53 protein-coding genes and 1 pseudogene (1 of these 54 running past the window's edge) are annotated in these 55,077 nt (G+C 72.7%); 31 read left to right on the forward strand and 23 right to left on the reverse strand.

The window, feature by feature from the left end:
• Nucleotides 1–126 precede the first annotated feature (126 nt).
• Nucleotides 127–306: a DUF1737 domain-containing protein gene (locus AB0C87_RS27285; protein ID WP_345171108.1), complete on the reverse strand. Its 180-nt coding sequence runs from the start codon at nt 304–306 to the stop codon at nt 127–129.
• 47 nt (nt 307–353) lie between these two features.
• On the opposite strand from AB0C87_RS27285, the gene AB0C87_RS27290 reads away from it, so the two are divergent.
• Nucleotides 354–794, forward strand: a complete 441-nt coding sequence (locus AB0C87_RS27290; RefSeq protein WP_360580160.1) for an SMI1/KNR4 family protein — start codon at nt 354–356, stop codon at nt 792–794.
• 648 nt (nt 795–1,442) lie between these two features.
• On the opposite strand, the gene AB0C87_RS27295 is transcribed toward AB0C87_RS27290, so the two are convergent.
• From AB0C87_RS27295 to AB0C87_RS27305, 3 genes are all read right to left on the reverse strand, one after another.
• Nucleotides 1,443–2,411, reverse strand: a complete 969-nt coding sequence (locus tag AB0C87_RS27295) for a hypothetical protein (RefSeq protein WP_345171104.1) — start codon at nt 2,409–2,411, stop codon at nt 1,443–1,445.
• Nucleotides 2,412–2,560: 149 nt separating this feature from the next.
• Nucleotides 2,561–3,724 (reverse strand): S8 family peptidase, encoded by a 1,164-nt coding sequence (locus AB0C87_RS27300; protein ID WP_345171102.1) that lies wholly within the window; start codon nt 3,722–3,724, stop codon nt 2,561–2,563.
• A gap of 136 nt (nt 3,725–3,860) precedes the next feature.
• On the reverse strand, nt 3,861–5,813 hold the full coding sequence (locus AB0C87_RS27305; RefSeq protein WP_360580162.1) for a serine/threonine-protein kinase: 1,953 nt from the start codon (nt 5,811–5,813) through the stop codon (nt 3,861–3,863).
• Between the two features lie 129 nt (nt 5,814–5,942).
• On the opposite strand from AB0C87_RS27305, the gene AB0C87_RS27310 reads away from it, so the two are divergent.
• Together AB0C87_RS27310 and AB0C87_RS27315 are read left to right on the forward strand one after the other, a co-directional pair.
• Nucleotides 5,943–6,386 carry a sterol carrier family protein gene (locus tag AB0C87_RS27310; RefSeq protein ID WP_345171098.1) on the forward strand — a complete coding sequence of 148 codons (444 nt, stop codon included), beginning with the start codon at nt 5,943–5,945 and terminating at the stop codon, nt 6,384–6,386.
• 86 nt (nt 6,387–6,472) lie between these two features.
• Complete coding sequence (locus AB0C87_RS27315; protein ID WP_360580164.1) at nt 6,473–7,111, forward strand: LamG domain-containing protein; 639 nt, start codon at nt 6,473–6,475, stop codon at nt 7,109–7,111.
• 9 nt (nt 7,112–7,120) lie between these two features.
• On the opposite strand, the gene AB0C87_RS27320 is transcribed toward AB0C87_RS27315, so the two are convergent.
• Complete coding sequence (locus AB0C87_RS27320) at nt 7,121–7,486, reverse strand: hypothetical protein (RefSeq protein ID WP_360580166.1); 366 nt, start codon at nt 7,484–7,486, stop codon at nt 7,121–7,123.
• Between the two features lie 126 nt (nt 7,487–7,612).
• On the opposite strand from AB0C87_RS27320, the gene purF reads away from it, so the two are divergent.
• Nucleotides 7,613–9,070 carry an amidophosphoribosyltransferase gene (gene purF, locus AB0C87_RS27325; RefSeq protein WP_353833938.1) on the forward strand — a complete coding sequence of 486 codons (1,458 nt, stop codon included), beginning with the start codon at nt 7,613–7,615 and terminating at the stop codon, nt 9,068–9,070.
• A complete protein-coding gene (gene purM / locus AB0C87_RS27330; RefSeq protein ID WP_353833937.1) occupies nt 9,067–10,107 on the forward strand; it encodes a phosphoribosylformylglycinamidine cyclo-ligase in 1,041 nt (346 codons plus the stop codon). Before purF ends, purM begins: the two co-directional genes overlap by 4 nt.
• Before the next feature lie 214 nt (nt 10,108–10,321).
• On the opposite strand, the gene AB0C87_RS27335 is transcribed toward purM, so the two are convergent.
• A complete protein-coding gene (locus tag AB0C87_RS27335) occupies nt 10,322–10,528 on the reverse strand; it encodes a DUF3073 domain-containing protein (RefSeq protein ID WP_149260363.1) in 207 nt (68 codons plus the stop codon).
• Nucleotides 10,529–10,857: 329 nt separating this feature from the next.
• Complete coding sequence (locus AB0C87_RS27340; RefSeq protein WP_360353956.1) at nt 10,858–11,940, reverse strand: Glu/Leu/Phe/Val dehydrogenase dimerization domain-containing protein; 1,083 nt, start codon at nt 11,938–11,940, stop codon at nt 10,858–10,860.
• Between the two features lie 86 nt (nt 11,941–12,026).
• On the opposite strand from AB0C87_RS27340, the gene AB0C87_RS27345 reads away from it, so the two are divergent.
• Nucleotides 12,027–12,944, forward strand: a complete 918-nt coding sequence (locus AB0C87_RS27345) for a hypothetical protein (protein ID WP_353833943.1) — start codon at nt 12,027–12,029, stop codon at nt 12,942–12,944.
• Nucleotides 12,945–13,217: 273 nt separating this feature from the next.
• Nucleotides 13,218–13,421: a developmental transcriptional regulator BldC gene (gene bldC / locus AB0C87_RS27350; RefSeq protein WP_012850682.1), complete on the forward strand. Its 204-nt coding sequence runs from the start codon at nt 13,218–13,220 to the stop codon at nt 13,419–13,421.
• A 363-nt stretch (nt 13,422–13,784) separates the two neighbouring features.
• Here bldC and AB0C87_RS27355 read toward each other — a convergent pair whose 3' ends face one another.
• Nucleotides 13,785–14,474, reverse strand: coding sequence for a TetR/AcrR family transcriptional regulator (locus AB0C87_RS27355; protein ID WP_345171085.1), 690 nt, complete (start codon nt 14,472–14,474; stop codon nt 13,785–13,787).
• A gap of 371 nt (nt 14,475–14,845) precedes the next feature.
• Between AB0C87_RS27355 and AB0C87_RS27360 the strand changes: the two genes are divergently transcribed.
• From AB0C87_RS27360 to AB0C87_RS27375, 4 genes are all read left to right on the forward strand, one after another.
• Nucleotides 14,846–15,847 (forward strand): LacI family DNA-binding transcriptional regulator, encoded by a 1,002-nt coding sequence (locus tag AB0C87_RS27360; protein WP_345171814.1) that lies wholly within the window; start codon nt 14,846–14,848, stop codon nt 15,845–15,847.
• 455 nt (nt 15,848–16,302) lie between these two features.
• A complete protein-coding gene (locus AB0C87_RS27365) occupies nt 16,303–16,542 on the forward strand; it encodes a hypothetical protein (protein ID WP_089315141.1) in 240 nt (79 codons plus the stop codon).
• A gap of 84 nt (nt 16,543–16,626) precedes the next feature.
• On the forward strand, nt 16,627–17,463 hold the full coding sequence (locus AB0C87_RS27370; RefSeq protein WP_345171083.1) for an N-acetylmuramoyl-L-alanine amidase: 837 nt from the start codon (nt 16,627–16,629) through the stop codon (nt 17,461–17,463).
• A 65-nt stretch (nt 17,464–17,528) separates the two neighbouring features.
• The gene (locus AB0C87_RS27375; RefSeq protein WP_360580169.1) at nt 17,529–18,968 is read left to right on the forward strand and encodes a class I SAM-dependent methyltransferase; all 1,440 of its coding nucleotides are present in this window, start codon (nt 17,529–17,531) and stop codon (nt 18,966–18,968) included.
• A 23-nt stretch (nt 18,969–18,991) separates the two neighbouring features.
• Here AB0C87_RS27375 and AB0C87_RS27380 read toward each other — a convergent pair whose 3' ends face one another.
• On the reverse strand, nt 18,992–20,062 hold the full coding sequence (locus AB0C87_RS27380; protein WP_345171080.1) for a quinone-dependent dihydroorotate dehydrogenase: 1,071 nt from the start codon (nt 20,060–20,062) through the stop codon (nt 18,992–18,994).
• 246 nt (nt 20,063–20,308) lie between these two features.
• Between AB0C87_RS27380 and AB0C87_RS27385 the strand changes: the two genes are divergently transcribed.
• On the forward strand, nt 20,309–20,503 hold the full coding sequence (locus AB0C87_RS27385; protein WP_360580171.1) for a DUF6243 family protein: 195 nt from the start codon (nt 20,309–20,311) through the stop codon (nt 20,501–20,503).
• A 40-nt stretch (nt 20,504–20,543) separates the two neighbouring features.
• Here AB0C87_RS27385 and AB0C87_RS27390 read toward each other — a convergent pair whose 3' ends face one another.
• A complete protein-coding gene (locus AB0C87_RS27390) occupies nt 20,544–21,722 on the reverse strand; it encodes a hypothetical protein (RefSeq protein WP_360580172.1) in 1,179 nt (392 codons plus the stop codon).
• 199 nt (nt 21,723–21,921) lie between these two features.
• Between AB0C87_RS27390 and AB0C87_RS27395 the strand changes: the two genes are divergently transcribed.
• The 7 genes from AB0C87_RS27395 to AB0C87_RS27425 all read left to right on the forward strand — a co-directional run bounded on the left by AB0C87_RS27395 (nt 21,922) and on the right by AB0C87_RS27425 (nt 29,644).
• Nucleotides 21,922–22,905, forward strand: coding sequence for a hypothetical protein (locus AB0C87_RS27395; protein WP_345171073.1), 984 nt, complete (start codon nt 21,922–21,924; stop codon nt 22,903–22,905).
• Between the two features lie 273 nt (nt 22,906–23,178).
• Nucleotides 23,179–24,558, forward strand: a complete 1,380-nt coding sequence (locus tag AB0C87_RS27400) for an extracellular solute-binding protein (RefSeq protein ID WP_360580175.1) — start codon at nt 23,179–23,181, stop codon at nt 24,556–24,558.
• 61 nt (nt 24,559–24,619) lie between these two features.
• Nucleotides 24,620–25,570: a sugar ABC transporter permease gene (locus AB0C87_RS27405; protein WP_345171069.1), complete on the forward strand. Its 951-nt coding sequence runs from the start codon at nt 24,620–24,622 to the stop codon at nt 25,568–25,570.
• Complete coding sequence (locus AB0C87_RS27410; RefSeq protein WP_345171067.1) at nt 25,570–26,400, forward strand: carbohydrate ABC transporter permease; 831 nt, start codon at nt 25,570–25,572, stop codon at nt 26,398–26,400. The genes AB0C87_RS27405 and AB0C87_RS27410 overlap by 1 nt, the downstream gene beginning before the upstream one ends.
• Nucleotides 26,401–26,409: 9 nt before the next feature.
• The gene (ugpC, locus tag AB0C87_RS27415; protein WP_345171065.1) at nt 26,410–27,699 is read left to right on the forward strand and encodes a sn-glycerol-3-phosphate ABC transporter ATP-binding protein UgpC; all 1,290 of its coding nucleotides are present in this window, start codon (nt 26,410–26,412) and stop codon (nt 27,697–27,699) included.
• 3 nt (nt 27,700–27,702) lie between these two features.
• Entirely contained in the window at nt 27,703–28,935 is a 1,233-nt protein-coding gene (locus AB0C87_RS27420) for a DUF4032 domain-containing protein (protein ID WP_360580177.1), read from the forward strand.
• Between the two features lie 22 nt (nt 28,936–28,957).
• The gene (locus AB0C87_RS27425) at nt 28,958–29,644 is read left to right on the forward strand and encodes a class I SAM-dependent methyltransferase (RefSeq protein ID WP_360580179.1); all 687 of its coding nucleotides are present in this window, start codon (nt 28,958–28,960) and stop codon (nt 29,642–29,644) included.
• Between the two features lie 65 nt (nt 29,645–29,709).
• Here the strand turns inward: AB0C87_RS27425 and AB0C87_RS27430 are convergent, their stop codons facing one another.
• Nucleotides 29,710–29,880 carry a hypothetical protein gene (locus tag AB0C87_RS27430; RefSeq protein WP_353833926.1) on the reverse strand — a complete coding sequence of 57 codons (171 nt, stop codon included), beginning with the start codon at nt 29,878–29,880 and terminating at the stop codon, nt 29,710–29,712.
• Nucleotides 29,881–30,095: 215 nt separating this feature from the next.
• Here AB0C87_RS27430 and AB0C87_RS27435 point away from each other — a divergent pair.
• A pseudogene (locus AB0C87_RS27435) lies at nt 30,096–30,347 on the forward strand (nucleotide disphospho-sugar-binding domain-containing protein); the annotation flags it as partial.
• On the opposite strand, the gene AB0C87_RS27440 reads toward AB0C87_RS27435, so the two are convergent.
• The gene (locus AB0C87_RS27440) at nt 30,340–30,873 is read right to left on the reverse strand and encodes an N-acetyltransferase (protein WP_360580180.1); all 534 of its coding nucleotides are present in this window, start codon (nt 30,871–30,873) and stop codon (nt 30,340–30,342) included. The pseudogene AB0C87_RS27435 and the gene AB0C87_RS27440 overlap by 8 nt on opposite strands.
• A 186-nt stretch (nt 30,874–31,059) precedes the next feature.
• Between AB0C87_RS27440 and AB0C87_RS27445 the strand changes: the two genes are divergently transcribed.
• Together AB0C87_RS27445 and AB0C87_RS27450 are read left to right on the forward strand one after the other, a co-directional pair.
• Nucleotides 31,060–31,668, forward strand: a complete 609-nt coding sequence (locus tag AB0C87_RS27445) for a sigma-70 family RNA polymerase sigma factor (RefSeq protein ID WP_353833925.1) — start codon at nt 31,060–31,062, stop codon at nt 31,666–31,668.
• A complete protein-coding gene (locus AB0C87_RS27450) occupies nt 31,665–32,426 on the forward strand; it encodes a hypothetical protein (protein WP_360580182.1) in 762 nt (253 codons plus the stop codon). Before AB0C87_RS27445 ends, AB0C87_RS27450 begins: the two co-directional genes overlap by 4 nt.
• Here AB0C87_RS27450 and AB0C87_RS27455 read toward each other — a convergent pair.
• Nucleotides 32,399–32,938 (reverse strand): nuclear transport factor 2 family protein, encoded by a 540-nt coding sequence (locus tag AB0C87_RS27455; protein WP_360580184.1) that lies wholly within the window; start codon nt 32,936–32,938, stop codon nt 32,399–32,401. The genes AB0C87_RS27450 and AB0C87_RS27455 overlap by 28 nt on opposite strands.
• A 123-nt stretch (nt 32,939–33,061) precedes the next feature.
• Here AB0C87_RS27455 and AB0C87_RS27460 point away from each other — a divergent pair, with 123 nt between their 5' ends.
• Nucleotides 33,062–34,027 carry an alpha/beta hydrolase gene (locus AB0C87_RS27460; RefSeq protein ID WP_360580186.1) on the forward strand — a complete coding sequence of 322 codons (966 nt, stop codon included), beginning with the start codon at nt 33,062–33,064 and terminating at the stop codon, nt 34,025–34,027.
• Nucleotides 34,028–34,078: 51 nt separating this feature from the next.
• Here AB0C87_RS27460 and fahA read toward each other — a convergent pair whose 3' ends face one another.
• From fahA to AB0C87_RS27480, 4 genes are all read right to left on the reverse strand, one after another.
• Complete coding sequence (gene fahA / locus AB0C87_RS27465) at nt 34,079–35,245, reverse strand: fumarylacetoacetase (RefSeq protein ID WP_345171047.1); 1,167 nt, start codon at nt 35,243–35,245, stop codon at nt 34,079–34,081.
• On the reverse strand, nt 35,242–36,093 hold the full coding sequence (locus AB0C87_RS27470; RefSeq protein ID WP_360580188.1) for a hypothetical protein: 852 nt from the start codon (nt 36,091–36,093) through the stop codon (nt 35,242–35,244). The genes fahA and AB0C87_RS27470 overlap by 4 nt, the downstream gene beginning before the upstream one ends.
• On the reverse strand, nt 36,090–37,295 hold the full coding sequence (locus AB0C87_RS27475; RefSeq protein ID WP_345171043.1) for a cupin domain-containing protein: 1,206 nt from the start codon (nt 37,293–37,295) through the stop codon (nt 36,090–36,092). The genes AB0C87_RS27470 and AB0C87_RS27475 overlap by 4 nt, the downstream gene beginning before the upstream one ends.
• Nucleotides 37,296–37,396: 101 nt before the next feature.
• The gene (locus tag AB0C87_RS27480; RefSeq protein WP_345171041.1) at nt 37,397–37,951 is read right to left on the reverse strand and encodes a MarR family transcriptional regulator; all 555 of its coding nucleotides are present in this window, start codon (nt 37,949–37,951) and stop codon (nt 37,397–37,399) included.
• A 151-nt stretch (nt 37,952–38,102) separates the two neighbouring features.
• Here AB0C87_RS27480 and AB0C87_RS27485 point away from each other — a divergent pair, with 151 nt between their 5' ends.
• Nucleotides 38,103–39,836 carry a pyruvate dehydrogenase gene (locus AB0C87_RS27485; protein WP_345171039.1) on the forward strand — a complete coding sequence of 578 codons (1,734 nt, stop codon included), beginning with the start codon at nt 38,103–38,105 and terminating at the stop codon, nt 39,834–39,836.
• A gap of 12 nt (nt 39,837–39,848) precedes the next feature.
• On the opposite strand, the gene AB0C87_RS27490 is transcribed toward AB0C87_RS27485, so the two are convergent.
• On the reverse strand, nt 39,849–40,433 hold the full coding sequence (locus AB0C87_RS27490; protein ID WP_353833919.1) for a TetR family transcriptional regulator: 585 nt from the start codon (nt 40,431–40,433) through the stop codon (nt 39,849–39,851).
• A gap of 164 nt (nt 40,434–40,597) precedes the next feature.
• Here AB0C87_RS27490 and AB0C87_RS27495 point away from each other — a divergent pair, with 164 nt between their 5' ends.
• A complete protein-coding gene (locus AB0C87_RS27495) occupies nt 40,598–42,166 on the forward strand; it encodes an MDR family MFS transporter (protein ID WP_360580319.1) in 1,569 nt (522 codons plus the stop codon).
• A gap of 95 nt (nt 42,167–42,261) precedes the next feature.
• Nucleotides 42,262–43,890: an AMP-binding protein gene (locus AB0C87_RS27500; RefSeq protein ID WP_360580191.1), complete on the forward strand. Its 1,629-nt coding sequence runs from the start codon at nt 42,262–42,264 to the stop codon at nt 43,888–43,890.
• A gap of 111 nt (nt 43,891–44,001) precedes the next feature.
• Here AB0C87_RS27500 and AB0C87_RS27505 read toward each other — a convergent pair whose 3' ends face one another.
• Nucleotides 44,002–44,409 (reverse strand): ATP-binding protein, encoded by a 408-nt coding sequence (locus tag AB0C87_RS27505; protein WP_353835922.1) that lies wholly within the window; start codon nt 44,407–44,409, stop codon nt 44,002–44,004.
• A 289-nt stretch (nt 44,410–44,698) separates the two neighbouring features.
• Here AB0C87_RS27505 and AB0C87_RS27510 point away from each other — a divergent pair, with 289 nt between their 5' ends.
• A complete protein-coding gene (locus AB0C87_RS27510) occupies nt 44,699–45,796 on the forward strand; it encodes a hypothetical protein (protein WP_360580194.1) in 1,098 nt (365 codons plus the stop codon).
• Nucleotides 45,797–45,818: 22 nt separating this feature from the next.
• A complete protein-coding gene (locus tag AB0C87_RS27515) occupies nt 45,819–46,700 on the forward strand; it encodes a hypothetical protein (protein WP_353832042.1) in 882 nt (293 codons plus the stop codon).
• A gap of 1 nt (nt 46,701) precedes the next feature.
• On the opposite strand, the gene AB0C87_RS27520 is transcribed toward AB0C87_RS27515, so the two are convergent.
• The 3 genes from AB0C87_RS27520 to AB0C87_RS27530 all read right to left on the reverse strand — a co-directional run bounded on the left by AB0C87_RS27520 (nt 46,702) and on the right by AB0C87_RS27530 (nt 49,942).
• Nucleotides 46,702–47,325 (reverse strand): DUF4232 domain-containing protein, encoded by a 624-nt coding sequence (locus AB0C87_RS27520; protein ID WP_353832041.1) that lies wholly within the window; start codon nt 47,323–47,325, stop codon nt 46,702–46,704.
• Nucleotides 47,326–47,332: 7 nt separating this feature from the next.
• The gene (locus tag AB0C87_RS27525) at nt 47,333–48,658 is read right to left on the reverse strand and encodes a helix-turn-helix domain-containing protein (protein ID WP_360580196.1); all 1,326 of its coding nucleotides are present in this window, start codon (nt 48,656–48,658) and stop codon (nt 47,333–47,335) included.
• Between the two features lie 153 nt (nt 48,659–48,811).
• The gene (locus AB0C87_RS27530; RefSeq protein ID WP_360580198.1) at nt 48,812–49,942 is read right to left on the reverse strand and encodes a serine hydrolase domain-containing protein; all 1,131 of its coding nucleotides are present in this window, start codon (nt 49,940–49,942) and stop codon (nt 48,812–48,814) included.
• Nucleotides 49,943–50,106: 164 nt separating this feature from the next.
• Here AB0C87_RS27530 and AB0C87_RS27535 point away from each other — a divergent pair, with 164 nt between their 5' ends.
• Nucleotides 50,107–51,618 carry an NAD(P)/FAD-dependent oxidoreductase gene (locus AB0C87_RS27535; RefSeq protein WP_360580200.1) on the forward strand — a complete coding sequence of 504 codons (1,512 nt, stop codon included), beginning with the start codon at nt 50,107–50,109 and terminating at the stop codon, nt 51,616–51,618.
• A gap of 7 nt (nt 51,619–51,625) precedes the next feature.
• On the forward strand, nt 51,626–52,465 hold the full coding sequence (locus AB0C87_RS27540; RefSeq protein ID WP_345171016.1) for a metal-dependent hydrolase: 840 nt from the start codon (nt 51,626–51,628) through the stop codon (nt 52,463–52,465).
• A 21-nt stretch (nt 52,466–52,486) separates the two neighbouring features.
• Here AB0C87_RS27540 and AB0C87_RS27545 read toward each other — a convergent pair whose 3' ends face one another.
• Nucleotides 52,487–54,160: a hypothetical protein gene (locus tag AB0C87_RS27545; RefSeq protein WP_360580202.1), complete on the reverse strand. Its 1,674-nt coding sequence runs from the start codon at nt 54,158–54,160 to the stop codon at nt 52,487–52,489.
• Nucleotides 54,161–54,370: 210 nt separating this feature from the next.
• Between AB0C87_RS27545 and AB0C87_RS27550 the strand changes: the two genes are divergently transcribed.
• Nucleotides 54,371–55,077, forward strand: the 5' portion of a protein-coding gene (locus AB0C87_RS27550; RefSeq protein ID WP_353832036.1) for a S8 family serine peptidase. The gene runs 442 nt beyond the window's last position; only the first 707 of its 1,149 coding nucleotides appear in the window; the start codon lies at nt 54,371–54,373; its stop codon lies beyond the right edge, outside the window.

The following is a 55,077-nucleotide window of genomic DNA, read 5'->3' on the forward strand; positions in this document are numbered from 1 at the left end:
GGTGTTGTCCCCATCGCGACACACCCACCGCGGCGCGGCCCCCGACCCATTGACCCCAACCACCCCCGACTGCCCCGAGCTGTGCGGGGCCCCCCCCCCCGGGGGGCCCCCTTCCCATGCCACCCGCTATCCCGGGCGGCGAACGACCGCTTGAGCGACGATGACACGCTGCCCGTTGAACGTCACCGACGGCGACCCGTGCAGCTCGTACCCCAGCTCAAGCGCCTCACTGACCCGCCGGCAGAACGTCTCGTCATCCGGCCCGGTCAAAACCCGATACCGCGGAAGCTCCCCTTTTTCACCCATCCCCCGACCCTAGACCGGCGCCGCAATCGCGCGTCAGAGGCGAAGCCATGTGGAGAGAGCTGATCGAGCGGCTGTACGACGATGCGGAGTTCGCCGCGCCCGCCACCGACGCGGCCATCGATGACATCGAGCGGCGGCTGGGGCAGAGAGTCCCGGACGAACTGCGAGAGGTGCTCCGAGAGACCGACGGGGTCCTGGGCGACTACGGCTCCGGACTGGTGTGGCCGGTGCACGAGATCATCGACCAGAACACGGAGTTCCGGCAGAACGCCGCACTCGCCGCTCTCTACAAGCCGTTCGACCAGTTCATGTTCGTGGGAGACAACGGCGGCGGGGACCAGTTCGCGTATGTCCTGCCGACTGGAGAACGCCCCGGCGGCGTCTTCGTCTGGGATCACGAAACCGACGAACGCATCCGAGTCGCCGACTCGCTGAAGGCCTACCTGGAGTCGCGGGCGGCCGCGGACGGCGACGACTGGTACAAGTAACGGTCCGCCCGAGGCGCGCCCGCATTACCCGCATGCCACGCCCCGACGACACGCGGGAGCGTCTTCGGGCGTGAGCACCCTGGGGTGCCCTAACCGCTGACGACCGTTCGCGCCAACGTCACGAACAACGCCTACTCTCCCCCTTGTGTCGACGAACATCGAACCCACCGAACCAGACAAAGAACAAGCCCTCGGCCGGGTCGCGTTGTGGCTGGACCCTGATGATCTCCGCTGGCTCGCAGAACATTGCTGCTGTGGTGCCGACGCGGCAGAAGAAGCCGAGGACCGGTGCCTACGACTCCGCTTCCGTGCAAGCGCTGCTCTCCATAAAGCCAATCTGGGACGATGACGAGGGTGGAGCCGCGCAACAGCAGCACACGACTCCGGCGAGACCCGTCCGGTGGGCGTGGCGCGGTGCGAGGTACGGCCTAGCGTCGGGCTGCGCAGCGGCTTGAGCGCCGTTTCGGGCGCTGGCTGAGTTTTCAGGCACGCTGAGCCCGGGTCCACGCTCTGGTGCTACGCGCATCTCATGCCGTCGAGCTGCGATTGGGTGCGCAAGGCGTCGATGACACCTGGGGAACGATTCCGGGCACGAGTGCCCTGGATGTGCCCTCTCGGAGCTGCGGTCCTGGTCGGGGGTGGGTGCGGTTAGAAGACCGAGATGTGGACGTGGTCGTAGTGGTTGGCGGTTACGCCGCCTCGGTTCTCCATGGCGCGCCAGCCGGGGCTGCGGAGGTCGTAGATGCGTTGGCGCCAGATGATGTACTTGATGCCCAGGGCGCTCGCGTGGGCGATGGCGTAGGCGGCGGTGCGGTCGCCCAGGGACTGGGCGCTGCCGGAGGCCATGACGCCGCCCGTGGTCACCATGAAGTCGCAGGCGTGGCCGGTGCCGTGGTCCTGCGGGTCGCCGGTCTGCCGGACGCAGCCGATCGTGGGGAAGGGGCCCATCTCCAGGTCCAGGGTGTTCTTCACCTTGAGCATGCGCGGGGTGACGCCGCCCATGCCGACGCTCGGGGACTCGGGCTTGTACTTCTTGACCAGGGACTGGATCTGCGACTTGCGCCGCCTCAGGTCCTTGATCTCCTTGTTCAGCTCCGTCATCTTCTGCTGGGCCGCCTTGCGGGCCGCGAGCTGGTCGTTGACGAGCTTCTGGATCTGGGCGACCTTACCCGCCTTGTTCTGGGCGAGATGGCTGACCAGGGTGGCGTTGCTCAGCAGGTCGGAGGGGTCGGCGTCGGCCAGGAAGGTGACGGTGGGGTCCTCGCCGTTCGTCATGTACTGGGACGCGGCGAGCTGGGCGACGACGCCGCGGGCCTCCTGGAGGTCGCGCTGGAGGTCGTTGGACTTGTCCAGCGCCTTCTTCGCGGCGTACTCGGCGTCCTTCAGCTTGGCGAGGTCGCCGCCGTACTCCTTGTCGAGCTGCTCGATCTGGCGGTTCAGCCTCGCGAACTTGCCGCTGTCGCCCGGGTCGAGGGGAAGGGACGCCGGCGCGGCCGCGGACGGCGTGGCGGAGGCGACCAGGGGAACCGCGGCGGCGAGGGCCACGAGAGCCGCGGCGGCGCGTCGCCGGCCACGGCGGCGGTCTGCGTGCCGACGGGTGGAGGCGGGGGTCTCCACGTGTTCTCCTCTCGTCATGGCCGAAGGTCAATGAACGTTAAAGAGCCGTCTGCCTCGCCAAGGGTAGACCCCTGCGGTGGTGGGACGAGGCCAAGGCGCGAGATGCCCGGCTCCCTTGCTGGGAGCCGGGCCATCCTACGTGACGGGACTCACAGCTTGCCCTTCCACAGGAGCCTGTTGGGCTGCGAACGCAGTCCCTTGAGGGTGTGGGTGGAGTTGTCGTTCAGCACCTTCTGCACCGTCGGGAACGTGGCCTTCGGGTGGGTGGACAGGTAGAGGGCGGCGACACCGCTGACGTAGGGGGCGGCCATGGAGGTGCCGCTGAGCGCCTTGCTGCGGTTGCCGGGCCAGGTGGAGTAGATGCCGTAGCCGGGGGCGTTGATGTCGACGCACTTGCCCCAGTTGGAGAACGAGGCGCGCGTGTCGGTCTTGGTGGTCGCGCCGACCGCCATGACCCAGCCCGCGCCGGCCGGGGAGACCTTGCACGCGTCGGCGTTCTCGTTGCCGGCGGAGACGGAGGTGAACACCCCGGACTTGGACAGGTTCGTCACGGCGGTGTTCACCGCGGTGGACTTGGGTCCGCCGAGGGACATGTTCGCCACGGCCGGCTTGACGGCATGGGTGCGCAGCCAGTTGGCGGCGTCGACGATGTCCGACATCGAGCCCTCGCCGTTGCAGTCGAGGACGCGGACGGCCCGCAGCTTCACGGACTTGGCGGCGCCGTAGGTCTTGGAGCCGATGATGCCCGCGACGTGGGTGCCGTGGCCGTTGCAGTCGCGTCCGTCGCCGTTGAACCTGCTCGCCGCCCAGGCGATCGAGGCGCGGCCGCCGAACTCCGCGTGCCTGACGTCGATGCCGGTGTCGACGACGTAGGCGTTCACGCCCTTGCCGGACGACTTGTAGGTGTAGGTCTTGGACAGCTTCGCCGACCGCTGGTCGATGCGGTCGAGCCCCCAGGGCAGCGGTGCGCGCTGCGTCGTGGTGGCCTTGACGATCTGGTCCTGCTCGATCGCGGCGACGCGGTCGTCGCGGCGCAGCTTGTCCAGCTGGTCGGCGTTCAGCCGCGCGGCGAAGCCGTTGAGGACGCCGTCGAAGCGCCGGACGCCCGTCGCCTTGACCTTCTTGGCGGCGGCGTCGGTGGACGCTCCGGACTTCAGCGTGACGATGTAGCGGCCGGGGACCGGGGTGCCTTCCGCCGCCGTCACCTTCACCAGGGACGACGCGTCGTCGGCGAGCACCGGGAACGCCGCGGCGGCGCCGAGGCACGCCGCGACCGAGCCGACGAGCAGCAGCCTTCGGTGGACAGCCCGCATACCCCTCCTTCTGCCGGGGAGCGCGCGGAGGCGGTCCCGCCCATGATCGATGTTTTCGATCGAGGGGAAACCCTAGCGGAACTGTCCTGATATGAGTCGACAAATTGGACGTATTGCCAAAGGTGGCAGAAGGAGGTCAGGCCCGGCTGAGCCGTCCGCCGTAGCCGAGGTTCGTTCCCGGCTTCGTCCACGTGTACTGGAGCGTCCCGTCCGGCTGCCGGGTGACCTGGACGACCCCGGACGTGCACGGCTTGCCGATCTCCAGGTTCATCCTGAGCGCGCTCTCGGTGCCCCGCGCGAGCCGGAGGGTGCCGTTGCAGTTCTCCCGCGGGTACAGGGCGCGCCCCGTCGTCCCGCCGGTCTCGAACGTGATCTGCACCGGGAAGGACGCGTTGCGGCCCGTGTTGACCACCGTCCCCTTCCACGTCCCCGCGAAGGAGGCCGGGATCGTGGTGACCGGGCGGTTGTCGGACGTGTTGGTGCTGTCGGGCGGCGACCCGTCGTCGTCGGCCTTCAGCTGGGGCCACAGCACCAGGGCGATGATGGCGATGCCGACGCTGACGCCGATGACCAGCGACAGCGCCAGGCCGAGGACGTGGTTGCCGGGCCGCCGCATCTTCGCGAGGGCCGCGAAGGGCGAGGAGCGGACCGGGGAGCGGTGCCCGCCGCCGCCCTCGCGGCCGTGGCCCAGCCCCGGGACGAGGGGGTTCGGCGCGGTGGGGTCCGGCGGGGCGGGCATGTCGACGGAGTCGAAAGTGGTGGTCCGGTCGGCGTCGAAGATGGCGGTCCGGTCGCCGCCGACGGCGTCGAACCGCGCGGTCTGATCGGCCTGCTCCGGCTCGCCCGCGCGGGCGAGCTGCTCGGTCCGGTTCGGGCCGACCGCGTCGAAGGTCGCGGTCGCCTCGAACGCGGCGGGATCCAGCTCGGCGGCGGGCGGCTCGGGCTGCGGCTCGTGCTCCGGACGCGCGCGGCGGGAGCGCGCGAGCTTCCCGAGCAGCGGCACGGAAGGCGATGCGGACTCCAGCGGCGGGCCCACCGGCGGGCCGGGCGGCGGCCCTGGAGGCGGGCCGGGAGGCGGGCCGGGAGGCGGGCCCGCCGGCGCGGCGGGGCCTGGCGCGAACCCGGCCGGGGGCGCCGCTCCCATGGGGCTGCCCGGGACGTTCACGGGCGGACGCGGCGGCGGCGCGACCCGGGGAAGGGTGTGGCGGACCATCACGCCCGTCGCGAGGGCCCGGCCCTCCTCGACCATCGAGGCCGGCAGGCGCTCGACGAGCTCGCCGCCCGCGCCCAGCAGTCGTTCGAGGATCGTCCTGGCCATCGGGCGTTCGGCCGGGTCCTTGACCAGGGCGGCCGTCACCACCTCGCGCAGGGAGTCGGGCACCGCCGACAGGTCGGCCTCGTCGTAGACGATCCGCTGCATCACCTCGGACGGCGAGCCCTCGCCGAACGGCGGCCTGCCCGCGGCGGCGAACAGCACGGTCGACGCCCACGCGAACACGTCGGCGGCGGGGCCGATGCCCATGCCGCTGAGCTGCTCGGGGGACTTGTAGGCCGGGTCCTCGGTCATGTGACCGCGGAACGCCACGTTCACGGCCTCCATGGCGTGCGCGATGGCGAAGTCGCTCATCCGGGGGCCGCCACGGCCGAGGAGGACGTTCCCGGGTTTCAGGTCGTGGTGGACGGCGCCCGCGCGGTGGACGGCGGCCAGGGCGATCGCCATGCCGACCGCGACGCGCTCGACGACGGCGAAGCCGCGCGCGCCCTCCTCGTCCACGAGCTGCTGGAGGGACGGCCCGTCCACCCACTCGCTCACCACGTAGGGGCGGTCGCCCTCCACGTCGGCGTGCAGGATCGCCGCCGTGCAGAACCCGGAGACCTTGCGGGCCGGGGCGAACGCGTCGGCGAACCGCGAGCGCGCGACCGGCTCGCCGCTCAGCCGCACGTGCAGGACCTTCACGGCGACGGGGTGCCCGGAGGGGTCCCTGCCGAGGAAGACGGCGCCCTGCTCGCCGACGCCGAGCCGTCCCGTGATCTCGAACGAGCCGAGCCGTCTCGGGTCGCCCGGCTGCAGGGGCAGCGCCTCGGGCATCTGACGAACCTCCGTCTCCTCCGGGGACGGCGTCCCCGGCCTCCCCGTCTCCTGCACCCCCATGCCTGGCACCGGGGTCCTTTCTACCGCCTGCGCGGTACCGAGGCTGACCCGGTAGCGTCATGCGCGATGCCGCGAACACCGCTTTCCTCCGCCGTCCTGAACGAGCAGCGCGCCGCGCTCGGGCTGGCGCCCTACACCGGCCCGGACGAGCCCGCCGCGCTGCGCCGCGCGGCTCTGGACACGGTCCTCGCCGGCGTCGAGTCGGGCGGCGCCGAACCGAGCCGTCCGGTGGTCAGGGGAGCGGTGCGGTACCTGCTCGACCGGCTGGCCGAGCTGGCCCCCGGCCGTTCGGTGGAGGTCCGCGTCCCCCCGCACGCCGCCGTTCAGTGCATCGACGGCCCGCACCATACCCGGGGTACGCCACCGAATGTGGTGGAGATGGACGCCGCCACCTGGATCGCGCTGGCCACCGGCCGTCTCACCTGGCAGGACGCGACCGCGAACGGACGGGTGCGGGCGAGCGGCCCGCGCGCCGACCTGACGCCCCACCTCCCGCTGCCCCTTGGCTGACGCTCCTCGACGGATGGGCCCCTCGACTCGGCGGGGAGGCGCGCATAGCGTGCGCGGGTGACGCGCGCCCTACCGGAGGTGATCCCGTGCTGATCGCGCACTGGACGTTCGACGCCGGCACCGTGGACGGCCGCCGGGCCGCCGACACCGCCGGAACCGCCCCCGCCGCCGAGCTGGCGGACGGCGCCCGGATCGTCCCGGGACGGGACGGGGAGGCGCTGTCGCTCGGCGAGCACGACCGCGCCGTGATCCCCGGGGCGCCGCAGCTCGTCCTCAGCCAGATCTTCGGGTTCAGCCTGGCCTTCTTCGTCCGGGTCGACGAGGGGCCCACCGGCGAGTGGCGCAGCATCCTCTACAAGCCGGTCGCCGAGAACGACGCGCGCGGCCTCGGCCTCTGGCTGTACCCGGACGCGATGAGGCTGCGCGTCCAGCTGTTCACCGTCAAGGGCCCCGGCTACGTCGACAGCCGGGCCCGGCTGACCGTGGGCGGATGGACCCACGTCGCCTTCGTCGTGGACACCCGGGGCATGGCCCTGCACATCGACGGCGAGCAGGACTCCGCCGCCGCGCTGGAACACCCCGTCGTCACCCCGGCCGGGCCCGTCTACCTGGGCAGGGAGCCCGCCAAGCCCGGCTTCGGCGGCCTCGTCGACGATCTGCGCGTGTACGCCTCGGCGCTCGGGCAGGAGGCCGTCCGCGCCCTGGCGGACCAGCCGGACGGTTAGACAGGGCAACTAGGGGCCGGCGTGAGCGAACGGGAACTCGCGTTCGACGCAGTGCCGCCGCGCCAGGTCGTCCGGATACCGGGCCGCGTCCCCGCACTGGGCCGCTTTGCTCAGCAGCCAGAAAAGCGTCCCGGATCCGATCAGGAGGGCGACCGCGGAGCAGGCCACCCCGACGAGGGCGGGGCGCCGGTCGGGGTCGCGGCGCACGAGGGACACCGTCCCGAGGACGAGGCCGGCGAGCGCCGGGATCATCCCCGCCAGGCACGCCGCGAGCCCGGCCAGGCCGAGGATTCCGAGGATCTGCGCGGCGCGTGCCAGGGTGCTCCGCCTCGCCGGGGCGGGGGGCGAGTGGGTCCGGTACCCGGGCATGGTCATGCGTTCCTCCATGGGTCGTCCCCAGATTCCCCCGGACCGCGAGATCCCCGTGGTTCCGGGGAGTAAAGGTCCGTTAAGAGATGCCACCGATCGGAGCAGGTGAACCGGGCATCTAGACTGGCGAACGTGCCTCTCCGTGACGGACGTCTGAGCCACGACATCGATCCCTCCGACCGCGCTCCGCAGGACGCCTGCGGCGTCTTCGGCGTCTGGGTTCCCGCCGAGCAGGCGGCCCGGGCCGAAGTGAGCAAGCTCACGTACTACGGGCTGTACGCGCTTCAGCACCGCGGGCAAGAGTCGGCGGGCATCGCCGTCAGCGACGGCTCGCGCATCGTCGTCTTCAAGGACATGGGCCTCGTCGCCCAGGTCTTCGACGAGTCGGTGCTGAACACGCTGCGCGGCCACATCGCCGTTGGCCACTGCCGCTACTCCACGACCGGCTCGCCCACGTGGGAGAACGCGCAGCCCACGTTCCGGTCCACCGACGACGGCGGGCTGGCGCTCGTCCACAACGGCAACCTCATCAACACGCCGGAGCTGGCCGCGCGGCTCGCCCCCGGCGAGCTGACCGCCACCACCGACACCGAGGTCCTGACCGCCCTGCTCGCCGCCCGCGGCGAGGGCGGCGGCGTGCTGGAGGCGGCGCGGGAGATCCTTCCGGCGACCCGCGGCGCGTTCTCCCTGGTCTTCATGGACGAGGGGACCCTCTACGCGGCCCGCGACCCCGAGGGCATCCGGCCGCTCGTGCTCGGCTCCCTGGAGGACCGGGGCTGGGTCGTCGCCTCGGAGACGGCCGCCCTCGACATCGTCGGCGCCCGGTTCGTCCGGGAGATCGAGCCGGGCGAGCTGATCGCGTGCGACGGCCAGGGCGTGCGGTCCGAGCGGTTCGCCGAGGCGCGCCCGAAGGGCTGCCTGTTCGAGTACGTGTACCTGGCGCGGCCCGACACGACGATCGCCGGGCGCAGCGTCCAGGCGACCCGCGTCGAGGTCGGGCGGCGGCTGGCCCGCGAGCATCCCGTCGAGGCCGACATGGTCATCCCGACGCCCGAGTCGGGCACGCCGGCCGCGATCGGCTACGCCGAGGCGTCCGGCATCCCCTACGGCCAGGGCCTGGTGAAGAACTCCTACGTCGGCCGGACGTTCATCCAGCCGTCCCAGACGATCCGCCAGCTCGGCATCCGCCTGAAGCTGAACCCGCTGCGGGAGGCGATCGAGGGCAAGCGCCTGGTCGTGGTGGACGACTCGATCGTGCGCGGCAACACCCAGCGCGCCATCGTGTCGATGCTGCGCGACGCGGGCGCCGCCGAGGTGCACGTGCGGATCTCCAGCCCGCCCGTCTCCTGGCCGTGCTTCTACGGCATCGACTTCGCGACCCGGGCCGAGCTGATCGCCGGGAACCTGTCGGTGGAGGAGATCCGCGACTCCATCGGCGCCGACTCGCTCGGCTACATCTCCCTGGACGAGCTGATCTCCGCCTCGCACATCGCCAAGGACAACCTGTGCCGGGCGTGCTTCGACGGCCAGTACCCCATCCCGGTGGAGCAGGACGCCCGCGGCAAGCACCTGCTGGAGGCCACCCGATGACGGACCGCCCGACGACCTCCTACGAGGCCGCAGGCGTCGACATCGCGGCGGGCGAGCGCGCCGTCGAGCTGATGAAGTCCCGGGTGGCCCGTTCGCGGCGGCCCGAGGTCGTCGACGACGTCAGCGGGTTCGCGGGTCTCTTCGACGCCTCGGCCCTGCTGCGCTACAAGCGGCCTCTGCTCGCGACGTCCACGGACGGCGTCGGCACCAAGGTCGACCTGGCGCGGCGCCTCGGCGTCTACGACACGATCGGGCACGACCTGGTCGGCATGGTCATCGACGACCTCGCGGTGTGCGGCGCCGAGCCGCTGTTCATGACCGACTACATCGCCTGCGGCAAGGTCGTCCCGGAGCGCGTCGCCGACATCGTCGGCGGGATCGCCGACGCGTGCGCCCTGGCCGGCTGCGCCCTCGTGGGCGGCGAGACCGCCGAGCACCCGGGCCTGCTGGGGGCCGACGAGTTCGACGTGGCGGGCGCCGGCACGGGCGTCGTCGAGGCCGACCGGATCCTCGGGCCCGAACGCGTGCGGGCGGGCGACGTCGTCCTCGCCATGGCGTCGTCCGGCATCCACTCCAACGGGTACTCGCTCGTCCGGCACATCCTGGCGACGACGGACCTGACGCTGGAGACCCGGACGGCCGAACTCGACCGTCCGCTCGGCGAGGAACTCCTCACCCCGACGCGCATCTACGCCAAGGACTGCCTGGCCCTGGCCGAGACCGGTGCGGTCCGGGCGTTCGCCCACATCACGGGCGGCGGGCTGGCGGCGAACCTGGCCCGGTCGCTTCCGCCGGGGGTCGACGCCGTGCTGGACCGCTCGTCCTGGGAGGTCCCCGCCGTGTTCCGCCTGCTCCAGGCGCACGGCGACGTGCCGCAGGCCGAGATGGACAAGACGTTCAACCTCGGAGTCGGCATGGCCGCGATCGTCGCCCCGGACCGCGCCGACGAGGCGCTCCGCCTGCTGGCCTCCCGCGGCGTCCCGTCCTGGACCCTCGGAGAGATCACCGAAGGCTCCGGCGCCGCGACGCTTCGCTGACCGGAGGCCCCTGGCCGGCCCTGTCCGACCCTGCGGACGGGGCTGAACGGGACGCTGAGGGCCTCCCAGACCTGTCAGGTCATGGAGGGGCATGCCGGACACCCCAACGTCGCCCGTGGGGTCGCTCAGCGTGAGCGCCGGTCCCACGGGGCGTGTTCCGACCCAAGACAAACGCCACCGCCCGGCGATGCGGGCGGTGGCGTTCGTCTGCCGGTCAACCGGAGGTGCCGTCCTTGCGGGGCTCCGTGCCGTAGTCGTCGGCGTAGTCGGCGTACTTCTCGGCGAGCTCGTCATAGGAGTCTTCGCCGGAGTCGCTGACTCCTAGTTCATCCTTAAGGCGGTCGAGGTCCGTGTTGCCGGTGCTGTACTTGAGCTGCCGGGCAACCTTCACCTGCTTGGCCTTGGCTCGGCCGCGACCCATTGGCTCGACCCCCTCGATGGTCAGGGCTTTCGTGGGCCCATCAACGCGCGCGTGTACCACACGAACCGGTGCCTGATGAGCCATGCGTCAGTCACGGGTACAACCGTACCCGTTTTGCGCCTGGCTCGGTACATCGACGGTACGTGGCGGCGCCCCTGTTGCTGATGACAACAGTGTATCCGGTGGTCACGTCAACGTGGGAAGGCCACCGTGGGACGGTCGTACGCCGCCCCGCGGTGGCCCTCACAACGGTTTTGCAACGGTCTAATCAGGTCTAGGAAACCCACACCCGGACCGAGCCCTCCGGGAGCTCGGAGCCGTCCGGGCGCTCAGAGGAGGATGCCGCGCAGCCTGCCGACCTCCGACATCCGGCGCTCCGCGAGGCGGTCGGCGGCCACCGCCGGGGGGACGCCCTCGTCGGAGGCCAGCGCGAAGATCTTGCGAGTGGTGTCGTAGATGCCCGCGGCCCGGGCCTTGGCGCGGTCGAAGTTGAAGCCCTCGATCTCGTCCGCGACCTGGATCACACCGCCGGAGTTCACCACGTAGTCGGGGGCGTACAGGACGCCGCGGTCGGCGAGGCGCTTCTCCACGCCCGGGTGGGCGAGCTGGTTGTTGGCGGCGCCGCAGACGACCTTGGCCGCCAGCACGGGCACGGTGTCGTCGTCGAGGGAGCCGCCCAGCGCGCACGGCGCGTAGACGTCGAGCTCCGTGCGGACCATGGCGCCGGTGTCGGCGACGACCTCCACCTCGGGGTGCAGCGCCCGGACGCGGTCGACGGCGGCCTCGTCCACGTCGCAAATCACGACGTCCGCGCCGTCCTCGCGCAGGTGCTCCACGAGGCGGTGGCCCACCTTCCCGACGCCCTCCACCCCGACCCGCCTGCCGCGCAGCGTGGGCCGGCCCCACACGGTCTCGGCCGCGGCCCGCATTCCCTGGAACACGCCGAACGCCGTCAGGATGGACGAGTCCCCGGCGCCGCCGTGCGCGACTGTCCGCCCGGTGACGAAGCGGCACTCGCGCGCGACGATGTCCATGTCCTCGCTGTAGGTGCCCACGTCGCACGCCGTGTAGTACCGGCCGTTCAGCGACTGGACGAAACGCCCGTAGGCCCGCAGCATCGCCTCGGACTTGTCCGTGGCGGGGTCGCCGATGATGACGGCCTTGCCGCCGCCGAGGTCGAGCCCGGCGAGGGCGTTCTTGTACGCCATGCCCCGGGACAGGTTCAGCACGTCCGCGAGGGCCTCCTCCTCGGAGCCGTACGGGTAGAAGCGGGTGCCTCCCAGGGACGGGCCGAGCGCGGTGGAGTAGATGGCGATGATCGCGCGCAGACCGCTGGCCTCGTCCTGGCAGAAGACGACCTGCTCGTGTCGGGGTTCGGTGCCCTTGTGGGGCGCCCCGAAGACATTAGGCACGGTAGTGCCCTCCTCTCTGTCTCTAAGATCAGCCTAGGGCGCGCGATGGCGCCACGCCCGACCGGATCTCATGTCACGATGCGATGGTGCTTCCGTACGCGGCGTACCTACGGGTTTATGAACCGGTGACCGCCTTCCCGGAGCCCGCGCGGACCCTGTGGACGGTCTACGCCGACTCCAGGCGCCGTCCCAGGCGGATCCACGCGCTCGGGGCGGAGCACCGGGAGTCCGTGCTCAGGCTGACGGGCTCGCCGCCCGAGGTCGTCCCGGAACGCGAGAGCAGGGACGCCTACGTGCGGCGCCTGGAGGACATGGTCTACGTGTGCCCGTGGGGCACGCGGCTGCGGTCCTGGCTGGCGTTCGAGCGCTTCAGGGACGAGCACGCGGCGGGCGTGGCGGCGGCCTTCGTCCCGCCGCCCCTGTCCGAGCGGGTGCGGAGCGACTTCGAGCAGTGGAAGAACGCCGGCCGGTCCCTCCGCCCGCACATCCTGACGAGCACCTGGCACATCCCGCTGGACTGGTTCGTGCCGTTCGCGCGCGGCGAGCGGAGCCTGATGCTCGGCACGCCGGGGACCGGGTACCGGCCGGCGGACGACACGGCCGAGGAGCTCGCGGCCCACGGGCCGGCGACGGCGGCGCCCGCGCGGACCCTGGTCTACGTCACCTCGATGGGGGAGGCCCGCCACCGGGTGGCGGCCGCGCTCCCGGTGGTGCGCGAGAACCTCGGCGAGGGGGCGGAGGACGTCTACCTCCTGTCGGCGGGGCGGCTGGAGACCCTCGACCGGTGGCTCGGCGAGTTCCATCCCCGCGCGCTCGTGGAACTCGACTACGGCGGGCTCGTCCACCTCCTGGACGACGCCACGCTCCGTACCGACGAGTCGGTCGCAGAGATGACCGTGGCCCTCACCGGGATGGAGCGAGGTGAGGTCGAGCTGACCGTCGCGATGTACAAGCGTCTCCTGGCCCGCTGGCGCCCCGTGCGGGCGCTGGAGGCCGCGAACTAAAACAAATTTCCCGAATCCGCGCGCGATACGACTATACGTGTCGCTAGAATCACGCAGCGTGACCCAGCAGCCACCGGACATGCACACTTCCCCGCTCTCGCGGGGATGTTTGCACGCAACTACCGCCAGGAACTTGCTTGTTGCGCTGAGTGGTGGCAAGGTTACACGTTGTGATGTCATAGTGGCTCTTTCGGGCCATAGGGGACATCAGTGACCACGCGAGGATCAATCGCAGGATCGCTGTCATCGGTCCACGGAGGAGAGGCCGCAAACATGTCAGCACGTACGCCAGAGGCCGAGCCCCTGCTGACGCCGGCGGAGGTGGCGACGATGTTCCGCGTCGACCCCAAGACCGTCACGCGCTGGGCGAAGGCGGGAAAGCTCACGTCGATCCGCACGCTCGGCGGGCATCGCCGGTACCGCGAGGCGGAGGTGCGGGCGCTGCTCGCGGGAATCCCGCAGCAGCGTTCGGAGTAGACACGCCGACCGGCGGGGCTCCGAGGGAGCCCTCCGGACGCACAGCGCAGGAGGGGGGCGGCCAGGAGGCTTTGGAACGGACCTCGCACCCGAGTCACGTGCGGGGACCCGCTCGGTGTCTCCTGGCCGACACGGGACCACGGTCATCCGAGAACCGTCGGTCCCGGACGCCGAAGCCGCACTGTCCCCGGAACGGGCACCAGTCCGCCCGCTCCGGGGGCAGAGCGCGCTGCCTTCGGGCGACGGAATGCTGTTCCGGGGGTTGTGTCCGGTTGTGGACGCAGCCGAGTTGGATGTCCGAAACTCCGCGCACGTCAACGCGATAACCGCAGGTCGAGCGGTTACTGGTTCGTCTCCGGGCGGCTAAGGGTTCATCTCTTCGTGGGCCAGGCGCTCGAACAGGGCGCCCGTGCCGGGGTCGTGCCTGCCGGAGACCTGCATGATCACCACGAGCTGGTCGACCAGCAGCCGCTCCAGGTCGGGGCGGGCCACGTCGCGGTTCTCCAGCCAGTCCAGGCCGGCGGTCTCCACGGTCGCCATCCAGCAGCGCAGCGTGATGCGCAGGATCGGCGGCGGGACGTCGACGTCCAGCGAGTGCAGGATCCGGTCCAGCAGCAGCCGGCGGATCCCGTCCACGATCTCGCCGGCCTCGCCCGAGCGGTCGGCCGGCCCGCCGCGCAGCAGCGCCGTGTAACCGGCCGCGTGGCTCTCCACGAAGTCGAAGTAGCGCTTCAGCGAGATCCGCAGCCGTTCGAGCGGCTTGCCCTCCGTGGGCGGTTCCAGCAGCACCGACAGGTGCTTCGCGGCGCTGCCGAGCGCCGCGATGTACAGCTCGTTCTTGCCGCCGAAGTAGTGGTAGACCAGCGCCCGGGAGGCGCCCGCCTTCGCCGCGACGTCGTCGATCGAGACGTCCTCGGGCGAGCGCGTGCTGAACAGCTGCAGCGCCGCCTCGATCAGCTCGTCCCGCCGTTCGTCCACGCTGAGTCGGCGACGGCCGCGCCCGCCGCTCGGCCGGGTGCGCGCCTTCGCGCCGGCCACCGCACGATCTCCCACCTGGGCAGGGTATCCGAGCCGGACGCTGTCAGGGCCCACACCGAGCGGGCCGGACGCGGGCCCGCCGCCGGTTCCCCGCCCCGGTTGTGATCCAGAACACCACAGGCCCGAACCACCATTGTCGGATGCCCGTTACTCACTGTCGCGGCGCTATGGGGGGAAGGCGCGGCATCATGGCATCTCCTCCTGAGCGGAGGGCGGCGCGCCGAATACCCCTCCGGGGCGCCGCCGCGGCAGGTCCTGCAGGTTCCCCTGGACGGAGCGCCATGTCAGCTGATGAAGCAAATCCCCCGCACGGCATGCTGGGAGAGGGCGCGGTGCCTCGGCCGCGCAACGAGCCCTCTCCCGCACCGCGCGACGAGGGCAAGACGATGCCCGCGCCGAAACCGACGATCCGCAATGTCGCTGAACGCGCCGGAGTGTCCAAATCGCTCGTCTCGCTGGTCATGCGAGGGTCACCGCACGTGAGCGAGCGCCGCAGGCAGGCCGTCCTGCAGGCCGCCCGGGAGCTCGGCTATCGCCCGAACGCGGTGGCGCGCAGCCTGGTCGAGGGGCGCACCCGGCTGATCGGCGCCATCGTCGCCGACCTGCACAACCCGTTCTTCGCCGAGTTCCTCGACGGGCTCCAGGAGAGCCTGCACGGCGCGGGCCTGCGGATGCTGGTCGGCAGCGGCCGCTGGGACCCGATGTTCGAGGCCGAGGCGGTCGAGGCGTTCCTGGAGATGCGGGTGGACGGGCTGGTGCTGCTCAGCGTCGTGCCCGAGTCGCTCAAGGAGGCCGCCGCCAGCGTCCCCGTGGTGGTCGTCGGCGAGCGCGACGTGGTCGGCGTCGACATCGTGGTGGACGACGACGAGCTCGGCGCGAGCCTCGCGGTCGACCATCTCGTCCAGCACGGCCACCGCCGGATCGCCCACATCGAGGGCGCGCGCTCCACCACCGCGCGCTACCGCCGCGCCGGCTACGAGAAGGCGATGCGGCGGCACGACCTGGCCGGCGAGATCGTCGTCGAGCCCGGCGACTTCACCGAGGACGGCGGCTACCGGGCCGCGCTGTCCCTGCTGCGCCGCGACCCCCGGCCGACCGCGATCTTCGCTCCCAACGACCTGGTCGCCACCGGGGCGCTGTCGGCCGCCGACGAGCTCGGCATGCGGGTCCCGGCGGACCTCTCGATCGTCGGCTACGACAACACCCACCTCGCGGCGATCCGGCACATCTCGCTGACCAGCGTCGACCAGCCGCGCCGTGACATGGGCCGGGTGGCCGCCGAGATGCTCACCGCGCGCATCGGCGACCCGCCCCGCGCCCCGCGGCAGAAGCTGGTCGTCCCGCACCTGGTGGTCCGCTCGACGACGGGGCCCGCTCCCGTCCGGTGACCCCGCCTGTGCCGCGCCGCAGGACGACCCCCCGCCTTCCCCTCGCTCCCACCGGCCCCGTGCGTGCTGTGATCCGCGCGTCGTGACGCCTGCCGCTCGGCCGCGCGACGCCGCGCCCCGCGCCGCCGCCCCGCGCCGCCGCGGCCGTGCTCCCGAGGCCCGTCGTTCCGGTGGCCCGCGGCTCACGTGACCCGCGCGCAGCGCCGCGCATCGCGCCGGCGTCGCTGGGGCCGGTCATGGGCGGGGTACGGGGACGGTCGATCGTTCCACGAGACGGTGTGCGCCGGGTAAGGGGCAGGCCAAACCTGCCGCATTCGCCGGGACGGGGCCCGCGGCCAGGTGGTTAATGGGACTTCACCGTCGGCGGGCAGCCCCTGGCGGCCTCGCGGAAGGCCGCCGGGCCGGGCCGGGCCGGCGGTCGGGAGAGGGTCCGTTCACCCAGAGGAGAACAGGTCGTGCGTGATCCGGAACTGGTGTCGTGCGCGCAGCGCGCGGCGAGCGAATTGGAACGCGCGTGGTCGGAGTGGCGGCACGCCCGCGGCCTCGCCGAGCAGGTGTCGGAGTCCGTCGCCAGCTACGTGGCCCACTCGATCGACCACCCGTGGGGCCGTCCCCGCGTGGTCCTCGGCCTGGACGCCGACGAGGCGCGCGCCCTCGCGGCCCTGCTGGGCAAGGAGGACCCGCTGCGCGGCTGATTTCCCCGACTCCGTTTGACGAACCTGCGCCGGTGTGCAGACTGTCAGGGTCGGTAACGAAGTCATCACGGAGGAAAACGGCCTGTGCGAATTCATCGGGGCGGCCCCGCGGTCGCCGGTATCGCGCTGTGCCTGGGCGCGCTCGTCGCGTGCAACGGTTCCTCCGGAACGTCCGGCGGCGAGGCGGCCGGGCCGCCGACGGCCGGGGCTGCGTCCCCGGGCGCGAAGGGCGGGAAGTCGCCCGCGTCCGCCAAGGGGGACCCCACGTCGCTGGACGGCAAGGTGATCGTCATCGACCCCGGGCACAACGGCGGCAACGCCGACCACCCGTCGGAGATCAACCGGCAGGTGAAGATCGGCAACGGCAGCAAGGCGTGCGACACGACCGGGACCGAGACCAAGGCCGGCTACACCGAGCACGCCTTCACCTGGGACGTGTCGAAGCGGCTCGCCGCGATCCTGAAGTCCCGGGGCGCGAAGGTCTCGCTGACCCGCAAGGACGACAAGGGCGTCGGCCCGTGCGTCACCGAGCGGGCCGCGCTCGGCAACCGGCTCAAGGCCGACGCCGCGCTGTCCGTCCACGCCGACGGGGCGTCCGCGTCCGGCCACGGCTTCCACATCATCGAGCCGCTCTCCATCGGCCGGAACGCCGAGATGGTGTCCGCCTCGTCCGCGCTCGGCGAGGCGCTGCGGAACGCCTACCACGAGGGCACGGGCATCCCGTACTCCAACTACCTCGGCAAGAAGGCCATCGACCGGCGCGACGACCTCGGCGGGCTCAACATGTCGACCGTGCCGAAGGTCTTCATCGAGTGCGGCAACATGCAGAACCAGGGCGACGCGGACAAGCTGTCCAGCGCGTCCTTCCGGCAGCGCATCGCCGAGTCCCTGGCCGAGGGCTTCCAGACCTACCTGGGCTGATCCCGGGCTGATCGCGGACAGCGATCCGGGACGCGCGCCGGGCCCGCAGCGGGCAGGATGAGCGGATGCCTGATCTTCGTCGTGTGCGCGAACTGCTGCTCGGAGCCGGTTACACCGTCGCGGGGGTGCGCGAGTCGCTCGGCCCGGTCGCGGGCGGGGCGCTGGCGCGGGACGAGATCGTGCCCGCGCTGCGGGCGACGGCCGGCGGTTCGCCGGTCGAGGTGCTGACCCGGCTGTTCTGGCTCCAGGTGCCCGTCCCCGAAACCGCGGTCGCCGCGGACGAGCTGGCGGCGGCGGGGCTCGCCGAGGTGTCCGGCGGGCAGGTGCGGGCGCTGCTGCGCGTCGAGCCGCTGGAGGCGGTGGACGGCGACGGGCCCGCCGGTTACGCCGTCTCCGATCTGAAGGTGCGCCCCGGGGACGGGCGCGTCCCGGCGGACGATCACGTGGTGGGAACCGGAGGCGCGTCGGGCAGCCTCGCCGGGTTGGTCGTCCACAGGCCTGTGGACAACGTGCTCGATCTGGGCACGGGCTGCGGCGTGCAGGCGGTGCACGTGGCGGGCCGGTCGCCGGCCGCGCGCATCACCGCGACGGACGTGAACCCGCGGGCGCTGGAGCTGGCCGCGATGAGCTTCGCGCTGTCCGGTGTGGAGGGCGCCGAACTGCTGCGGGGGTCGTTGCTGGAGCCGGTCGAGGGCCGCCGGTTCGACCTGATCGTGTCGAATCCGCCGTTCGTCGTCGCGCCGCCCGGCGACCGGCGGTTCACCTACCGCGAGTCGGGGATGGCGGGCGACGACTTCTGCCGCCGGCTCGTCGGGAGCGCCTCCCGGTACCTGAACGACGGCGGGTATTGCCAGCTCCTGGCCAACTGGCTGCATGTCGACGGGGTTCCTTGGGAGGAGCGTGTCGGCGCGTGGGTGGACGGCTGCGACGCGTGGATCGTCCAGCGCGACGTTCAGGATCCGGCGGAGTACGCCGAGTTGTGGCTGCGCGATTCCTGCGAGGCGGGCACGCCCGAATACCGCGCCCGGTATGAGGCGTGGCTCGACGAGTTCGAGCGCCGGAACGTCACCGGGATCGGGTTCGGCTGGATCACGTTGCGGCGCAGCGAGCGCCCGGCCGTCCGGATCGAGGAGCTGCGGCACGCCGTCGATCAGCCCGTCGGCCCGTACGCGCACGACGTGCTGGACGGCCTCGTGAAGGCCGAAGAGTTTTCCACAGCCTGTGGACGGCCGCTCGCCGCGGTGCCGGGTCTCGTCCAGGAGCAGATAGGCCCGCCGGGCGCCGAGGACCCGGAACGGATCATCCTGCGGCAGGCGGACCGGCTCCGCCGCGCCGCCGGCGTCGGGACGGTCGAGGCCGCCCTCGCGGGGGTCTGCGACGGCGCCCTGCCGCTCGATCCGCTCCTGGACGCCATCGCCCAGCTCACCGGCATGGACCCCGGCGAGGTCCGCGCGCACGCCGACGCCGTCCTGCCGGAGCTGATCGCCGACGGCTTCTTCGCCTGACCCGGAGGCGCCGCCTCCGGGGGTCAGCCGCGGGCTTCGTCCAGGGTGCGGAAGGCGCTGCCGCGCAGGCGGCGCGACAGGTCGCGGTTGACGCGGTGCGCCCAGAGCGGGCCGCCGTAGATCATGCCGGTGTAGCCCTGGACGAGGGTCGCGCCCGCCCGGACGCGTTCCCACACGTCGTCGGCCGTCTCGACGCCGCCGACGGAGACCAGCGCGAGCCGCCCGCCCGTGCGGGACCGCAGCCGGCGCAGGACCTCCAGGGACCGCTCCCGCAGCGGCGCGCCCGACAGCCCGCCGGTCTCCTTGGCCAGCGCGGGCGGGCTGAGCAGGGCGTCGCGGGCGATGGTGGTGTTGGTCGCGATGATGCCGTCGAGACCGAGTTCGAGGGCGAGGTCGGCGACGGCGTCGACGTCGTCGTCCGCCAGATCCGGCGCGATCTTCACCAGCAGCGGGACGCGGCGGTCGCACGAGCGGTCGGCGGCCTCGCGCACGGCCGTCAGCAGCGGGCGCAGGTGCTCGACGGCCTGGAGGTTCCGCAGGCCGGGCGTGTTGGGGGAGCTGACGTTGACGACGAGGTAGTCGGCGTGCGGGGCGAGCCGTTCGGTGCTCGCCACGTAGTCGGCGGCGGCCGACGCCTCCGGGACGGCCTTGGTCTTGCCGATGTTGGCGCCCACGACGGTCCCCGGCGCCCGATGGGCGAGCCGCCGCGCGGCGGCCTCGGAGCCCGCGTTGTTGAAGCCCATCCGGTTGACGACCGCCCGGTCCTGGACGAGCCGGAACAGCCGCGGGCGCGGGTTGCCGGGCTGCGGGCGCCCGGTCACGGTCCCGATCTCGACATGGCCGAACCCGAACGCGCCGAGCGCCGCGTAGGCGACGGCGTCCTTGTCGAACCCGGCGGCGAGGCCCAGCGGGCTCGGGAAGTCCAGCCCGAACGCGCGGACTGCCAGCGCCGGGTCGCGTGGCACGAACAGCCGCCGCAGCAGCGGCACGGCGCCGGGCACCACCTGGATCGCGTGCAGAGCGCGCAGGGTCAGATGGTGGGCGCGCTCCGCCGGTATGCGGGCGATGACCAGTGAGAAGAAGAGTCGATACATCACTGGCCAGTATCCCAGCAGCCCCAAAGGAAAATCGTTTGAGGGCCGCCGAACCGGCTCCCTACCCTGACCCCATGCTTCTCCATGCCGAGGCCACCGCCTGGTGGCCCACGCCGCAGCGCGTCTACCGCGACCGTCCCGCCGCCAGGTCCGGCCGGGACGCCATCGACGTCTGAGCTGCACGCTCCCGCGCGGCCGGACCTGGGTGCCGAAGAACCACGCACACCCAGCCGAACGGGAGAACCCATGTCCAAGAGCCGAGGTCGCAACGGCATGCTCGGCGTAGGCGGCCAGCGCAGGAACCTGTCGCGGAGCGAACTGCGCGGGGGTAAGGCGCGGGCGGCCGACACCGACGCCGCCAAGGCGGCCGAGAAGAAGAAGGACCTGCTCCGCAAGATGCGCGAACGCAACGAGCGGCGCACCACCGCCGACGACGAGTGACACGCGAACCGCGCCGGTCCCTGCTCGGGACCGGCGCGGTTCACCTTCCGCGGAAGGCACGGCGGAGGGTGAGGCGGACGTCGCGGGCTGCTTCTCGCATCGTGCGGCGTGCGGCGCGGAGGGGGTCGCTTACGGTGACGCGCCAGGTCGAGCGGATGCCGTGGCCCAGCGGGCGCAGCACGCTCGCGCGGACCCAGCGGGCCGGGGCGACGACCAGTACCCGCACGGGGACGACGACCAGCGTCCGCCAGAGCCAGCGGAGGATTCGCGCGGCGAGACGCCACGTTCCCACCGCTCCGGCGACGATCGGGGCCAGGAAGTACCGCCACACCGCCCTCGCGGGCGCGACGATCAGGACGCGTCCCAGCCAGGCCAGGCAGCGTCCGATCAGCCGCCACGACCAGGCCACCGCCGCCGCGAAGGCGCGCCAGCCGGAGGCGAGCACGCCGCCGAGCGCGGCCAGCAGGGTCAGGGCGCCGCGGCCGAGCCAGGAGAGACCGGCCCACAGGGCGCGGGCCAGCCAGGCGAGGCCGAGCAGCGGCGGGCGCAGGACGTAGCGCCACAGCAGCACGGCGGGCAGGACGACGAGCACGCCGATCAGCAGGCCGATGCCCTGGAACAGCAGCCTGAGGCCCTGCCCGAGGACGCCGAACAGCCGGGCGAGCCCGCGGCCGAGGGCGCGGAGCGGACGCAGCAGCAGGAACGCGAGCAGTCCCGCGAGGCCGCGTCCGAGCAGGGCCAGGAACCGGCCGATCGGCGCGATGAGGACGCGGTGGACCCATCGGGCCAGCCGCCCGGTCCCGCGTCCGAACCACCGCAGGAAGCCGAGGACCACGACGACGGCGAGCCAGCGCAGCGGCCGGACGAGGAGGAGGTCGAGCAGCGCGGCGATGCCCCGTCCGACGGCGGCCAGCAGGCGTCCGACCGGGGCGAGCAGCCACCGGTACAGGGCGCGCCAGGCGCCGCGCAGCATCCGGCCGAGGAACCGGCCGAACCGGCCCGGCACCCGCATGAGAGCGTTCCAGGCCGCCCGGACGCCGCGGGCCAGCAGGACGACCAGGTCCCAGCCGAGCCGCAGCGGGACCACGACGATCAGCGCCACGACGCGGGCCGGCACGACGAGCCACGCGGGGCCCGCGCCGCGTTCGGGTTCCGGCGCCGGGGGACGTTTCTTCGTCAGGTCGACGGGGCCGCCCGCCGCGTCGTTTCCCGTGGTCACCGCTGCCTTCCTCGTCCGCCGCCGCACACCTGCGGCACAGGGATGTGACTCGGCGCGCGGACGACCGGTTCCAGGTGGTTGAACCCGATCCGAGGGGTTCACCGTATTCCTCCTCGATCCCGGAGCGGCGGCTCCACCTCGATCGACGTGCGGGACCTGGAACCGGAGCCGGGGCCCGGGACGACCTGGAGGACACGACATGAAATTCCCACGTTGGGCGATCCCCGCTGCGGCCGCCCTCACGGCGTCGGGACTGGTGCTGAGCGGGTGCGGCCAGGAGAAGGCCGGGGGGAAGCAGAACGCCGCGGGCTCCCGGGCGCAGGCGGAGCCGTCGGCCGAGCCGTCCGAGCCGCCCGCCCCCGAACCGACGGTGCTGGAGGTGGCCAGCGTCACCAAGCTCGGCAGGGTCGTCACCGACGGCACGGGCATGACGCTCTACCGCTTCGACAACGACACCTCCCGGCCGCCCGCGTCGACCTGCGCGGCCGCGTGCGCCAAGGCGTGGCCGCCGGTGTGGGCGGGCCAGGGGAACACCGAGGTCAAGGGCGTCCAGCAGTCGCTGGTCGGCAAGGTGAAGCGGCCGGACGGCAAGTGGCAGGTCACGCTCGGCGGGTGGCCGCTCTACCGGTTCGCCAAGGACCGCAGCCCCGGCGACACGAAGGGCCAGGGCGTGGGCGGCACCTGGTACGCGGCGGCCCCGACCGGCAAGAAGGCGGCCCCGCTCAAGCAGGCGAACGGCAACCGCTGGAAGGGCTGGACGGTCGTCAAGGCCAGGCGGGACCCGAAGCTCGGCCTGATCCTGACCGACGGCAAGGGCATGACGCTCTACCGCTACGACAAGGACAGGAACAAGCCGCCGACGACCAACTGCTTCGGCTCGTGCAAGAAGGCGTGGCCGCCGGCCGTCTTCAACGGCTGGAAGCACCTCAAGCTCGAAGGCGTCTCGAAGAAGGTCGTCGACTTCATCGAGCGCAAGGACGACGGCAAGTGCCAGCTCACCATCGACGGCTGGCCCATGTACTACTACGAGCAGGACAAGCGGCCCGGCGACACCAAGGGCCAGGGCGTGGGCGGGGTCTGGTGGGCCACGACGCCGACCGGCAAGAAGGCCGTCGGCACGGGCTCCGGCACTGGTGACGGGGGCGGCACAGGCGGAGGCTACGGGTCGGGGGGCGGCTACTAGGGCCGTCCGCCACGCGCTACCCGCCCATCAGGCGAAGGCGCGGAGGGCGGCGCGGATCGGTCGGGGTCCGCGCCCCCTTCGCGCCTTCTCGGTTCGCGGACGTGTAGCGCGTTCCGCCCGGGGCATTCCCATATCCGGACCAAGGGCCTTTGCCTTCCGATGACTCTCCGGATCTCGACAGTCACGCGATCCGATGGTCGAATGGAGGGCCAATCCCGCCGAGGTGCGGCCCGGCGAAGCGCCCGCAGTCCGGTGGGAGCACCGGGAGGCCCTATGGGCGAGCGAGTCGACCGAGCGGAGAGCGACCGGGCGGGACGCGCCCGGCCCTGGGAGGGGACGGCCGGCCGGCGCGGTCCCGCGGAGCGGGCGCGATCGGCCTGGCTCAGGGGCGCGGTGGCGGCGGCACTGCTGGCCGGGGGGCTGACGGCCTGCGGGGACGGCGGCGGGGCGCCGAAGCTCACCTGGTACGTCAACCCCGACAACGGCGGCCAGGCGGCCATCGCGAAGTCCTGCACGCAGGCCGCGGGCGGCCGGTACCGGATCGGGACGTCCCTGCTGCCGAGCGACGCGACGCAGCAGCGCGAGCAGCTGATCAGGCGGCTGGCCGCCAAGGACTCCGGGCTCGACCTCATGAGCCTGGACCCGGTCTTCGTGGCGGAGGCCGCCAACGCCGGGTTCCTGCGCCCGTTCACCAGGAGCGAGGCCGCGCCGCTGACCGACGGGGTGTTCGCCCCCGCGGTGCAGAGCTCGATGTGGGAGGGCAAGCTCTACGCGGCGCCCTTCTGGGCCAACACGCAGCTGCTCTGGTACCGCAAGTCGGTGGCGAAGAGGGCGGGCATCGACCCGAACGCGGCCGACTTCACCTGGGACAAGCTCATCGACGCGGCCGGCCGCACGAACACCACGATCGGCGTCCAGGGCAACCGGTACGAGGGCTACATGGTGTGGATCAACGCCCTGATCGCCTCGGCGGGGGGACGCGTCATCAGCGAGGCCGAGAAGGGCGACGACGCGAGCATCGACATCGACTCGCCGGCCGGCCGGCAGGCGGCGTCGATCATCCGGAGGCTCGCCCGGTCCGCCGCGGCGAGCCCGACGCTGTCCACCGACATCGAGGAGCAGTCCCGGGCGACGATCAACGGCGCGCGCGGCGGCTTCCTGCTCAACTGGGGCTACGTCTGGCGGGCCGAGAAGGGCGACGCCGACGCGGGCGCCATCGGCAAGAACATCGTGGGCGACCTCGGCTGGGCCCGCTACCCGCGGGTCGACCCGCGGCAGTCGAGCAGACCGCCCTTCGGGGGCATCGAGATCGGCGTGGGCGCCTACGGCAAGCACCAGAACCTGGCGGTGGACGCGGTCCGGTGCATCACCTCTCCGGCCAACATGAAGCGCTACATGCTCGACGAGGGCAACGTCGCGGCCCGCCCGGCGATCTACGACGATCCCGACATCCTCAAGGAGTTCCCGATGGCCCCGCTGATGCGGGACTCCATCGCCGCCGCCGCGGTCCGTCCGGCCACCCCCTACTACGCCGACCTGTCCGGCGCCGTCCAGAACCGCTGGCATCCGCCCGCCTCGGTGAACCCCGCGACGACGCCGCGCCGGTCCGCGGAGTTCGTCCGGGCGGTCCTGAGCGACCAGGCCCTGCTGTGAGGCAGGGCCGCCGCGAGGCCGGCGCCGCCGTGAGGGAAGCCTCGGAGAGAAAGGTGTCCGGATGACGTCCGCAGAAACGGCGCCGAAGCTCGGCCGCGCCGACGGCGCCCCCGCCCCCGCCCGCGCGGAGATCTCCGACCGCGGCCGCGCCGAGCGCAGGCTGGGGCTGCTGCTCTCGCTGCCCGCCGTGGTGGTGATGCTGCTGGTCACCGCGTATCCGCTGGTCAACGCCGTCTACCAGTCGCTGTTCAGCTACCGGATCACCGCACCCGAGGACCGGCGCTTCGTCGGGCTCGGCAACTACGCGACCGCGCTGTCGGACGCCCTGTTCTGGCAGACGGTGCTCACCACCCTGATCATCACCGTGGCCACGGTGGGGGTGGAGCTGGTCATCGGGTTCGCGCTCGCGATGGTGATGCACCGGGCCGTCTTCGGGCGGCGGACGGTGCGGACCGCGATCCTGCTGCCCTACGGGATCGTGACGGTCATCTCCGCGTTCGCCTGGAAGTACGCCTTCGACGTCCAGTCGGGGTTCGTCAACTCCTGGTTCGGGCTCGGCGACTTCGCCTGGTTCTCCGACCGCTGGGCGGCGCTGTTCGTGATCATCCTGTCGGAGATCTGGAAGACGACCCCGTTCGTGTCGCTGCTGCTGCTCGCCGGGCTGGCGCAGGTGCCGGCCGACCTCGGCGAGGCCGCGACGGTGGACGGCGCGACGGCGTGGCAGCGCCTCAGGCGGGTGACGATCCCGAACATGAAGGCCGCGATCCTCGTCGCGGTGCTGTTCCGGACGCTGGACGCGTGGCGGATCTTCGACAACGTGTTCATCATGACGTCCGGCCAGGAGAAGACCCAGGTGCTGTCGTTCCTGACCTACCAGCAGATCATCACCCGGACCGAGCTCGGCCTCGGCAACGCGGTCGGGGTGCTGCTGTTCCTGTCGGTGGTGCTGATCGCGGCCGTGTTCATCAAGGGGTTCCGCGTGGACCTGTCCCAGGTGCGAGGTGATCGCTGATGGAGTCGGCGCGTTCGAAGTCGCTGTGGATCGTCGCCTCGCTGCTGATCCTGGTGTGGACGGCGTTCCCGATCGTGTGGATCGTGATGCTGTCGTTCAAGCAGCCCAGCGAGATCGGCAACGTCCAGGGGTTCTTCCCCAAGACCTGGACATGGGCCAACTACGAGACGGTCTTCAAGACCGACCTGTTCACCTCGGCGCTGATCAACTCGATCGGCATCTCGCTGATCGCCACGTTCGTCGGGGTGGTGTTCGCGACGCTGGTCGCCTACGCCATCGCGCGGCTGGAGTTCCCCGGCAAGCGGCTGATCCTGTCGTTCGCGCTCGCCATCGCGATGTTCCCCGTGGTGTCGCTGGTCGGGCCGCTGTTCGACCTGTGGCGCAACATCGGCCTGTACGACACCTGGCCGGGCCTGATCATCCCCTACATCTCGTTCGCGCTGCCGCTCGCCATCTGGACGCTGTCGGCGTTCTTCCGCGAGATCCCGTGGGAGATGGAGCAGGCCGCGCAGGTGGACGGGGCCACTTCCTGGCAGGCGTTCCGCAAGGTGATCGTCCCGCTGGCGGCGCCCGGCGTGTTCACCGCCGCGATCCTGACCTTCTTCTTCTGCTGGAACGACTTCGTCTTCGGGATCTCGCTGACCTCCACCGACCGGGCCAGGCCCGTCCCGGCGGCGCTGGCGTTCTTCACCGGGGAGTCCTACTTCGAGCAGCCCACCACCGCCATCTGCGCCGCCGCCGTCGTCGTCACGGTCCCGGTCGTGATCATCGTCCTGGCGTTCCAGCGCCGCATCGTGGCCGGGCTGACGTCCGGCGCCGTCAAAGGCTGAGAGGAAACCATGGCCGCCATCACCATGAAGAACATCGTCAAGCGGTACGGCGACGGTTTCCCGGCCGTGAACGACGTCTCCCTGGACGTGCGGGACGGCGAGTTCATGATCCTGGTCGGGCCGTCCGGCTGCGGCAAGTCCACGCTGCTGCGGATGATCGTCGGCCTGGAGGACATCACGTCCGGCGAGATGGTCATCGGCGACCGGGTCGTCAACAAGGTCGCCCCGCGGGAGCGGAACCTGTCGATGGTGTTCCAGAACTACGCGCTCTACCCGCATCTCAGCGTGTACGAGAACATCGCCTTCCCGCTCCGCCTCGCGAAGGTCGCCGACGACGAGGTGCGGCGGCGCGTGTCGGAGACCGCCGAGCTGCTGGAGCTGACCGAGCACCTGGACCGAAAGCCCGCGAACCTGTCCGGCGGGCAGCGGCAGCGGGTCGCGATGGGCCGCGCGATCGTCCGGCAGGCGGACGCGTTCCTGTTCGACGAGCCGCTGTCGAACCTGGACGCCAAGCTGCGCGGGCAGATGCGCACCGAGATCTCCCGGCTCCAGCGGCGCCTCGGCGTCACCACCGTGTACGTCACCCACGACCAGACCGAGGCGATGACGCTCGGCGACCGGGTCGCGGTGCTGCGCAGGGGCGTCCTGCAGCAGGTCGGGAGCCCGCGCGAGCTGTACGAGGAGCCGGTGAACCTGTTCGTCGCCGGGTTCATCGGGTCGCCGTCGATGAACTTCCTGCCCGCGTCCGTGGACCGCGCGGCGGACGGCGTGTTCCTGGAGACGCCGCTCGGGCGGTTCGAGCTGCGCGACGCGCGCAAGGCGGCCGCGGTCGGCGACCGGTCGGTCGTGCTCGTCGGGATCCGCCCCGAGCACTTCGAGGACGCCTCGCTCGTCGGCGAGGAGAAGCAGGCGCGCGGCAGCCTCGTGCGGGTCCGGGTGGACGTGACCGAGTGGCTGGGCAACGAGCTGTACGCCTACGTCCCGTACGAGGCGCCCGAGGATCTCGCCGCCCAGCTGCGGGACCTGTCGCGGGAGCTCGACGGCGACCAGCTGCGGACCCAGGCGGTCGTGGCGCTGGACGCGGCCAGCATGATCGCGCCGGGGCGCGGGGCGGAGCTGTGGATCGACACGACGCGGGTGCACCTGTTCGACCCGGCCACCGGCGAGAACCTGACCCGCGACGAGGAGCGCGTCGCGCAGCTCGACCGGCTCGCCGAGGAGTCGCGCGCCGCCCACCGGGAGGCGCAGCGCGAGCCGGCCGCCGGGACCGCGGGCGGGACGTCCGCGGCGCGGCCCTGAGCCGTGCACTTCGTCTTCACCCCGCCCGGTGAGTCGTCGGCCGGCCTGCTGGACCTGCCGTGGTCCGAGCCGCTCGACGCCTGGGACGACGAGCGGCTCGTGGAGATCCGGCAGCGGGGCCTGTCGCGGCACACGGTCAGGTTCGTGTCCGAGGGCGGGGGCGTCTACGCGGTGAAGGAGCTGGACGCGCGGCTGGCGCGCCGCGAGTACCGGCTCCTGCGGCGGCTCCGCGAGCTCGGCCTGCCCGCCGTCGAGGTCGTCGGGGTGGTCGTGGACCGCCCGGAGCTGGACGCCGTCCTCGTCACCCGGTTCCTCGACCACTCCTCGTCCTACCGCGCGCTCTTCGCCAACGCGCGCTACGGCCACCCCACGGACCGGCTGCTGGACGCGCTGGTGGAGCTGCTCGTCCGGCTGCACCTGGCGGGCTTCATGTGGGGCGACTGCTCGCTGTCCAACGTCCTGTTCCGCATGGACGCCGGAGCGTTCGCCGCCTACCTGGTGGACGCGGAGACCGCCGAGCTGCACCCCTCCCTCACCGAGGGGCAGCGCGGCTACGACCTCTCCCTCGCCCGCGAGCGGATCGCCGGGGAGCTGTTCGACCTGGCGGCCGCGGGCACGCTCCCCCGCGAGGTCGACCCGATCGACGTCGCCGACGACACCGTCCGCCGCTACCGGGGGCTGTGGGACGAGCTGACCCGCGAGGAGGTCCTGCGTCCAGACGAGCAGCGCTACCGCATCGCCGAGCGCCTGCGCCGCATCAACTCCCTCGGCTTCGACGTGGACGAGGTGGAGCTGGTGGACGCGGGACCGTCCGGGGCCCGCCTGCGCGTCCGCACCCGCGTGGCCGAACCCGGCCATCACCGCCGCATCCTCATGGCCCGCACCGGGCTGGACGCGCAGGAGAACCAGGCCCGCCGCCTCCTCAACGACATCGCCGCCTACCGCGGCCACCTGGAGCGGGTGCGCGGCGGCCCGGTCCCCGAGGTGGTCGCGTCGAACCGGTGGCTGGCGGAGGTGTACGAGCCGGTGGTCACCGCGGTCCCGCCCGGTCTGCGCGACCGGCTGGACGACGTCGAACTGTTCCACGAGGTGCTCGAACACCGCTGGTTCCTGTCCGAGAAGGCGGGACGCGACGTCGGAACGTCGGCGGCGGCGCGCGACTACCTCACCTCCGTCCTGCCGGAGGTCCCCGAGGACCTGACAGAGACCGGTCGTCCTCCTGACACTTCCGGTTGATCTTTCTGGCACGATCGGGGGCATGTACGAGCGCTTCGCCCACGAGTACGCCGCCCATGCCGAGGACAGCTCCTACAACGCCCTCTACGACCGTCCCGCCGTGCTCGGCCTCGCGGGGGACGTGGCCGGCCTGACCGTCTTCGACGCCGCGTGCGGTCCCGGCCTCTACGCGCGGGAACTTCTCGACCGCGGCGCCCGCGTGGCCGGCTGCGACGTCAGCCCCACCTTCGTCGACATGGCCGTGAAACGCACCGGTGGCCGCGCCGACCTGCGCGTCCACGACCTGTCCACGCCCGTGGCCTGGATGCCGGACGCCTCCGTCGACCTGGTGGTGCTGGCGCTGGCGCTGCACTACTTCGACGACCGCGTCGCGCTGCTGGAGGAGTTCCGCCGCATGCTGGCCCCGGGCGGCGCCGTCGTCCTCTCGACGGAGCATCCGATGGCGGGATGGCTGCGCCTGGGCGGCTCCTACTTCCTCGAAGAGCCGGTGGAGGAGTCGCTGAGCCCCGAACGGGACTGGCCGATCCGGGCGTGGCGGCGCCCCCTGACGGCGATCTGCGCCGAGTTCCGCGCCGCCGGGTTCCTCATCGAGGAGCTCGTGGAGCCGCGGCCCGTCCCCGAGATGGCCGACCGCTACCCGGAGGACCACGCGAAGCTGGAGCACTCTCCCGCCTTCGTCGCCTTCCGCCTGGTCCCGTCGCGCTCCTGAACTCCCGCTGAGCTCCCCGCACAGCGCCCGGCCGGATCTCCCGGCCGGGCGTGGGGTTTCCCGGGCTATGCGGGCGTCTCGGTGATCTCCCAGCGCCCCACCTCGCGGTAGTCCGAGTCGTAGACGGCGGACCCGTCTCCCGGCCTCAACTCGTAGTGCCGGACGTTCCCGCCCCAGTACCGCAGGATCCGCCCCAGTTCGGCGACGGCGTCCTGCGCGACGGCGCCCTCACTCATGTCCACTTCAAGAACGAACTTCACGCGTCCGCCTCCCATCGATCCACGCCTTCAAGGGTGTCATTGAAACTCCCGGTGAGGCTTTGGTCGCCAAAGCGCTGCCTGGCGGCGGCCAACCCTCAACAGCGCTGCGGACCCCGCCGGATCGCGGGCCGAGGCCGAGGCGACGATGACCATGATGATCGAATCTCTGCTGGCGGGGGGCTGACGATGGCGGGCCGGTCGTCGCGCTCCCGAACCCGGCGGCCGACCAGCCCGCCCTGGCCCGGCGCGCGGCCGAGCTGGGCGCCGGGCTGGCGCTGGACGGTGAGAGCGCCGGGCCGGAGGAGATGGCGGCGGCCGTCCGCACGGTGATCGAGGACCCGTCCTACCGGGCGGCCGCGACCGCGCTGGCCGGACGGCTGCGCGCCGCGCCGAGCCCGGCGTACGCGGCGGCCCGGCTCGAACGGTACGCGGGCGTCAGCTGAGCTTCTTCACCAGGAGCTCGAACTCCAGGTCGTCGCGCTTGGGCAGGCCGAAGCGCTCGTCGCCGTAGGGGAACGGGCTCGTCTCGCCGGTCCGGGTGTAGCCGCGCCTGACGTACCAGGCGATCAGGTCCTCGCGCTGGCTGATCACCGTCATGCGCATCTCGGCCGCGCCCCACTGCTCGCGCGCCCGCCGCTCGGCCTCGGCCAGGACCCGGCGGCCGAGCCCGCCGCCCTGTTGGGACGGGCTGACGGCGAACATGCCGAAGTAGGCGTGCCCGCCGCGGTCCTCCAGCTGGCAGCACGCCGTGAGCGCGCCGTCCGTCTCGGCCACCAGCATCACCGCGCGCGGGTCGTGCACCACGGCGGCCACGGCCTCCGGGTCCGTGCGCTGGCCGTCCAGAAGGTCGGCCTCGGTGGTCCAGCCGTCGCGGCTGGAGTCTCCGCGGTAGGCGCTCTCGACGAGCGCGACGAGGGCCGGGACGTCGTCCGCCTCGGCCGTCCGGAAGATCGGTTCCACGCTGTTCACCAGGTCCACGCTGTTCACCAGGTCGGGGCGGCCCGCGGGCTCGCGTCGTTCGTCGGGTGCGACTCTAGCCGGGCCGTGGTCCCGATCCGCACAGGGACGGCGGGTGTAACACGACGAGGCCCTCCCACCAAGAAGACCAAACAGCACATGGCGGGAGGCTCTTGGATGGGAGATGGGAAGTCGGCCGTGGACACGGATCCGGCGGACGTCACCGCGATCGGCCGTGATCCAGCGGCGCTGGAGGTCTTCTACCGGCGGCATGTCGCGGACGTGACCCGCTTCGTGGCCCGCCGGATCTCCGATCCTCACACGGTCGACGATCTGACCACCGAGGTGTTCCTGGCGGCGATCGACGCCGCCGGGCGCTACCAGGCCGGCCGGGGAAGCCCGCGGGCGTGGTTGCTGGGCATCGCCCGGAACGTGGTGGCCGCCGAGTGGCGGCGCCACGCCGGTGAACGCGACAAGGCGCGGCGGGCCGGGGGTCATCGCCATCTGGACGGTGACGACATCGTCCGGCTGGAAGAGCAGATCGACGCCCAGCGAGCGGCGCGCGGCCTGCACGCGAAGCTCTCCGTGCTGCCCGAGCGGCTGCGCAGCGTCATCGAGCTCGTCGATCTGGACGGCCTGAGCCTGGCCGAGGCGGCCGCGGCGCTGGGCATCCGCGACGGTGCCGCCCGGGTTCGACTGCACCGGGCCCGTAGACGGCTGAAGGCCGCCTTCTCCGCGGACGACGCGGCATCCGCTCGGTCGACCGCCACTCCACCGTCCCCCTTGGCGAAGGGAGCCTCCTCATGAGCAGCATCTCCGGCGACGACACCCCGCTCGCGGGCTACCAGGAACGGCGGCTGGCCGAGCTGACCGCGGCGGTCGCCGCCAGAACGGAGCGGGACGCTCGCGCGTCGGCGGCCCGGCCGCCGCGCCGGCCGCGGGCGGTGCGCGGGCGACGGGCGTGGGGACTCGCGGCGGCGGCGTGCGCGGCGTGCGCGGTCGCCGGAGTTCTTCCGGCCTGGACAGGCGGCGCCCAGCCCGCCTACGCGGTGACCCGGGACCCGTCCGGCCTGGTCACCGTCGAGGTCACCGAGAAGACCCTGGACTCGCGCGACGCTGACGCGCTCTCGCGGGAGCTGCGCTCGCTGGGCGTGCCGGCGGTCGTGTACTCCATCCCTGAGGGCCAGGTGTGCCCGCAGCCCCATGCCAGGCAGGTCGACCTCCCGCCGAACGTGTACGACATGCCGGACGGGCTCTACACCGTGCCGAGCGATCTCCCGCGGCCGGGCGGCGGCTGGAAGATGACGATCAACCCGGGCCACTTCGAGCGCGGCCAGTTCATGATCTGGACGCTGACCACCTCCGGTGTCTACGACCAGGACGGCCGGCGCACCGGATCCGGGACCTCGGTCGGCACCTACCTGGTCAGCGGACGAGCCGTTCCGTGCCGCAACCGGCCGGCCCCCGAGGTCCCGGCACCGCGGCGACCGGCCGGAGAGAAGGACGGCAGGACGGTCCTCATCACCGACACCGGCGGCTACGTCTCCTTCGCGGACTCGAACTGACCGTCGAGGTCGACGCGGCAGCCGGGGCCCAGCGGACGGGTGATCGTCCAGTGGCGGCGGAAGCGGCACCTGGCCATCTTCCAGCGGCCGTCCTCGACCACGTACTCGTCGTCGTACTCGCCGGTGCTCACCGACTCGGTGCCGTCCTCCAGGTTCACCTGGCGGAACTTGAGCGTCCAGCGTCCCGACGCGCGCGTCCCGTCGTGGACGGTGATGTCCGGGTGCGTCGCGTGGTGCATGTCGAGGACGGCGCTCCGGCCGTCGACCTTCCGGAGCGCGATCGCCTCGAAGACCCTGACCATGCCCTCCGCGTCGTCGAACGCGCCCAGCCGGCCGTAGTCGATCGAGGCGCCCGAGGCGATGAAGCAGGCGCGGAACCCGTCGGGGTCCTTGGCGTCGCAGGCCCGCAGGTAGCGGTGCTTGAGCGCCTTGATCTCCTCGATGGCCTCCAGCCGGGCGACGCGCGCGGCGAGGTCGGGACTCGGGGGCTGCGTCCTCGGGAGTCGTGACATGGTGGCCCGACCCTCGCCGACGGGACGGTCGCCCGTCCAACCGCCGTCCCGGTGACCGGGAGGGCGGAGCGCCGCGCCGCGCGCGAGGCTTCAGGATCGTCCCTGGCGGAGGGAGGGCCCGGGATGAGCTTCCGCGAGCGCCACCACATGCTGGACGCGGGTGACGTCACCCTTCACGCGGTCGAGCAGGGCGACGGTCTCCCGGTGGTGATGTGCCATGGTTTCCCGGGCCTCTGGTTCAGCTGGCGGCGGCAGCTCCCGGCTCTGGCCGCGGCGGGATACCGGGCCATCGCCCTCGACATGCGCGGATACGGGCGCAGCGGCCGCCCGCCTTCGCCGCGGGCCTACGACCGGCGGCATACCGTCGCCGACATGGTCGGTGTCCTGGACGCCCTGGGCATCGACGAGGCCGTCTTCGCGGGCCACGACTTCGGGGCCGCTCTCGTCTGGGACCTCCCTCAATGGGCCCCTGGACGGGTCAAGGCGCTGATGCAGTTGAGCGTGCCGCGCATGCCCGTCTCGAAGCGTCCTCCCACCGAGTTGTACGCGCGCATGGCCGAACAGCACTTCGTGCACGTGCACTACTTCCAGGAGGAGGGGCCTGCGGACGAGGAGTTGGGGGCCGAACCGGACCGCTTCCTGGCGAACGTCTTCTGGGCGCTCAGCGGCGGTTACCGGTACCTCGACATCTGGCAGCACCCGAGTGAAGGCAACGGATACCTCGATGTGCTCCCCGAAGCCCCGCCCCTTCCATGGCCGTGGCTGTCGCAGGACGAGTTCGCCTTCTACGCCGACGAGTTCCGCCGGACGGGCTTCACCGGTGGCCTCAACTGGTATCGGGCCTACGACCACGTGTGGAAGGAGAAGCAGAGCCGTCCGGACGAGCCTGTCACCGTTCCCACGCTGTTCCTCGTGGGCGAGCGCGACCCCGTCCTCCAGATGATGGGGTCCGACGCACTGAAGCAGATGGAGACTCAGGTACCGGGCCTGCGCGGCGTCCACGTCATCGAGGGCGCCGGCCACTTCGTCCAGATGGAGGCGCCCGACCAGGTCAACGCCGCCATGCTCGCCTTCCTCGCCGCCCTCTGAGACCGCGGGTCCGGCGGGCGCCACCCCCCGAGGGCGGCGCCCGCCGGAAACTCAGCGGGCGGGGAGGATCCGGCCGGTGACCTCTCCGAAGCCGATGCGGGCGCCGGAGGGGCCGGGGGCGGAGGCGGTGATCGAGACCTCGTCGCCGTCCTCCAGGAAGGTGCGCGGCTCGCCGTTCACCGTCACGGGCTCCTTGCCGCCCCACGTGAGCTCGATGAAGGCGCCGCGCTGGTCCTTGTCCGGGCCGGAGACCGTCCCTGAGGCGAACAGGTCGCCGGTGCGGGACGAGGCGCCGTTCACCGTCATGTGCGCGAGCATCTGGGCGGGCGACCAGTACATCTCCCGGTAGGGCGGACGGGAGACGACCTGCCCGTTCCAGGAGACGGCGAGGTCGAGGTCCAGGCCCCACGGGTTCTTCTCGCGCAGGTAGGGCAGCGGCTCGGGGTCCTGCGGCGGCGTGGCGACGCGGGCGGCCTCCAGGGCGAGGAGCGGGACGACCCAGTGGGACACCGACGTCGCGAAGCTCTTCCCCAGGAACGGGCCGAGCGGGACGTACTCCCACGCCTGGATGTCGCGGGCCGACCAGTCGTTGACGAGGACGACGCCGAACACCCGCTCGTCGAAGTCGTCGGCGCCCACCGGGTCGCCCAGCGCCGAGCCGGTGCCGACCACGAAGCCGACCTCGGCCTCGATGTCGAGGCGGCGGCTCTCCCCGAACGTGGGCGCCGCCTCGCCCTTGCGCTGCCCGCTCGGGCGCACGATCGGCGTCCCGGACGGGACGACCGTCCCGGCGCGGCCGTGGTACCCGACCGGCAGGTGCTTCCAGTTCGGCATGAGCGGCTCGGAGTCCGGGCGGAACAGCCGGCCGAGGTTGGACGCGTGGTGCTCGGAGGCGTAGAAGTCCACGTAGTCGGCGACCTCGAACGGCATGTGCGGGGTCACCGCGCCGAGGGGGTGGACGGCCTCGTCCGGGACGTCCTCGGAGACCAGGTCGAGGACCTGCTCGCGGACCTCGACCCAGCGCGCGTGGCCCTGGGCCATGAACGGGTTCAGCGTCGGCGCGGCGAAGACGTCGTCGCCGAGGCCGGCGGCGAGGTCCACGACGGAGTCGGCCACGCGGACGCCCACGCGGGGCGCGGCGCCCGGGGGCGAGAACACGCCGTAGGGGAGGTTGGCGAGCCCGAAGAGGGAGTCTCCGGGAATCGCGATGCGGGTCATCGGGAGGTCTCCAGGAGGGCGGACCCGAGCAGTCCGAGGTCCGCGAGTTCGGTCAGGGGGTCGGTGATGCTGCACGTCCCGAAGGACAGGAAGCGGGCGCGGGCCGCGGCCGTGCGCGCCTCGCCGAGCCCCGCCACGCGGGCGGCGACCGCCGGCGCGTCGCGGTCGGCCAGGACGGCGGCGAGCTCCGCGTGCGGGCGGCCGCGCAGGGCTGCGTCGGTCGCGAGCAGCAGGTTCAGGAATCCGTGCTGGTGGAACCCGGTCTCGGGATCGGTGTTCCGGACGGGATGGTGCAGCCCCGCCGTCGCCTTGAACGGAACGCCCGCCTCCACGACCGACGTGACGGCGGCGGCGAGCTCGTCCGTGCCCGGGTACAGGTGCGCCTTCACCCCGCCGGTGCGGAACTTCGCGCGGTCGCCGCGCGCGGCGACCGCCTCGATGAACGCGGGGCGCCGCTCGTCGCGGGGGATCTCGACGTACACGGGGACGCCGGGGCGGCCGAGCACGCGGAAGAACTCCTCCGGCCCCATGCCGGGCGGGACGGCGACCTCCAGCCCGCGCAGGTCGACGGGCAGGCCGGCGGCGACGCCCACCGCCTTGGCGGCCTCGCACGGGCCGTTCGGCGCGGTGACCGACACGTCGAGCGGCTCGCCGTCGAGCAGCGGGTGCAGGGCGTCGAGCGCGGAGGCGGGCAGGACCAGCGGGCCGACGAGGCCGGCGTAGGCGGCGGCGCGGTGGTCGCGGTGCGCCGGGACGGCGTCGGCGAGCGGCGCGAGCCCCGGCGGGAAGACGGCGGCGTCGTCGCACAGGGCCGCCGCGAACGGGGGAACCGCGAACGGGGTGGTCATCGCCGCCCCGCCCAGGTCCAGGCGTACGCCTCGTCCTCGCAGGCCAGGCCGCCCTCGCCCAGTTCGAGGGGCCGGAAGGTGTCGACCATGACCGCCAGCTCGTCGAAGAACTCGACGCCGATGCTGCGCTCGTACGCGCCGGGCTGCGGGCCGTGCGCGAGGCCGCCCGGGTGCACCGAGACCGAGCCCTGCCCGATGCCGGAGCCCTTGCGGGCCTCGTAGTCGCCGCCGCAGTAGAACATGATCTCGTCGGAGTCCACGTTCGAGTGGTAGTAGGGCACCGGGATCGACAGCGGGTGGTAGTCCACCTTGCGCGGCACGAAGTTGCACACGACGAAGCCCGGGCCCTCGAACACCTGGTGGACGGGCGGCGGCTGGTGGACGCGGCCGGTGATCGGCTCGAAGTCGTGCACGCTGAACGTGAACGGGTACAGGCAGCCGTCCCAGCCGACGACGTCGAACGGGTGGCGCGCGTAGGTCAGCCGGGTGCCGGAGATGCCGCGCGACGTGCGGTGCTTGACGAGGACCTCGACGTCGGCGCCGTCGGCCTGGAGGGGCTCGCCGGGGCCGTGCAGGTCGCGCTCGCAGTACGGGGCGTGCTCCAGGAACTGGCCGTAGCGCGACAGGTAGCGCTTCGGCGGCGCGACGTGGCCGGAGGCCTCGATCGCGTACGCGCGCAGCGGCTGGTCGCCGGTCGGCAGCCACCGGTGCGTGGTCGAGGTCGGGATGACGACGTAGTCGCCCGGCTTCGCCTCCACCGCCCCGAAGATCGTCTCGACCGTCGCGGTGCCGGACTCGATGTAGACGATCTCGTCGCCGGTCGCGTTGCGGTACAGCGGCGAGTCCGCGGCGGACACGACGTAGGAGATCCGGACGTCGCCGTTGCCGAGGACGATCCGGCGGCCGGTGACGACGTCGGTCTCGGACCACGTCTCCTTGGGGAACAGCTCGTGCAGCTTCAGATGGCGGGGCCGCAGCGGATGGTTGGGCGTCGTGGTCTGGTCGGGGACGTCCCAGACCCGCGAGTCGACGATCGCGGACGGGATCTCCCGGTGGTACAGCAGTGACGAGTCGGAGGAGAAGCCCTCCTCGCCCATCAGCTCCTCGAAGTAGAGCCGCTCCTCGCCGCCCCCCTGGCCGCTGTGGCGGTGCTGGGTGTGGCGCTTCGGCGGCACGTGGCCGACCCGGCGGTAGTGGGCCATGCTCCATCGCCTCCGATGATTAACGCATTAACTACTTTCTGCCGACCTTACGGCTGTTCTCCCTCAGAGGGGAAGGCCCTAATCGGCGGCGGCGCCCCGGGTCAGCTGCGCTCGCGGGCGTCGAACGAGCCGCGTCCCGCGATGAGCTTGTCCAGCAGCATGACGAGCATCCGCTGCTCGGTCTCGGTGAGCACGTCCGCCCACTGCCGCTCGCGCTCGTTCTGCCCGGCGAAGATCTCCAGCATGGCCTCCTGCCCCCGCTCGGTCAGCGCGAGGATCACCGACCGGCCGTCCCGCTCGCCCCGGGTGCGCGCGAGCATCCCGTCCGCGACGAGCGTCTTGCTCAGGTTGGAGACGGCGGCCCTGCTCATCCCGGCCAGCGTGGCGGCCCGGCCGGGCTCCAGCGGCCCGGCGAGCCAGGTCACGAACAGCAGCCGGAACGCCGACCAGGAGTGGCCGCGCGGCCGGTGCACCGTGGACTCCAGGTCGTAGGTGACGATCGCCGACGCCCGGTTCAGCGTCAGCAGCAGCCGCGTTGCCAGCCGGTGCCGGAACCCGTACTCCTCCGAGAGCCGCCGTCCCGCGAGATCGACGAACGACCAGAAGTCCAGCTCCGCCCGGTCGTCGGTGCTCATGTCCGCGTGGTCGTCCGTCATCCGCTCGCAGTCCCGCCCATCTAGTTCATGGTTTGACCATTTAACCCCGGTGGGGCCGGGGGTGTCAGCCGTAGCCCGGTGTCAGCCGTGAGCCAGGGGGCATTGCATGGCGGGGGAGACGTAGCGGGGGACTCAGCGGGGGAGAGGGCGAATGGCGACCGTCGCCGACCAGTTCATCGAGGTGCTGCGGCAGGCCGGGGTCCGGCGGATCTACGGGGTGGTGGGCGACAGCCTCAACCCGGTCGTCGACGCCGTGCGCCGGACGCGCGGGATCGACTGGGTGCACGTCCGCAACGAGGAGGCGGGCGCGTTCGCGGCGGCGGCCGAGGCGCAGACCACGGGACGGCTCGCCGTGTGCGCGGGGAGCTGCGGCCCGGGCAACACCCATCTCATCCAGGGGCTTTACGACGCGCATCGGTCGGGGGCGCCGGTGCTGGCGCTGGCGTCGCAGATCCCGAGCGTGCAGATCGGCAGCGGCTACTTCCAGGAGACCCACCCCGAGCGGCTGTTCGTCGACTGCAGCCACTTCTGCGAGCCGATCGTCACCCCGGAGCAGATGCCGCGCATCCTGCGGACCGCCATCCAGCACGCGATCGGGCTCGGCGGCGTCTCCGTGCTGACGCTGCCCGGGGACGTCGCGGGCCGTGACACCGCCGAACCGACCGGCGAGCACGACTTCCTCGTCCGCAAGGGCATCGTCCGTCCGCCGGCCGACCAGGTCGAGCAGCTCGCCGGCGCGCTCAACCGGGCGCGGAAGGTGATGCTGTTCTGCGGCGCCGGCGTCCGGGACGCCCACTCCGAGGTGATCGAGCTGGCGCACCGGCTGCTCTCGCCGGTCGGCCACGCGCTGCGCGGCAAGGAGTGGATCCAGTACGACAACCCGTTCGACGTGGGCATGAGCGGCCTGCTCGGCTACGGCGCCTGCTACGAGGCGATGCAGGACGCCGACCTCGTCCTCCTGCTCGGCACCGACTTCCCCTACGACCCGTTCCTGCCGGGCAAGAACACCATCCAGGTGGACGACGACCCGTCCAAGCCGGGCCGCCGGACACCGCTCGATCTCGCGGTCCACGGGGACGTCGGGGAGACGATCCGGCTCGTCCTGGACAAGGTGGAGCAGAAGCACGACCGCTCCTACCTCGACGAGATGCTGCACCGCCACGCGCGGGCGCTGGAGAACGTGGTCTCCGCCTACACCCGCGACATCGACCGGCACATCCCGATCCACCCCGAGTACGTCGCCGGCGTCCTGGACGACCTCGCCGACGACGACGCGATCTTCACCGTGGACACCGGGATGTGCAACGTCTGGGCCGCCCGCTACATCACCCCGAACGGGCGCCGCCGCGTGATGGGCTCGTTCGTCCACGGCTCCATGGCCAACGCGCTCCCGCACGCCGTCGGCGCCCAGTTCGGCGCGCCCGGGCGCCAGGTGATCTCGATCTCCGGCGACGGCGGTCTCGGCATGCTGCTCGGCGAGCTGCTCACCGTGCGGCTGCACCGCGTCCCCGTGAAGATCATCCTGTTCGACAACGCGTCGCTCGGCATGGTGAAGCTGGAGATGATGGTGGACGGCCTGCCGTCCTACGAGACCGACCACGAGCCCGTCGACTACGCGGCGATCGCCGAGGCGGCCGGGATCGAGTCGGCGCGGGTGGAGCGCCCGTCCGACGTGCGCACCGTGATGGAGCGCGCGCTGGCCGCGCCCGGCCCCTACCTGGTGGACGTCGTGACCGACCCGAATGCCCTGTCCATCCCGCCGCGCATCACCCCGCAGCAGGTGAAGGGCTTCGCGCTGTCGGCCGGCAAGACCGTCCTCACCGGCGGCGTCGGCAGGATGCTCGACCTGGCCCGCAGCAACCTGCGCAACATCCCCCGCCCCTGAGGGCCCGGACGGTCAGCGGAACTCGCGGGCCATCTCGGTGAGGGTCTCGGCGGCGACCTCGGAGAGGGGGCGGACGGGCTGCTCCTCGATCCAGGTCACGGACGCGACGCGCAGCGCGGTCATGAAGGCGCCGGCCATGACGCGGGCGCGCAGGCGGGGGAGGCCGTCCCGGGAGGCGATCAGGTCGGCGAGGGCGCGCTCGAACTCGGCGTAGCTGGCGAGCTGCCGCCCGAGGACGGACGGATGCTTGCGGGCGAGGCGCGTCTGCGCCGCCCAGTGGGGGTCCAGGTCGCCGGCCTCGGCGTGCAGGGCGTCCAGGGAGGCGCGCAGCGCCGTCCATGACGACTCGCCGGCCGGGCGGGCCGCGAAGGTCGCCAGCACGGCGTTCATCCGCTGCTCGTCGCCGTAGAGGAGGGCGTCCTCCTTGCCGGCGAAGTAGTTGGAGAAGGTGCGGCGGGAGACGCCCGCCGCGTCGGCGATGGCCTCGACGGTGACCTCGTCCAGGCCGTGCTCGACGGCGAGCCGCATCGCGGCCTCGTGCAGGGCGCGGCGCGTCGCCTCCTTCTTGCGTTCGCGCAGCCCGCCGGTGGTCTCCATGGTGGGCCCCAGCCTAGCGGGGAAAAACCTGCCCAGCGCGAAATTTTGCGCAGTGGGAATAAAGTGTCCGGGCCGGGGGTTGATCCCCTCGTTCCCATCCCGGACAGGCCCACTTCACCCGGAGGCGTTCCTTGGCCGAGCAGGTCCCCGCGAGATCGGCGCCGATGTCGCACCGCCAGATCCTCGAAGCGCTCAGCGGCCTGCTGCTGGTGCTGTTCGTGGCGATGCTGAGCAGCACCGTCGTGTCCACCGCGCTGCCGCAGATCATCGGCGCCCTCAAGGGCAGCCAGTCGCAGTACACCTGGGTCGTAACCGCGACCCTGCTCGTGTCGACCGCCAGCACCCCGATCTGGGGCAAGCTGGCCGACCTCTACGACAAGAAGACGCTGCTCCAGGCGGGCGTCGGCATCTTCGTCCTGGCGTCCGTGGCGTCCGGGTTCGCGCAGAGCACCGCGCAGCTCATCGCTTTCCGCGCGGTGCAGGGCCTCGGCGTCGGCGCGCTGCAGATCCTCGTCCAGATCATCATGGCGGCGATGATCAGCCCGCGGGACCGGGGCCGCTACTACGGCTACCTCGGCGGCGTGATGGCCGTCGCCACGGTCGGCGGGCCGCTGCTCGGCGGCCTCATCGTCGACTCCGCGCTCGGCTGGCGCTGGTGCTTCTTCATCGGCGTGCCGTTCGCGGTCGTGGCCTTCGGGCTGCTCCAGAAGACCCTGCGGCTCCCGCACGTCCGCCGGCCCGACGTCAAGATCGACTACCTGGGCGCGACGCTCATCGCCGCCGGGGTCAGCGTGCTGCTGATCTGGATCACCTTCGTCGGCGAGAACTTCGCCTGGCTGTCGTGGCAGACGGCCGCGATGGCCGGCTCCGGCGTGGTTCTGCTCGCCGCGGCCGTGTGGGTCGAGGCTCGCGCCGCGGAGCCGATCGTCCCGCTGGACATCGTCGCGCGCCGCAACACCGCGCTCGCGATCACGGCCAGCCTGGCCGTCGGCATGGCGATGTTCGGCGGCGCCGTCTTCCTCGGCCAGTACTTCCAGATCGGGCGCGGCTACAGCCCGACCAAGGCGGGCCTGCTCACGTTCCCGATGATGCTCGGCGTGTTCGGCGCGTCCACCGTGGCCGGGCGCTTCGCCACCAGGACCGGCAAGGTCAAGCCCTACATCGTCTTCGGGACGGTCGTGCTGACCGCCGGGTTCGGCCTGCTCGCCACCATCGACCACCAGACCTCGCTCGTCTTCATCGGCGCCGCGATGTTCCTGGTCGGCGCGGGGGTCGGCATGACGATGCAGAACCTCGTCCTCGTCGTGCAGAACTCGGTGCGCCTCCACGAGATCGGCGCCGCGAGCGGGACCGTCACGTTCTTCCGCTCCCTCGGCGGGACGGTCGGCGTCTCGGTGCTCGGCGCCGTCCTGGCGAACCAGGTCGCGGACCGGATCGCCGACGGGCTGCGCAGGCTCGGCGTGAACCCGGGCTCGGGCGGCGGCGACGCGGGCACCCTCGACATCAGCGCGCTGCACCCGTCCGTCCAGCAGGTCGTCCGGTCCGCCTACGGCGACGCCACCGGCCACATCTTCCTGATCTCCGCGGCGATCGCGATCGTCGGCATCGTCGCGGCGGCGTTCCTCAAGCCGGTGACGCTGCGCGACAGCCTCGACCTCGGGGACTCGCCGGAACCTGCGAAGGGGGACGTCCCCGTCCCCGCCGCGGAGGGCCGCGCGTTGTCAGGCTCCTGACAAAAGCCCGGCCGAAGAGCTGGGCCGAGTCAGAAGAGGACGAGAGCCTCCGTCCGTACGGTCGGTACCCCCAACCCCGTACCCGGAGGCGTCAGATGAGCGGACGATCGGAGGACGGGCGCCGCGCGGCGCTGGCCGGCCGCGCGGCGTCGGTCGGCCGGGCGGGCGGGATGTTCGCCCGCAGCGGCCTGTGGCGTCCCGGACCGCCGCTGCGCGTCGCCCGCCAGCTCGGCGCGCTGCGCCGCTGGGGCACCCTGCTCGGCGGGACGCTCGCCTCCGCCGCCGCCCGCGACCCCGGCGCCGTCGCGATCGTCGACGACGCCGGCGAGCTGACGTACGGCGAGGTCGACGCCCGCACCGACCGGCTCGCCGCCGCCCTGTCCGCGTCCGCCCCCGGCTCCGGCTCCCCGCCCCGCGTGGCCGTCCTGTGCCGCAACCACCGCGGCATGGTCGAGACGCTCGTCGCGTGCAGCAAGCGCGGCTCTGACCTCGTCCTGCTGAACACCGGGATGAGCACCGAGCAGCTCGTGACCGTCCTGCGGCAGCAGGAGGTCGAGGTGGTGATCGCCGACGCGGAGTTCACCGGCTTCATCGCGGCCGTGCCCAGGACCGTGCGGGTGGTCACCGCGGGCGGGACGGGCTCGGAGCTGGAGAACCTCATCGTCACGACGCCCGCCGCGCCGATCGGCCCCCCGGCCAGGGCCGGCCGGACGATCGTGCTGAGCTCTGGCACGACCGGCCGCCCCAAGGGCGCCGACCGGCACTCGCGCCCGGGGCTGTCGCCGCTGGCGTCGATCCTGTCCCGCATCCCCTACCGGGTGCACGAGCGGATGTTCATCGAGGCGCCGCTGTTCCACACCTGGGGCTACGCGATGCTCCAGATCGCGGTCTCGCTGCGCGCCACGATCGTCCTGCGGGCCAGGTTCGACCCCGAGCGGACCCTCCGCACGATCGACCGGACCCGCGCGACCGCGCTGGTCGCCGTCCCGGTCATGCTGCAACGCGTCCTGGACGTGCCGGAGGCCGTGCGCCGCGCTCACGACACGTCCTCGCTGCGGATCGCGGCCGTCAGCGGCTCGGCGCTGCCCGCGACGCTCGCCACCGCCTTCATGGACGAGTTCGGCGACGTCCTCTACAACCTGTACGGGTCGACGGAGGCGTCCTGGGTGACGATCGCCACCCCCGCCGACCTGCGCGCCCGTCCCGACACCGCGGGCACGCCGCCGCCGGGCACGCGGGTCGCGGTCCTGGACGACGAGGGCGCCCCCGTCCCGCCCGGCGCCACGGGCCGCATCTTCGCCGCGAACGAGCTGCTGTTCGCCGGCTACACCGGCGGCGGCACCCGGGAGATGCGCGACGGCCTGATGAGCCTCGGCGACGTCGGCCACCTCGACGAGCACGGCCGGCTCTTCGTGCACGGCCGCGACGACGACATGATCGTCTCGGGCGGGGAGAACGTCTTCCCCGGCGCGATCGAGGAGGTGCTGGAGAAGCTCCCGCAGGTGCGGGAGGTCGCCGTGGTCGGCGTCCCGGACGAGGAGTTCGGCCAGCGCGCCGCCGCGTTCGTCGTCCTGCGCGAGGGCGAGACCCTGGACGCCGACGCCGTCCGCGCCCACGTCCGCGACCACCTGGCCCGCTACGCGGTCCCGCGCGACGTCCACTTCCTGGACGCCCTTCCCCGCAACCCCACCGGCAAGGTCCTCCGGCGAGCCCTCCCCACCTGACCCCGACCGGTCACCCGAGCTGTGTGAGGGTTCGTGCTGAGCGGTACGCCAGGCCGGGGCGTGGCCGGGTGGGGGCGTGCGGCGGAGGGGTGCGCGTCGGCAGGGCCCGCGTCAGACGGAGACGGCCGGGTGGCGGCTGTCGATCACGAACCAGAGGCGGGTGCGGTGCGGGGTCTGGTCCAGGCCCCATTCGTCGGCCAGGGCGTCGATGACGGTGAGGCCGCGGCCGTGGTCGAGGCGGGGCGGGCCGTCGGGGTCGGCCTGGGCGGGGCCGTCGTCGGACACCTCGACGCGGAGCCGGCGGCCGTCGGTGGCGATCGTGACGCTGATGAGGCCGGAGCCGTGCAGGATGGCGTTGGCGACGCCCTCGGCGGTCATCAGCTCGACGTCGTCGAGGAGCGTCCCGTCGGCGAGGACCTTCGCGGCGCGCTCGCGGACGGCCCGGCGGGCGCGGCGGCCGCCGTCGCCCTCCCCGGTGAAGCCGATCGGTTCGCCGAGCCGTTCCATCCCCTCGGTCACTGCATCACCACACTCGGTTCGGGAAGCGTTCCGCAATCATTCATCTGCGCTGAGTGACCGGGCGACGCTATGGACGCTTTGATCTTGGCCTTTCCGGGGCAGGTCGGCCTTAGGTGGCGGAGCTTACGGCAGGACTCGCCGCTCCAAGCGCACATCATGAAAAACATCTCCGTCGCGTGGGGCACTACTCACCCGGGCGCACAAAACCGGGAACTTCTCCGTCTTCCAGCCAGAATCACCGCACACCTTCCCCATGTCACGCTGGGGCTCCACCCCTGGGAGGAACGCCATGCACGCGGTCGTCCTCGCCTGCGTTGCGCAGGCCGTCTACATCGTCGCCTATGTCCTTTTCAAGACGGCCGCGGGGCGGATGAGCCCGCTCTCGGGCCGCCATCCGCTGCACGCCGCCGGTCTTCTCGTGCGAAGCCCGCGCTGGCTCGCCGGTCTTGCGGTGCTGACGGCGGGCTTCGGACTCTCCGCCACGGCGCTGGCCGCCCTGCCCGTCGCGGCGACGCTCCCCGCCTACGGGCTCGGTCTCGTCCTCCTGCTGGCCGTCGGAATGAGCGGCTTCGGCGAGCGGCCGACCTCGCGCGAATGGCTCGCCGTCCTCATCACGGTCGCCGCGATGGTCACCGCGGCGCTGTCGGTGCTGGACCACGCCGCCGCGGCGCCGCACCGCGTCGGCGCCGCGGCGGCCGCGCTGCCGCTGTGGAAGGCCGCGCTCGTGTGCGTGCCCTCGCTGGCCGTCCCGCTGTGGATGTTCTGCGTGCGCGACCGCCCGGTCGGCGGCCGGCACGCGCGCCCGCTGACGGGCATCGCGTCGGGGATCGGCGCGGGCGTCCTGCTCGGCGCGACCGAGGTCTTCGGGCAGGGCATGGCGATGATGTTCGCCGCGGGCCGGGGCGCGGACGTGCCCTCCTCGCCGCATCCGTACCTGTTCCTGCTCGCGGGCGCGTTCGGCGTCGGGCTGCTGTCGATCGGCCTCCAGCGCTGCCGCCTCACCGTCATCGTCACCGTCGTCACGGTCACCGCGAAGACGCACCTGCTGCTCTCGGCCACGCTGCTGTACGCGGAGCCGTGGCCGCGCGAGGCCGGGCCGTTCTGGCTCCGGGCCGCGGGCGTCGGGCTGGCCGTGCTGGCGCTGCTGGCCTTCCCCCGTCACGAGCGCCGGGCCCCGCTCGCGCCCCCCGCCCGGACGTCCCCCGAGCCGCGCGAACGGCCCGCCGTCCTGCCGCTCGCGCCGCGCACGCGGCGCGCGGCGCCGCCGTCCCGTCCGGGCGGTGCGCCGTCCGTGCCGCCGTCCCAGGTCAGCGCGCCTCCCGGTAGGTGGGCGGCCGGGCAGGGCCGGGAGCGACATCTAGGCAATGTCAAGATAGAGTGGAGGTGATCCCGAGAGAGAGGACCGCGTGATGGCGGAGGACCCCGGCCTCGCACGGCAGATGTGGCACCAGCTCGAACCCCTCCACGCCCTGTTCTGGTACTCCCCGGAGGTCTTCGCCGAGGCGCGGGGGCTCGGCTACGACGTGGAGACGCGCTGGCCGAGCTACTTCGCGTGGCGCGCCGCGCCGCTCGGCGCCGCGGGGAGCGAGGCCGTGTCGGCCGCCTTCTACAGCTTCAGCCCGCGCATGGTGGCCGAGCACGTCCCCGCCGCCTGGACGGTCGCGCCGCCCGACCGCGTCCTGGAGGCCCGCCTGCGCGCCGTCGACCGCATGTACCGGACGCTTCTCGGCGACGGTGCCGGGAGCCCGGACCTGGCCGAGGCCGCCGAACTGGCCCGCGCCGCCGCCGAGGCCGCGAGCACCGCCGGCCGCCCGATCGCCGCCGCCAACGCCGGCCTGCCCTGGCCGGACGAGCCGCACCTCGTCCTGTGGCACGCCATCGGAATCCTTCGCGAGCAGCGCGGGGACGGCCACGTCGCCGCGCTCCTCACCCGCGGGCTCGACCCGGTCGAGGCGCTGGTGTCGTTCGCCGCCGTCGGGGCCGCGTCCCCGGAGACGTTCGCGAGCCGCGGCTGGACCGGCGAGGAGTGGGCCGCCGCCCGCGACCGCCTCGCGTCCCGCGGGCTCGTCGACGCGGACGGCGCCGCGACCGGCCGGGGGCGCGAGCTGCGCGACGACGTCGAGCGGACGACCGACGACCTCGCCTACGGGCCGTGGCGGACGCTCGGCGCCGCCAAGGCCGACCGGCTGGCGCAGCTCACGATGCCGATCCTGGTGAAGGTGCTGGAGACCGGGCTGATGCCCGCGCAGAACACCCTCGGCATCGGCAGGATCCAGGCGCCGCCCCGCTGAGTCACCGGGTCGGGAGCCGCCAGGCGGTCCCCTCCAGGCGGCCCGTGTTGCCGAGGTCGATCGGCCCGTCGGCCGGGACGATCACGACGGGCCGCCCGGGCGCCGGGCGGACCTCGAGGTACGTGCCGGCCACCGCCACCGTGTCCGCCTCGGTGACCGTGTTCCGCCAGACGATCACGAACTCGGCCGTGCGGCCCGGACGGATCGTCAGCGGCTTCGGCCCGGCGTCCTCGACCTGCCTCGTGCCGCGCACGGCCGTGACGTTGAACGGCTGCCGCCTGTCGTCGAGGACGCGCAGCGCCGGGTAGCCGTTCAGCCGGTACGGGCGCTGCCCGCAGTTACGCAGCTCGACCCGCGCCGCGCGCAGGCCCATGGCGGCGTCCGGCTCGTTCATCGAGACGGCGATGCCCTCCGGCGTGCAGGGAGGCGGGGGCGGCGACGAGCGCGTCGCCACCACGAGAGGGGTGGGAGGCGCCGGCGTCGCGGCGGGTCCCGCGTCGCGCCCGGCGCCGGGCACGGCGGCGGTGCCGCACGCGCCGAGGGCGAGCGTGCTGAGGACGAGCGTGCCGACGGCGGGGCCCGCCGCGCCGATCAGGCGGAGACGGGTCCGCTTCGTAACGGTCACCCCCAGATCATCGCAAATGCCGGAGACCGCGCGGGCGGGCGGGCGTGCGGCGCCCCGCCGCCGGCCGGTGCGGGGCGGGGACGGGGGCGGGGACGGGGGCGGGGACGGGGGCGGCGCGGCGCGACCGCAGGTGGGCGGCGCGGAGCGCGACCTCGATGCCGAACCGGGCCTCCGGGTCGGCCAGCGCGTCCCCGAGGGACTGCTCGATCTTGCGCATCCGGTACCGGACGGTCTGGGGGTGGATGTGCAGCCGCTCGGCGATCTCGGCGGCGGTGCCGCGGGTGACGAGCCAGGTCCGCAGCGTCTCGGTCAGCCGGTCCCGCCGGCCCGGGGTCATGCCGTCCAGGATGCCGAGGCGGCGCCGGGTGAGCTGCTCGACCAGCGCGGGATCCGACAGCAGCCACAGCGCGACGAGGTTCTCCTCGCACAGCGTCACCGGCCCGTCGAGGACGCCGTCGAGTGCGAGGCCGAGCGCCTGCCGCGCCCAGCGCAGGGAGTCCGCGGCCTGGCGGGCCGGCATCGCGACGCCGACCGCGATGCGGCGGCCCGGGAGCGCCTCGTCCAGCATCGCGCGGCGCTCTGGGGTGAACGGGCCGGGCAGGAGCAGGTGCGGCTCCGGGCACTCCAGCTCGGCGAGGACGTCCTCGTCCAGCGCCGTCCAGACGCAGGGGGCGTCCGGCTCGACGGCGACCAGCGTGACCTGGTCCGGAAGCGGCCACCCCGCCCCGTCGGCCGCCTCCTTGAGGTCGGCGGCCGTGGCGGGCTCGGCGCCGTCCGGGCCGGGGACGGCGAGGAGGAGGCGCAGCAGCCGCCGGCCCCGCTCGTCCAGCGCGCGGATGGGACGCGCCCTGGCGTTCCGGTGGCCGTCGAGCGACTGCGCGGCCAGCTCGTCCATGTAGGCCAGCAGCGCGTCGGCCAGCCGCGACAGCACGGCCGACGAGATGTCGTGGCGCGGCGCGACCTTCATGACGCGGCGCCAGGCGACCTGCCCGCCGATCCGGTACGCGGCCTGGAGGCTGTCCATGCTGCGCCCCTCGTGCGCCTCGTACTGGCCGAGCATCCGCGCCGTCCCGGCCGGGTCGTCGCCGGCCGCCGCCCCGGCGGGCGACGCGATCCGCTCGGTGAACGCGGCCAGGCTGCGCTCGACCCCGAGCCGCAGCACGTGGCCGTAGGGGCCGTCGAGCGGCCGGGCGTACTCGGGGATGGCGCGGCGGATCTCGGCGACGATCTCCTCGGCGAGGCTCGGCAGCTCCGGCCGGATCAGCTCGGCGAGCCGCGGCGGGAGAGGCGCGGCGCGCTCGGCGGGAACGCCCGATGCGAGGGCTCGGTTCATCGGCACACCTCCGTCTGGCCCGCGTGCCCGGCTGCGCGGCGGGACGCCCCGACCGTACGCACCGCGCGCACCCTTCTTCTGTAGGGCGGAGGAACAAAAGCCCGCGACCACTGCTCATCCGCTTATAAGCGAGCCCGCGCACCAGCACCGGGATCAGGCGCAGAAGGCGGTGTCGGCGGCCTTGGCGAGGTCGGCCCGGAAGGTCTTGTCGTACTCCAGCTTGGACTCGTTGTAGGTGATGACGGCCTGGCTGCGTCCGTCGGCGCTGGTGTAGGTCCAGGTCCGGTATCCGGGGAAGCCGCCGTCGTGGCCCCACGCGTACCCGCAGGAGAACTTGATGCGGGCGACGCCGAGGCCGTAGTCCTCCACGACCCCGTCGTCGTTGACCGGCCGGACGGTCCGCATCTCGCGCATCTGCTTCGGCGGCAGCAGCCTGCCGGTGAACAGGGCGCGGTGGAAGCGGGCCACGTCGTCGACCGTGCTGACGATGCCCCCGGACGTCCTCGCGCTGGACGGACTGATGAGCGTGCTCACGTCCCCGTAGTCGTAGTAGTACCCGTGCACGTAGCGGCCGGGGAACGAGGAGTCGGTCGTCGGGTAGGACGTGTTCCGCAGCCGCAGCGGCTCGAAGATGCGCTGCCGGAACTCGGCGCCCACCGACCGCCCGGTCGCCTTCTCGATGACCATTCCGGCCAGGATGTAGTTGGTGTTGGAGTAGTTCCAGCTCGTCCCGGGCGCGTACTGCGGCGGCTTCTCCATCGCGATCGCGATGAGCTCCGACGGCGTCCAGGCCCGCGCGGGGTCGGTCATCACCCGCGGATCGGGCGTGTAGTCGTTGAGGCCGCTGGTCTGCGCGAGCAGCTGCCGGATGGTGATCTTCGATCCGTCGTTGCCGTTGCCCGCGACGACGCCCGGGAGCCACGTCTCCACGGTGTCGTCCAGCGAGAGACGGCGCTCGGCGGCGAGCTGGAGCACGACCGTCGAGGTGAACGACTTGGTCACGCTCGCGATCCGGAACAGCAGCCGGTGGTCCATCGGGGCGCCGGTGGCCTTGTCGGACACGCCCGCGGTGACGTGCGAGACGCGCCCGCCGCGGCGCGTCATCACGATCACGCCGGGCGCGCCGTCGGCGACGAGCCGGCCGGTGGCCGCCCGCACCTTCCGGTCCAGCCCGTGCGGGCCCTCGGACGGGGCCGCGCTCGCCGCCGGGGCGGCGACGAGGGCCGCCCCGGCGATCAGGGCGGTGGCCGAGGCGAGCGAGGCGGTGAGGGAGATCCGCGACATGGGTTCCTCCTGGAGGGTCGTCTGCCGAACGTGATCAACACTGCCGGTCGCCGGACCCGGCGGCACTGGGCCGAGAACCCGGACGGAGGGTGTACCTGACGACACCTGGCGCGGTGGACCTCCGGATGTATATTCGACAGGTACTCCAATAGCAGGAGGTGCCCATGCCGGACGCCGAGGTCGCGATCATCGGGGCCGGACTGAGCGGGATCGGCATGGGGATCGCGCTCCTGCGCGCCGGGATCGACGACTTCGTGGTCCTGGAGCGCGCCGGGGACATCGGCGGGACGTGGCGCGACAACGTCTACCCCGGGATCGGCGTGGACGTGCCCGCGCAGGCGTACCAGTTCAGCTACGCCCTCAACCCGCGCTGGAGCCGGGTGTTCGCGCCGGGCTCCGAGGTCAAGGAGTACATCGACCGGCTCGCCGACCGGTACGGCGTGCGCCGCCACGTCCGCCTGCGCACCGAGGTCACCGAGCGCGCCTGGGACGAGGACGCCGGGCTCTGGCGCCTGCGGACGCCCGCAGGGGAGGTGACGGCCCGCTTCGTGGTCAGCGCGATCGGCGCGTTCGTCGATCCCAGACCCGCCGGCCTCGCGGGCCTCGACGACTTCCGGGGCGCGGTGCTGCGCTCGTCCGGCTGGGACCACGGCTGCGACCTGACCGGCAAGCGGGTCGCGGTCGTCGGGACGGGCGCCAGCGCCGTCCAGATCATCCCCGAGATCGCGCCGCTGACCGCGCGCCTCGACGTCTACCAGCGCACCCCGATCTGGGTGGGGCCGAAGCTGGACGCGCCCGTCCCGCGCCCGGTGCGGTGGCTGTTCCGGCGCGCCCCGCGCGTCCAGGACGCGGTGCGCCGAACGGCCACGCGCGGTGTCGAGATGGTCCTGGTCGACCTGGTCGTCGGGCACGGCAGGGCGCCCTACCTCGCCCACGGCGGCGCGCGGCTGGCCCGATCCCTCTGGTACCGGACGCAGGTCAGGGATCCCGGCACCCGGCGGAGGCTGACGCCCGGCTACGGTCTCGGCTGCAAGCGCCCGTCCGTCTCCAACACCTACCTCAGGACCTTCAACCGGCCGAACGTCGCCCTGGTCACCGACCCCATCGACCGGGTCACCCCCACGGGCGTGCGCACCGCGGACGGCCGCGAACGCGACGTGGACGCCATCGTCCTCGCGACGGGGTTCCGCCTGGCCAGCGACCCGGAGGTCTACCGCCGGACCCCAGTGCGCGGCCGCGACGGCTTCGACCTCGCGACGTTCTACACCGAGAACCGGCTCGCCTCGTACGAGGGCATCAGCATCCCCGGGCTGCCCAACCACTTCATGATGTTCGGCCCGTACGGCTGGGTCGGCGGCACCTGGCACCAGCTCGTCGAGACGACCTCGGCCCACGTCGTCCGCGTGATCAAGGAGGCCCGCCGCCGGGGCGCGACCTCGGTGGAGGTGCGTCCCGAGCCGACCGAGCGCTGGACGAACCGCATGCGCGAGCGGCTCGCCGGCTCCCTCTGGGCGACCAACGGCTGCGCCACCGCCAACAGCTACTACTTCGACCATCACGGTGACACGCCCTATCTGCGGCCGACGAGTGCGGCGCAGGCCGCGCACGCCGCCCGCACGTTCCCGCTGGACGACTACGTCTACTCGGCCCCCCACACGCCCCCGCGTCCGAGATGAGGTCCGCATGACCCAGCACGCCATCCAGACCCGCCGGGTCGCCTTCGACCACCCGAGGGGATCCCTGCGCCGCCACTACGTGGACGGCGACCTGGTCATGAGCCACCTCGTGGCCCTGCTGTCCGCGACGTTCCCGCCTGGCGAGGACTTCTTCGTCCGCTCGGTGCGGCACTACCGCGACCGCGTCACCGACCCGGACCTCGCCGCCCGGGTGCGCGGCTTCATCGGGCAGGAGGTCGTCCACGGGCGCGAGCACGACCACCTCAACCGGACGCTCCGCGCGATGGGCTACCCGACCCATCGGATCTCCGCCGTCGTCGAGCGCGACCTGCGCCTCGCCGACCGCTTCCTGCCGCCGATCGTCCGCCTCGGCTTCACCGCCGGGCTGGAGCACTACACCGCGACCGTGGCCGAGTGCCTGCTCACCGATCCCCGCGCGCGGGACCTGCTCGGCGACACCAGCGTCCGGTCGATCCTGCTGTGGCACGCGCTGGAGGAGTCCGAGCACAAGGCCGTCGCGTTCGACGTCTTCCGGCACGTCGGCGGCACCGAGCGCACCCGCGTCCGGACCATGCGGGTCATCAGCGCCGGGTTCCTGTTCCTCATGGTCACCGGCACGGCCGTCTCGGTGCTGGGCGACCCCGCCGCCTACCGTCCCGGACGGCTGCGCCGCAGCCTCGCCGCGCTCCGGCACTCGCCGTTCCTCAAACGCGAGGTGATCCGGCGCCTGCGCGCCTACAACGAGCCCGGCTTCCACCCGGACGACTTCGACAGCACCGACCTGCTGGAACGCTGGCGCGAGGAGCTGTTCGGCGCCGAGGGGACCCTCACCGCCAACCTGAAGTGACCGGCCGCGCCCCGGGCCCCGTCAGCGGGGGGTGACGACCGTGCGGTCCCCGTCCCGCTCGTACGCCACGACCTGGACGACCGGCAGGTCGGCCGCGTCACCGGTGCGCGGGCCCGGCACCATGAGCAGAGGGGCGTCGCCCTGCCGGTCCGGCGCGTCCTCGTGGGAGCCCAGCTCGCCGACCGACCTCAGCCGCGCGACGCCCGGCCCCGCCGCGGCCACGAGCCGCCAGCGCCGGGGCGACCGCCACCACACCGCGGCGGTCGTCGTCTCGCCGGGCGAGGCGAAGTCGCCGTTCGTCCCTCCCCGCTCCGACAGCGCCTGCCCGTCCTCGGAGATCAGCATCGAGCGGCCCGCGCCGCCCGGCGGGGAGGACGCGTCCACCGTGAGCAGGGTCGCGCGGCCGCCGCCGTCGGGCAGGCGCCCGCTCCAGAGCCGCCCCAGCCGCAGGTCGCCCGACTCGCTCAGGGACGTCGCCCCCGCGCAGGCGACGGCGTTCAGCGCCGCCCACCCGGACGGCCGCTCCTGCTCCGCCGGTTCCCGGAACCACACGCGCGGCGCCGCCGACCGCGGATCGTTCGAGGCGAGCTGGGTGACCGTCCCCACCCCGGACCTCATCTGGAACACCACGTAGTTCTGGCACCTCGGCGTGAACCAGTTCCACGGCAGTGGAGCGCTCAGCCCGTCCCGGACGTCCACCGGCCGCCATTCCGGGGACCGCCCGGACGGCACCGCGGCCCGCACGTCCAGCAGCCACGGCGGGACGAGGTAGCGCCACGTCATGCCGACCATGATGAGCTGCCCCGCGTCGGTCCCGAGCTTGCGGACCGACTCCACGCCCCGCGACAGCCGCCGCTCGAAGTACTGCGCCACGCTGGTCGTGTCCCGCGGTCCGGGGGAGTCGCGCAGCACCACCAGCGACGCGCCGTCCACCGTCCCGGCGTACAGGACGACGACGCGGCCGAGCGGCGGGTCGCGGCGGTCGCCGCGCCAGGCGTCCGCCGCCCGCCGCAGCAGCTTCGCGTCGCGGAGGAGGGGGCCTTGCGAGGGCCAGTCGTCGATGCTCGGCGTGCTGTTCGCCGACCACGCATGGAGACCGATCAGGGCGGGCGCGCCGCGGCCTTCGTCCGCCCGGGTGAGGAAGGCCCCGGCGACCGTCAGGAGCGCCGCGGCGACCACGACCGCCACGGCGGCGCGCCCCGCGCGCGGGAAGGTGAGCGGCGGCCGCAGCCGCACGAGGTCGGGGTCGAACGCCTCGATCTCGGCTCGCTGCGCGGCCTCGTCCATGTCCGTCCGGTCGCCCACGGCGCTGATGGTCCCGTCGACGTCCCCGAAGACGATCGGGAGATGGACGCCCAGCTCGGCGACGACCTCGGGGGCGGAGAGCCCGTCCCGGTGGAGCAGGTAGGCGAGCCGCTCGTGCGGCGGTAACTCCAGGAGAGCCGTCCGGACGGGGCCCGGTTCGCCGCGCGCGGGCTCGAAGAGGAGGCCGCGAAGCCGGTGCCGTCCGGTCGGCGGGTCTTTGAGCAGGGTCGCGACGAGCTTTGCACGCATGGCCGGATAGCCGCCGCGCCGCACCCGCATCGCCTCGGCGACGGCCCGGCGGGCGGGCGAGAGCGGGTGGTCTCCGTCGTCGAGTGTCAGGTAGGCGAGCCGCAGAAGGCGGCCGTAGTGCTCGCGTTCCATTCGTGGCACCGTCCCTCTCCTCCCCGCATTGTGGGCGCTCCGGCCGGTGACGGCCAGAGGCGCCGGGGCCGGGATCGGGGTGGGATGGCGTTGACATTGAAATCACGTTGTCGTCGAATAATTGACGATTGTTCACGTTCTGTTTGATCCTCCTCTCATTCGCCCTTCGTGAATCCGGCCTTTCCGCAGGCCGGGCCCCCGCACGAAACGGAGTTACGAATGAGAAAGCCCCTGCTCGCCGTCCTGGCCGCGGCTCCCCTCGCGGCCGTCCTGGCGACTCCCGCGCAGGCGGTGACCCCCAACGCCCCGCTGACTCTCGCGGCACCCGGTCAGGGCGTCAGCGGCCAGTACATCGTGACGCTGAAGTCCGGTGTCTCGGTCGGCAGGACCGTCTCCAAGAACGGCATCAGCGCGGGCCACCGGTTCGGGAAGGTGCTGAACGGATTCTCCGCGAAGCTCACTTCCGACCAGCTCGCCAAGTTGCGCCGTACGCCCGGCGTCGCGTCCGTCGAGCAGGACGCGGTCGTGCGCGTCGCCACCACGCAGCAGAACCCGCCGTCGTGGGGGATCGACCGCATCGACCAGGACAGCCTTCCGCTGTCCAAGAGCTACACCTACAACGCCGCCGGGTCCGGAGTGACCGCCTACATCATCGACACCGGCCTCTACCCGTCCCACCCGGACTTCGGGGGCAGGGCCAGCAACGTCTACGACGCGACCGGCGGCAACGGCGTCGACTGCAACGGCCACGGCACCCACGTCGCGGGGACGGTCGGCGGCACGAGCTACGGTGTCGCCAAGAGGGTCAACCTGCGCGGCGTCCGCGTCCTGAACTGCCAGGGCAGCGGCACCAACTCCGGTGTCATCGCCGGCATGAACTGGGTCGCCCAGAACCACAGCGGTCCGTCCGTGGCGAACATGTCGCT

The organism is Actinomadura sp. NPDC048021 (genome assembly GCF_040653135.1).
Lineage (GTDB): Bacteria > Actinomycetota > Actinomycetes > Streptosporangiales > Streptosporangiaceae > Spirillospora > Spirillospora verrucosospora.

Bases quoted from the DNA above. Each gene is read 5' to 3' on its own strand.
- AB0C87_RS27285 (WP_345171108.1), bottom strand. From the start codon at position 306: ATGGGTGAAAAAGGGGAGCTTCCGCGGTATCGGGTTTTGACCGGGCCG.
- AB0C87_RS27290 (WP_360580160.1), top strand. From the start codon at position 354: ATGTGGAGAGAGCTGATCGAGCGGCTGTACGACGATGCGGAGTTCGCC.
- AB0C87_RS27300 (WP_345171102.1), bottom strand. From the start codon at position 3,724: ATGCGGGCTGTCCACCGAAGGCTGCTGCTCGTCGGCTCGGTCGCGGCG.
- AB0C87_RS27305 (WP_360580162.1), bottom strand. From the start codon at position 5,813: ATGCCCGAGGCGCTGCCCCTGCAGCCGGGCGACCCGAGACGGCTCGGC.
- AB0C87_RS27310 (WP_345171098.1), top strand. From the start codon at position 5,943: ATGCCGCGAACACCGCTTTCCTCCGCCGTCCTGAACGAGCAGCGCGCC.
- AB0C87_RS27320 (WP_360580166.1), bottom strand. From the start codon at position 7,486: ATGACCATGCCCGGGTACCGGACCCACTCGCCCCCCGCCCCGGCGAGG.
- purM (WP_353833937.1), top strand. From the start codon at position 9,067: ATGACGGACCGCCCGACGACCTCCTACGAGGCCGCAGGCGTCGACATC.
- AB0C87_RS27335 (WP_149260363.1), bottom strand. From the start codon at position 10,528: ATGGGTCGCGGCCGAGCCAAGGCCAAGCAGGTGAAGGTTGCCCGGCAG.
- bldC (WP_012850682.1), top strand. From the start codon at position 13,218: ATGTCAGCACGTACGCCAGAGGCCGAGCCCCTGCTGACGCCGGCGGAG.
- AB0C87_RS27360 (WP_345171814.1), top strand. From the start codon at position 14,846: ATGCCCGCGCCGAAACCGACGATCCGCAATGTCGCTGAACGCGCCGGA.
- AB0C87_RS27375 (WP_360580169.1), top strand. From the start codon at position 17,529: ATGCCTGATCTTCGTCGTGTGCGCGAACTGCTGCTCGGAGCCGGTTAC.
- AB0C87_RS27380 (WP_345171080.1), bottom strand. From the start codon at position 20,062: ATGTATCGACTCTTCTTCTCACTGGTCATCGCCCGCATACCGGCGGAG.
- AB0C87_RS27385 (WP_360580171.1), top strand. From the start codon at position 20,309: ATGTCCAAGAGCCGAGGTCGCAACGGCATGCTCGGCGTAGGCGGCCAG.
- AB0C87_RS27395 (WP_345171073.1), top strand. From the start codon at position 21,922: ATGAAATTCCCACGTTGGGCGATCCCCGCTGCGGCCGCCCTCACGGCG.
- AB0C87_RS27400 (WP_360580175.1), top strand. From the start codon at position 23,179: ATGGGCGAGCGAGTCGACCGAGCGGAGAGCGACCGGGCGGGACGCGCC.
- AB0C87_RS27405 (WP_345171069.1), top strand. From the start codon at position 24,620: ATGACGTCCGCAGAAACGGCGCCGAAGCTCGGCCGCGCCGACGGCGCC.
- AB0C87_RS27410 (WP_345171067.1), top strand. From the start codon at position 25,570: ATGGAGTCGGCGCGTTCGAAGTCGCTGTGGATCGTCGCCTCGCTGCTG.
- ugpC (WP_345171065.1), top strand. From the start codon at position 26,410: ATGGCCGCCATCACCATGAAGAACATCGTCAAGCGGTACGGCGACGGT.
- AB0C87_RS27425 (WP_360580179.1), top strand. From the start codon at position 28,958: ATGTACGAGCGCTTCGCCCACGAGTACGCCGCCCATGCCGAGGACAGC.
- AB0C87_RS27430 (WP_353833926.1), bottom strand. From the start codon at position 29,880: ATGAGTGAGGGCGCCGTCGCGCAGGACGCCGTCGCCGAACTGGGGCGG.
- AB0C87_RS27450 (WP_360580182.1), top strand. From the start codon at position 31,665: ATGAGCAGCATCTCCGGCGACGACACCCCGCTCGCGGGCTACCAGGAA.
- AB0C87_RS27455 (WP_360580184.1), bottom strand. From the start codon at position 32,938: ATGTCACGACTCCCGAGGACGCAGCCCCCGAGTCCCGACCTCGCCGCG.
- AB0C87_RS27460 (WP_360580186.1), top strand. From the start codon at position 33,062: ATGAGCTTCCGCGAGCGCCACCACATGCTGGACGCGGGTGACGTCACC.
- fahA (WP_345171047.1), bottom strand. From the start codon at position 35,245: ATGACCCGCATCGCGATTCCCGGAGACTCCCTCTTCGGGCTCGCCAAC.
- AB0C87_RS27470 (WP_360580188.1), bottom strand. From the start codon at position 36,093: ATGACCACCCCGTTCGCGGTTCCCCCGTTCGCGGCGGCCCTGTGCGAC.
- AB0C87_RS27475 (WP_345171043.1), bottom strand. From the start codon at position 37,295: ATGGCCCACTACCGCCGGGTCGGCCACGTGCCGCCGAAGCGCCACACC.
- AB0C87_RS27480 (WP_345171041.1), bottom strand. From the start codon at position 37,951: ATGACGGACGACCACGCGGACATGAGCACCGACGACCGGGCGGAGCTG.
- AB0C87_RS27485 (WP_345171039.1), top strand. From the start codon at position 38,103: ATGGCGACCGTCGCCGACCAGTTCATCGAGGTGCTGCGGCAGGCCGGG.
- AB0C87_RS27490 (WP_353833919.1), bottom strand. From the start codon at position 40,433: ATGGAGACCACCGGCGGGCTGCGCGAACGCAAGAAGGAGGCGACGCGC.
- AB0C87_RS27495 (WP_360580319.1), top strand. From the start codon at position 40,598: ATGTCGCACCGCCAGATCCTCGAAGCGCTCAGCGGCCTGCTGCTGGTG.
- AB0C87_RS27500 (WP_360580191.1), top strand. From the start codon at position 42,262: ATGAGCGGACGATCGGAGGACGGGCGCCGCGCGGCGCTGGCCGGCCGC.
- AB0C87_RS27510 (WP_360580194.1), top strand. From the start codon at position 44,699: ATGCACGCGGTCGTCCTCGCCTGCGTTGCGCAGGCCGTCTACATCGTC.
- AB0C87_RS27515 (WP_353832042.1), top strand. From the start codon at position 45,819: ATGGCGGAGGACCCCGGCCTCGCACGGCAGATGTGGCACCAGCTCGAA.
- AB0C87_RS27525 (WP_360580196.1), bottom strand. From the start codon at position 48,658: ATGAACCGAGCCCTCGCATCGGGCGTTCCCGCCGAGCGCGCCGCGCCT.
- AB0C87_RS27530 (WP_360580198.1), bottom strand. From the start codon at position 49,942: ATGTCGCGGATCTCCCTCACCGCCTCGCTCGCCTCGGCCACCGCCCTG.
- AB0C87_RS27535 (WP_360580200.1), top strand. From the start codon at position 50,107: ATGCCGGACGCCGAGGTCGCGATCATCGGGGCCGGACTGAGCGGGATC.
- AB0C87_RS27540 (WP_345171016.1), top strand. From the start codon at position 51,626: ATGACCCAGCACGCCATCCAGACCCGCCGGGTCGCCTTCGACCACCCG.